Source organism: Kitasatospora sp. NPDC127121 (assembly GCF_042677305.1).
Classification (GTDB): domain Bacteria; phylum Actinomycetota; class Actinomycetes; order Streptomycetales; family Streptomycetaceae; genus Kitasatospora.
Genome location: NZ_JBHXTQ010000007.1, coordinates 1 through 57,348 on the forward strand (window position 1 = coordinate 1; position 57,348 = coordinate 57,348).

A 57,348-nucleotide genomic window follows, 5' to 3' on the forward strand; every position below is an offset into this window, starting at 1 on the left:
CTTCGGACCGCCTTCCAGCGGGCCCTCCGGGCGCTTCGTTCTTTCGTGTTTCAAGCTTATCAGATGTTTTCCGCTCCGTTTTCCGGAGTTTCATTCATCGGAATTCGCTTTCCGCTTGCCCCCGCTCTCTCGCGGCGACTCCGGAACTGTACGGGGACAGGCCCGCCACATGCAAATCGCCCCCGCCCGGGGTCCCGGGCAGGGGCGATCAGTGCGACACGGACCAGGTCAGCGGACCTCGGTGATCTCCGGACCGCGGGCGAACGGGTCGAGGGCCGCGCCGCCGAAACGGCTGTCGCCCTCGCCGGCCGCAGCCGCAGCCGCACCGCCGCCGTCGGCGACCATCTGGGCGTCCTCGGGGAGCTTCAGCACGATCGGGTCGCGGGGCGCCATCGGGCTCTCGCCCCGGACGACGACCGTCTGCTGGAAGACCTGCTCCAGGATCCCGGCCATTTCCGGCTGCACGGCGGCCTGGCCCGAGATCACACCGCGCAGGAACCAGCGCGGGCCGTCGCAACCGACGAAGCGCACCAGCTGTACGCCCTGGGTGCCGTCCGGCAGCTGCACCGGAACCTGCGCGCGGAGGTGCCAGCCGAGCGGGCCCTCCTCCTCCTCGATGAGGCCGCCCTGCGCGGTGATGCCGTTGGCGATCTCCTCGCGGACCTCCCCCCAGATGCCCTCCGACTTGGGAGCGGCGAAGGCCTGCAGCTGGATGGCGCTGTTGCCGAGGACCAGGGTCGCGGCGACGATCGCGTCACCGGCGACCTCCACCCGCAGCTCCATGCCCTCGACACCGGGGACCAGCAGACCCCCGAGGTCCACTCGCCCCTCCTCGGGGTTCTCCAGCTCGGAGTGGTCCCACGGACCGTCCGGCCGCGGGGCCGGCGGCAGGCCGACCTTGTCGGACGGGTCCAGCTCGGTCACGTTCTCGCTCTCGGCGGAACCTTCGACGTCATCGGCCGTCTCGTCGGCGCTGATGGCGTCGTCGGCGAGCTGCTCGACAGCGTCCTCGCTCTTCTGGCGACGACGGAACACGGTCACTGTCCTTCCCGGTCCAAGACCGATGCGAATACCTGCTCGGCTTCCTGCGAGGCCGCGGGAATGCTAGACCGCGGCGTGGCCGCCGGTCGACCCGAACCCGCCCTCGGCACGTGCCGACCCAGGCAGCTCGGCCACCTCGTGGAAACGGGCCTTCTCGACCTGCTGGATCACCAGCTGGGCGATCCGGTCCCCTCGGCGGAAGCTGACCCCCTCGCGCGGGTCCAGATTGACGACGATCACCTTGATCTCTCCACGGTACCCGGCATCGACCGTCCCCGGGGCGTTCACGAGGGCAACTCCGCAACGAGCTGCCAGCCCGGAGCGGGGGTGGACGAAGGCCGCGTAGCCGTCCGGGAGGGCGATCGCGATGCCGGTGGGCAGGACGGCCCGCTCACCGGGGGCCAGCTCGGCGTCCACGGCGGTGCGCAGATCGGCTCCCGCGTCGCCGGGCTGCGCGTAGGCGGGCAGCGGCAACTCGGGGTCGATGCGCCTGATCAGGACGTCCAGCGGCGGGCGGGGGGTGTTGCTCAAGGGTTCACCTCAAAGGCTCGTGCGCGCTTCATCAGATCCGGGTCGTCGAGGACCTTCTCGATGTCCTCGGGACGACCGTGCGTGGTGAAGTGTTCCAGCTTCACCTGGATGAAGAGCGCCTGCGCCCGCACCGCGACCGGTCCGTCGGGGCCGCCGATGCGTGCCTCGGCGGCGCTGTAGATCTTGCGGCCGTGGACGCCGGTGACCCAGGCGCGCAGGTGCAGCACCGAGTCGACCGGGACGGGGCAGAGGAAGTCGGTCTCCAGCCGGCCGGTGACGGCGGGGGCGTGCAGCAGCCAGTTGAGCGTGCCGAGGGTCTCGTCCATGGCGGTGGTCAGCACTCCGCCGTGGGCCAGGCCCGGGCCGCCCTGGTGGACGTCCCGGACGGCGAACTCGGCGGTGACGTCGAGTCCCTCGCCGGCGACCGCGTCGATCCGCAGCCCGCCGGGGTGTTGCGGTCCGCAGCCGAAGCAGTGCTCGTAGTGGGAGCCGAGCCGGGTGCCGGGGGCGGGCGCCTCGGGGGCGCGCGGCGGCAGTACGGCGTCCGGCGGCGGGGTGGTCGGGGACGGCGGCAGCGCGGGCGCCGGCCGGTCGGCGGGGGCGGTGGGGGTGGTCGAACCGGTCACGGGGCCCCAGCCTACCCAGGGGTAGGCGCGCGGCCGGTGGGGGTGGCGTCCCGGTGCCGGCGTCAGGGCGCCCACAATGGGGGCATGTACGACGAACGCCTCACGGTGCCGCGCTCCTGGTGGCTGCTCCCGGTCGCGACCGGGCTCACGCTCGCCCTGATCCTGCTGCGGGTCGGCGGTCTGGCCGCGCTGGTCGGGCTGGTGGTCGGCATCGCCGCCGGCGCGGTCGCGATCAGCAGCTACGGCTCGGTCCGGATCCGCGTGGTGCAGGGCTCACTGGTGGCCGGGCCGGCCCGGATCCCGGTGGACGCCCTGGGCACCGCGCACCCGCTGAGCCCCGCCGAGGCGGTGGCCTGGCGCGGGCCGAAGGCCAACCCGCGCGCCTTCATGCTGCTGCGCAGCTACGTCCCGACGGCGCTGCGGATCGAGGTGACCGACCCGTCCGACCCGACGCCCTACCTCTACCTGTCGACCCGCTCGCCGATGAAGCTGGCGGAGGCGCTGGAGGAGGCCCGTCGCGGCGCCCGCACCTAGGCACCCGCGCCCAGGGGCTCTCCGGCCGATCGTGCCGGACAGAGCACCTGGCGGAGGGACCCGCGCACGCCAGGGGGCAGCCCCGGACGCGCACAGGCCCGAAAAACGGAGAGGGACGGTTCCGCTGATGCGGGACCGTCCCTACGACTTTGTGCCGGCCGACGTGCTCATGGCCGACTCCGTCCTCCCGGTGCCGTCCGTCAGGACGACTCCCGGACCTGCCGTCCGGCCCCGCTGCCCGGGGCCGGAAGGGGCGCTGTGCCGGCCCCGCGGAAGCCGCGGGTGCCGGGCCCTGTCCGCCGCGGTGCTCAGGCGCCGCAGTCCCGGCAGATCGGGTTGCCGTTCTTCTCGCTGTACAGCTGACTGCGGTGGTGCACCAGGAAGCAGCTCATGCAGGTGAACTCGTCGGCCTGCTTCGGCAGCACCCGGACCGCGAGCTCCTCGTTCGAGAGGTCTGCGCCCGGGAGCTCCATGCCCTCGGCCGCGTCGAACTCGTCGACGTCGACAGAGCCGCCGCCCTTGTCGTTCCGCCGAGCCTTGAGTTCCTCGATGCTGTCTTCGTTGAGCTCGTCGTCGGTCTTGCGTGGGGTGTCGTAGTCCGTTGCCATTGTTCGCTCTCCCCCTCCGGGTTTGTGCGGTGTGTGCGGTATCTCCAGCGCACGTAACGCATGGGGGGTCGGTCTTGTGCCCGACCCGAGGCGGAGATTTTGCCTTACTTCAAGCCCTGTTACTCAATCGACACTCAGCCAGGGGTCCGTTGGGGTGATCCACCAGGCTGCGGGAGGCCTCACGCTGGGCCATCGCCAGCCTCCTCCAGCATCCGCTCGGCGGCCACTCACAGTGAGCACGGGCCGCGCTGATGCTCGTCCATTCCCTTGCCCACCTGGGGTGCCGACCAATCATCCGGTCGGGTACTGACCCGAAATCCGGTCACGGACTGCGATCGGCACCCCAGCTCGGACGATCACTCTCCGAGGTCGGGTGAAGTCACGGAGCGACACGATGTGAGCTTGGTCACGTTCAGAATCTTCCAGGGCAAACCACGGAAAATCCACCCACTTCGACTGCTCCGCCGAACACCCTAGTCGGCGCTCCTGCGCGCGGCCCGGCGGGCCAGGATCGCGGCCTGGCGCTCCTCGAACTTACGCGCCTGGCCGTCCAGCCCGTCCAGGAAGACGCCGAGCTCGTTCTGCGCCAACTGGCCCTCCGGGCCGAGGCCGCCGATCTCCATCACGCGCAGGTGGCGCAGCACCGGCTGCAGCACGTCGTCGTGGTGGATGCGCAGGTTGTAGACCCCGCCGAGGGCGATCTGCGCGGCGGCCCGCTCGAAGCCGGGGATGCCGTGGCCGGGCATCCGGAAGTCGGTGACCACGTCGGCCACGGCCCGCATGGCCTGGTCGGGGGCGATCTCCAGGGCGGCCTTCAGCAGGTTCCGGTAGAAGACCATGTGGAGGTTCTCGTCGTTGGCGATCTTCGCCAGCAGCTGGTCGCAGAGCGGGTCGCCGGCGTACTTGCCGGTGTTGCGGTGCGAGATGCGGGTGGCGAGCTCCTGGAAGGCCACGTACGCGACGGACTGCAGCATGCTGTGCGCGTTGTCGGACTCGAAGCCCTCGGACATGTGGCTCATCCGGGCCCGCTCCAGCTCCACCGGGTCGACGGCCCGGGTGGCGAGCAGGAAGTCGCGAATGGCTATCCCGTGCCGGCCCTCCTCGGCGGTCCAGCGGTGCACCCAGGTGCCCCAGGCGCCCTCGCGGCCGAACATGCTGGCGATCTCGTGGTGGTAGCTGGGGAGGTTGTCCTCGGTCAGCAGGTTCACCACCAGCGACACCCGGCCGAGCGGCGTCACCTGGGACTGCTCGACGGCCCAGGCCTCGCCGCCCAGCACGCCGTCGAAGTCGCGGCCCTGGCTCCACGGCACGAACTCGTGCGGCATCCACTCCTTGGCCACGGCGAGGTGGCGGTTGAGCTCCTTCTCCACGACCTCTTCGAGGGCCAGGATCAGCCGGGCGTCGGTCCAGCCGGTCGATCCGAGGGAGGCGCTGCTCTGCACAGGGGCGATGGTCACGGTCTTGCTCCTGGGGGACGGCACGCGCGGGACGGGCGCGTTGGGCGGGCACGTCTGCGGACGCACTTACGGTTCCGTAGGTTACGACACCGTAAGTTGCTCGGGCAGGAAATGACAAGCCGCCCCCGCCAGGCCTTATGTCGTCTTGACGGGCCTGACGGGGGCGGCGGTGAACGGTCGCTTACGGAGCGCGGCGGCGGGGAGGGCGCGGCGGGGCCGGGAGGGGCCCGGCGGGCGGGGTCAGGGGTTGGGGATCCGGACCCGCATGGTGAGGCCGCCACCGGCGCGCGCAGTGGCCTCGATGGTGCCACCGTGGGCGCGCACCACCGAGCGGACGATGGACAGGCCGAGCCCGACCCCCTTGTCGCTGCGGGTGCGGTCGGCGCCCTTGACCCGGCGGAACGGCTCGAAGATGTGCTCCAGCTCGTAGCCGGGCACCACCGGGCCGGTGTTGGACACCACCAGCTCGCCGCCGCCGGGCACCTCGGCGGTGGCCAGCTCGACCCAGCCGCCGGGGGTGTTGTACCGGACGGCGTTCTGCAGCAGGTTGAGCGCCAGCCGCTCCAGCAGCACGCCGTTGCCCGCGACCACGGCCGGAGCGAGCTTGGAGCGCAGCTCGACCTCGCGCCGGTCCGCCTCGGCCCTGGTCTGCTCCAGGGCGCGGGTGGCCACCTCGGAGAGCTCCACCGGGCGGCGGTCGGTCAGCTCGTTCTCGCTGCGGGCGAGCAGCAGTAGGCCCTCCACCAGCTGTTCGCTGCGCTCGTTGGTGGCCAGCAGGGTCTTGCCGAGCTGCTGGAGGTCGGGCGAGGCGGCCGGGTCGGAGAGCTGGACCTCCAGCAGGGTGCGGTTGATCGCCAGCGGGGTGCGCAGTTCGTGCGAGGCGTTGGCGACGAAGCGGCGCTGGGAGTCGAAGGACCGGTCCAGCCGGTCCAGCATGTCGTCGAAGGTGTCGGCGAGTTCCTTGAGCTCGTCGTCCGGCCCGTCCAGCTCGATCCGCCGGTGCAGGTCGGAGGAGGCGACGTCGCGGGCGGTGCGGGTGATCCGGCCGAGCGGGCGCAGCACCCGGCCGGCCAGCGCGTAGCCGGCCGCGAAGGCGATCACGGCGAGGCAGACCAGCATCGTGAGCGACTTGCGCAGCAGGGTGTTGAGCGCCGAGTTGGAGCGCAGCAGGTAGTCGCCGGCCTGCTCCTGGTTGAACTGCGCGCTGTTCATCGGGACGCCGTTGACCCGCAGGCTGCCGTCGAACTGGAACGTGCGCGGCGCCAGGTTGTTCACGGCGTCCTGGAAGAACACGTACATCAGCAGCAGCAGGACCACGCCGGCCATCAGGAACATGCCGCCGTAGAGCAGGGTGAGCCGCATCCGGATGGTCGGCCGGAAGGGCAGCCAGGCGAGCATGCCGTCGCCGGGGGTGTAGCGACCGGGCTGGGGCGCGCGCGGGGGGTGCTGGGGCTTGGGCGGTACGGCGCGCGGGCCGCCGGCGGGCGCGCCGGAGGGCCCGCCGGCCGGGGGCGGGGTGGTCATGATGGTCCTCTCGGGGCGTCCGCCGGGGCGGGCGCGGGGTGGGTGGAGTCCGGCCGGGCCCGGCGAACGGATCCGGTCCGGTCCGCTCGGATCCGGTCAGGTGGTCCGGCGGGTCCGGTCAGATCCGGTAGCCGGAGCCCGGGACGGTGACGATCACCGGCGGGTCGCCGAGCTTGCGGCGCAGCGTCATCACGGTGACGCGCACGACGTTGGTGAACGGGTCGGTGTGCTCGTCCCAGGCCTTCTCCAGCAGCTGCTCGGCGGAGACGACGGCGCCGCCGGCCCGCATCAGCACCTCCAGGACGGCGAACTCCTTGGGGGCGAGCTGGACGGTGCGGCCCTCGCGGATCACCTCGCGGCGGCCCGGGTCGAGCGAGATGCCGGCCCGCTCCAGCACCGGGGGCAGCGGGACGGTCGCGCGGCGGCCCAGCGCCCTTACCCGGGCGACGAGTTCGCTGAAGGCGAACGGCTTCGGAAGGTAGTCGTCCGCGCCGATCTCCAGGCCCTCGACCCGGTCGCTGATGTCGCCGGAGGCGGTCAGCATGATCACCCTGGTGGCCAGGCCCTGTTCGACCACCTTGCGGCAGACGTCGTCGCCGTGGACCAGCGGGAGGTCGCGGTCCAGGACCACGACGTCGTAGTCGTTGACCGCGATGCGCTGGAGCGCGGCCTCCCCGTCGTACACCACGTCGACGGCCATCGCCTCGCGGCGCAGGCCGGTGGCGACAGCCTCGGCGAGCAACTGCTCGTCCTCGACGACGAGAACCCGCACGATCGTTGTCCCTTCTCCAGGCCGGCCCCGGAAGCGGACGCGCGGCTCCGACGGTGCCTCCATCCTGCCTGGTCCGCCGGTAAAGCAGCGATAAGCTGCCGCCCAGGCACGGAGCGTTGGCAGCGGGTGATGACCGTTCGTGTCGGGACCAGTCCGGTTGGACTGTGACACAGGCAACTTTCTCGGGCCGGAAGGTTTCCCCATCCCCCCGGCGGGGAGGACAGCTTCACACCCGCGATCTGGCTGTTGGCCGATCGCACCCACCCGCCGTGCGTTCATCCGCGCCGGCCCTGGGGCTGGGACGTCACCGGGAGCGGCCGAAGGCCGTCTCCGCGCTCGACCGGAGATCCACGACCTGCCGGACGGGGCGCTGCCGCTGGCCACACCTCCTCGGGGCGGAGAACGTACGACCGTGCACGTCCGACACAGTAAGGGGGCCCGTATGGACGCCTTCAAGGCCGGAATCCTGCAGCGCATAGCCAACGCCGAGCAGGATCTGCACCGCGCGATCGAGGCCGGGGACGAGTTCCTCGCCGAGGTGGAGCAGTCCGAGCTGGACGACCTCCGCCGGCTCGCCGCCGAGCACGGCGTGGACACCGTGCTGGAGCGCCACCGCACCGCCGCCTGATCCACCCGACCTTCCGACCCGACGCCGGACCTCCGGCACCAGCGGCCCTGCGGGGGTCGTGCGAAAACCCCAGGCCCTGGCATCCCCCGTATGCCAGGGCTCTTCGCTGTCCAGGGCCGTCCAAGGGCCCAGGAAACGCCTTCAGTCCGCCCAGGCGCGCAGCGCGGCCAGCCGCTCCTGCAGTGGCTGGTACACGCCCGGGGCGGCGGCCACGGTCAGCTCGCCGTCCGGGCCGTGCCCGGGGCGGCCGCCGACCAGGGCCCCGGCCTCGGCGGCGATCAGGCAGCCGGCCGCGCGGTCCCAGGGGGCGAGGCCGCGCTCGTAGTAGCCGTCCAGCCGCCCGGCGGCGACGTCGCACAGGTCCACCGCGGCGGCCCCGCCCCGGCGGATGTCCCGCACCTCGGGCATCAGGGACAGCAGCACCTCGGCCTGGCGGGTCCGCACCGACTGGACGTAGTTGAAGCCGGTGCCGATCAGCGCCTGGCCCCACGGCGGGGCCGGGCGGGTGGAGAGCGGCCGGCCGTCGAGCCGGGCGCCGCGCCCGAGGACGGCGTGGAACAGCTCGCCGCGGGCTGGCGCGTACACCACGCCGACGACCGCCCGGCCGTCCAGCTCGGCGGCCACGCTGACCGCCCAGGAGGGCAGCCCGTACAGGTAGTTGACCGTGCCGTCGAGCGGGTCGACGACCCAGCGCACCCCGCTGGTGCCGGGCCGCTCGGCGCCCTCCTCGCCGAGGTAGCCGTCCTCGGGGCGGCGCTCGGTGATCAGTTCCAGGACGAGCTTCTCGGAGGCGAGGTCCATCTCGGTCACCACGTCGACCGGACTGCTCTTGGTGCCGGCCACACCGAGGTCGGCGGGCCGGCCGTCGCGCAGCAGGGCGCCGGCCTGCCGGGCCGCGTCCAGGGCGACCTCCAGCAGGTCGTCGAGGAGCCGGTCGTCGGGCAGGGCGGGGGTGGGCACGGGTCTCTCCTCCGGGGGGAACGGGACGGGCGGTCAGCGCTCGGCGGCGGCCGGGCGGGGGGCTCGCGGGTTGGGGCAGCAGGCCACCGCGCACACGTCGTGGCTGGGGCCGAGCGCGCCGAGGGCGCAGCGGGTCACCGGCTCGCCGCGCTCGGCGGCGGCCCGCTCCAGGACCAGTTCGCGCACCGCGGCGGTGAACCGCGGGTCGGCGCCGACGGTGGCGGCGCGGGCCACCGGCAGGCCGAGTTCGGCGGCCTTGGCGACGGCCTCGGTGTCGAGGTCGTACTTGACCTCCATGTGGTCGGAGACGAAGCCGATCGGGACCATCACCACGGCGGGCGCGCCGTCGGCGTGCTGGGCCTCCAGGTGGTCGCAGATGTCCGGTTCCAGCCACGGCGTGTGCGGGGCGCCGCTGCGGCTCTGGAACACCAGCTCCCAGGGCCGGTCCGCGACGCCGGTGCGTTCGGCGACGGCCTCGGCGATCAGCCGGGCGACGTCCAGGTGCTGGGCGACGTACGCGCCGCCGGGGCGGCCGCGGGCCGGGTCGTCCGGGGCGCCGGAGGTCTCGGCCATGGCGTCCGGGATGGAGTGGGTGGTGAACGCCAACCGGGCGCCGGCCCGGACGTCCTCGGGCAGCCGCGCCAGGGCGGCCAGGGTGGCGTCGACCATCGGCTCGACGAACCCGGGGTGGTTGTAGAAGTGCCGCAGCTTGTCGACCCGCAGCTCGGGCAGGCCCTCCGCGGCGAGGGCGGCCAGCGCGTCGGCCAGGTTCTCCCGGTACTGGCGGCAGCCCGAGAAGCCGGCGTAGGCGCTGGTGGCGAGGACGGCGACGCGGCGGTGGCCGTCGGCGGCCAGTTCGCGCAGGGTGTCCACCAGGTAGGGCGCCCAGTTCCGGTTGCCCCAGTAGACCGGCAGGTCCAGGCCGTGCTCGGCGAAGTCCTTGCGCAGCGCGGCGAGCAGTTCGCGGTTCTGCTCGTTGATCGGGCTGACCCCGCCGAACAGGAAGTAGTGCTTGCCGACCTCCTTCAGCCGCTCCTTGGGGATGCCGCGGCCCCGGGTCACGTTCTCCAGGAACGGGACGACGTCCTCGGGGGCCTCGGGCCCGCCGAAGGAGAGCAGCAGCAGGGCGTCGTACGGCTGCGGTGCTGCCGGGGCGGCGCCGGACGGTGAGGGTTTGCGCGCGTCGGACATGGCACCGATCCTGCCATTGAGGGGCCGGAGACCCCCGTCGGGGCTGCGAGGATGTCCGGAAAATACTGTTTGCCAAGGTACGTAAGCTGTGTTCGCCAGCCTCGTTCCTTACCCCCGCGGAGCTCCCGTGCTGTCCAGCTACCGCCAGATATTCGCCTCCCCCGGCAGTCTGGCCTTCTCCTCCACCGGCTTCGTCTCCCGACTGCCGATCTCCATGACCGGCATCGGCATCGTGACCATGCTCTCCCAGCTGAGAGGCTCCTACGGGGTGGCGGGCCTGGTGTCGGCGACCCTGGCGATCTCCGCCGCGCTGCTCGGCCCGCAGGTCTCCCGGCTGGTGGACCGGCACGGGCAGCGCCGAATAATCGTCCCGGCCATGGCGCTCACCATCGTCGCCGTGGTCGGCCTGCTGCTGTGCGCCCGGTTCAAGGCGCCGGACTGGACGCTCTTCGTCTTCGCGGCCGGCATGGGCGTCATGCCGAGCACCGGCGCGATGGTCCGCGCCCGCTGGGCCCACCTGTACCGCGACGACGCCCCCAAGCTGCACACCGCGTACTCCTTCGAGGCCGTCGTCGACGAGGTCTGCTTCATCGTCGGCCCGATCCTCTCCATCGGCCTGGCCACCTCCGTCTTCCCCGAGGCCGGCGTCCTGCTCGCCGGGGTCTTCCTCGCCGTCGGCGTCCTGCTGTTCGCCGGGCAGCGCGCCACCGAACCGCCGGTCCACCCGGGCGCCCGGCACGTCGGCGGCTCGGTGATCCTCAACCGCGGCCTCCAGGTGCTGATCCTCACCTTCGTCGCCACCGGCGCGATCTTCGGCTCGGTCGAGGTCGTCACCGTCGCCTACTCCGAAACCCAGGGGCACAAGTCCATCGCCAGCGTGATCCTCGCGCTGTGGGCGCTCGGCTCCTGCCTGGCCGGCGTGGTGTTCGGCACCCTCAAGCTCACCGGCTCGATGGCCGGCCGCTTCTTCGCCGGCGTCCTGTTCATGGCGCTCAGCATGGCGCCGCTGCTGCTGGTCGCCGAGTCGGTGCGCGGAGTCGGCGGGCTGATCGCGGTCGGCGGCGCGCTGCTGATCGCGGGCATCGCCATCTCCCCCACCCTGATCACCGCGATGGCCCTGGTCGAACGGCTCGTCCCGGCCGCCCAGCTGACCGAGGGCATGACCTGGACGACCACCGGGCTCGCCCTCGGCGTCGCCGTCGGCTCCTCCGCCGGCGGCTGGGTGGTGGACGCCGCCGGCTCCGCCGCGGGCTACTGGGTGCCCCTGACCGCCGGGGTCTTCGGCGTGGTCACCGCGCTCGCCGGACTGGGCCGGCTGCGCGCCGGACTCGCCGTCGACGAGCCCGCCGAAGCGGCCGAACAGACCGTAGACCTCGAACGGTGAACTGACTAATCTCTCCCTACCCGCGGGCCTACCCGCGGGTAGGGCGGCCCCCACCGCCCCGGACCGCGCCGACCCCGGTCGGCCACGGAGCAGGAGGCGGCGCCATGCCCCAGGCCAGTACCGCGACCCCCACCCGGTGGACCAACTGGGCCGGGAACCAGAGCGCCCGGCCCGCCCGGGCCGCCACCCCCGGCACCGCGGAGGAACTGGCCAAGGAGATCCTGCGCGCCGCCGAACAGGGCCGCACCGTCAAGGCCGTCGGCTCCGGCCACTCCTTCACCTCGATCGCCTCCGCCGGCGACGGCGTCCTGCTCCGCCCGCACGCGCTCACCGCCGTCCGCGAGATCGACCGCGAGGCCGGCACCATCACCGTCGAGTCCGGCCTCCCGCTCGCCCGGCTCAACCGGATCCTCGCCGCCGAGGGCCTCTCCCTCACCAACATGGGCGACATCGAGGTGCAGACCGTGGCCGGCGCCACCAGCACCGGCACCCACGGCACCGGCCGCGACTCCGGCTCGCTCGCCGCCCAGATCCGCGCCCTGGAGATCGTCCTCGCCGACGGCAGCGTCCGGCGCTGCTCCCCCACCGACCACCCCCGGCTCTTCCAGGGCGCCCGGCTCGGCCTCGGCGCCCTCGGCGTGATCACCGCCCTGACCTTCGCCGTCGAGCCGGCCTTCCTGCTCACCGCGCACGAGCAGCCGATGGCCTTCGACGAGGTGCTGGAACGGCTGGACGACCTCACCGCGGTCAACGAGCACTTCGAGTTCTACTGGTTCCCGCACACCGACCGCTGCGCCACCAAGCGCAACAACCGCAGCCAGGGCCCGGCCGCCCCGCTGCCCCGGTTCAAGGAGTGGCTGGAGGACGACTTCCTCTCCAACACCGTCTGGGAGGGCGCCTGCCGGGTCGGCCGGCGCTTCCCCGCCAGCATCCCCGCCATCGCCTCGCTGGCCAGCCGCGCCTGGTCCGACCGCAGCTACACCGACACCGCGCACCGGGTGTTCACCAGCCCGCGCAAGGTGCGCTTCGTGGAGATGGAGTACGCGGTGCCGCGCGCGGCCGTCGCCGGGGTGCTGCGCGAACTGAAGGCCCTGGTCGAGCGCTCCGACTGGAAGATCGGCTTCCCGGTGGAGGTGCGCTTCGCCCCCGCCGACGACCTCTGGCTCTCCACCGCCTCCGGGCGGGACAGCGCCTACATCGCCGTCCACCTCTACCGGGGCACCGCCGACCAGGGCTACTTCACCGGCGTCGAACAGCTGATGTGCGCCCACCAGGGCCGCCCGCACTGGGGCAAGCTGCACACCCGGGACGCCGAGTACCTGTCCGGCGCCTACCCGCACTTCGGCGACTTCACCGCCCTGCGCGACGAGGTCGACCCGCAGCGCGTGTTCGGCAACGACTACCTGCGCCGGGTCCTCGGCGCCTGATCACGGGGTGGCGCCCTGGGTCGGCGCCGCGGGCTGCGGCGGGGCCACGGAGGCGGGGGCGTTGCTCGGCACCGGCGGCTGCGGGCTCGCCCCGCCGGAGGTGCCGGAGGTCTTCCCGCCGTCCGCGGTCGGCGACGAACCGGCCGACGGCGTCGCGCTCGGGCCCGCCGAGGGCGAGGCCGTACCGCCGCCGTGCCCACCGGCCCCACCGCTCGGGCTCGTGCTCGGGCCCGTGCTCGGCTCCCGGCTCGGCCTCGTCGTCGACGGGGCCGAGGCGCCGCCGGACGGCGAGGACTCCGAGCCGTGCCCGCCGCCGGTGGGGGGCCGCTCCGCCGGCGGCGCCTCCCGCGGGGAGGGGGACTTCGGGTTCACCACGCCGCCGAAGGAGGTGCCGTTGCCCGACTCGCCCTTCACCGTCGCCGACACCGGCTGCCCGGTGGCCAGTTCGAACGCCAGGATCGGCGTCATCGCCACCACGAACACCAGCCCCGACACGGCCGCGTAGGTCTTCCAGGTCCACCGCCGACGCGCCCGGACCACCTGCGGCTCGTTCCACTCCGAGGAGATCGCCGACGGCGCCGGCTCCACCGGGCGCTCCGGCACCTGGCGCAGCCCGTTCACGGCGTGGCCGGGCCCCCGGTCCACCACCGCCTCACGCAGCTGCTCGCCGGTGCGCCGGAAGATGTGCTGGAACACCGCACCGCCGGTGGTGGCCCCGACACTGACCACCGCCGCACCCAGGATCGTTCCGTACACGCCGAGTTCGGAGGCGAACAGCGCCCCCACCACCGTGGCCAGCGCACTCGCCGCGACCTGAGCCACACTCAGATCGATCCGCTTGCGCTCCTTCTTGCCGCCCTCCTCGGCGGGGCTCCGCTCCGGCATCAACATCCCTCGGTCCGTACGACTGTTCCTCGAACAAGTCACTCCATCTTGCCCAAAGAAGGACACAAGGGACGAAAATGCGGTTCTCCGGCCCCGATATATGTGAAGATGATCACCGTTCACCCGTCGGTGGTCCGCCGTTGGGGGCATGCGCTCTTGAGATTCCCGTGAATCGCGGGAGACTTGAGCGGCGAGCCGCCCCTTCGGATGCCACGAATGGAGTACTGTTCGTAAAGCCTGAGCCTTGGGTCGACTTGTCGACTGCGCCCACACCGGCAGCTTGACGAAGAGCCACGGAACAGGCACGCACGGCGACGCCCGTCCCGGACCGTCGCGAACACTCCGCGTGCGAGGACGGCCGGGGCACCCAGGCGCGACGTCGACGGATGGCGTGGCAAAAAGGCAACCGTGCCACAGCGGCGTGACCGGGCGTATGCCCGACACGCCGGGGAACTCAGCAAGGTTGTGGCCAGTCGCGAGTGGGCAGGCCACACTCAGTACGGGAGCAGCGACGCAGGTGACGTCGGCAGGCACCACCCGGGAGGTAACCGTGCCCGAACTGCGGGTTGTGGCCGTCAGCAACGACGGCACACGGCTGGTGCTCAAGGCTGCCGACAGCACGGAGTACACCCTTCCCATCGACGAGCGGCTGCGCGCCGCCATCCGCGGGGATCGTCCGCGCCTCGGCCAGATCGAGATCGAGGTCGAGAGCCATCTGCGGCCCCGGGACATCCAGGCCCGGATACGAGCCGGTGCCTCCGCCGAGGAGGTCGCCCAGGCCGCCGGCATCTCCGTCGACCGGGTCCGCCGCTTCGAGGGTCCGGTCCTCGCCGAGCGCGCCTTCATGGCCGAACGCGCCCGCAAGACCGCCATCCGCCGCAACGGCGAATCCACCGGGCCCCAGCTCGGCGAGGCCGTCGCCGAGCGGCTCGCGCTGCGCGGCGCCGAGAAGGACACCGAACGCTGGGACTCCTGGCGGCGCGACGACGGCACCTGGGAGGTCATCCTCGCCTACCGTGCCGACGACGAGGGCCGCAGCGCCTCCTGGACGTACGACCCGCCCCGGCGCCTGGTCCAGCCCAACGACGACGAGGCCCGCGCGCTGATCGGCGAGAACGTCGAGCGCGAGGAGGAGTCGGTCTTCCCGTTCATCCCGCGGATCGCCCGGCTCCCCCAGGACCGGCCGCCCCGCCCGATGATCGACCGGCCCTCCGCCGACCGCATCATGTCCGCCCGCGAAGTCCGCGAGTCCCGCGAGGCCACCGCCGAGTCCAGGGACTCCCTGACCAGCCTGCTCGACGTGGTCCCCGCCTTCCGCGGCGACCTCGCCGTCGGCCCCGCCCCGATCGAACCGGTGCCCGCAGAGGTCGCCGAGGAGAGCGAGGAGGCGGCCGCGGCCGCCGCACCGGCGGTCGGCGCGGGCTCGGCCTACGCCGACATCCTGATGCCGCGGGCCGTCGCCCCGCACCGCGAGCGCCTGGTCGGCACCACCGACCGCCAGGCCGAGGCGGACGGCGTCCGGCCCGGCCGCCGGGCCACCGTGCCCAGCTGGGACGAGATCGTCTTCGGCAGCCGGCGCAAGAAGCAGGAGTAGCAGCCCTGACGTCAGGGGCGGGAGGCCGGGCCTCCCGCCCCTGACGCACGCCCGGACTCAGCCCGGCTGGTCGGTCACCGCCACCGGGCGGACCTCGTCGCTCGACCACTCGCTCCACGACCCCGGGTACAGCGTCGCCGGCAGGCCCGCCACCTCCAGCGCCAGGATCTGGTGCGCCGCCGTCACTCCCGAGCCGCAGTAGACCGCCGTCTCCCGCTCACCCGCGCCCAGCGCACGGAACCGCGCCGTCAGCTCCGCGGCCGACCTGAACCGCCCGTCGGCCGCCACGTTCTCGGCCGTCGGCGCCGACACCGCGCCCGGGATGTGCCCGGCGCGCGGGTCCACCGGCTCGCTCTCGCCCCGGTAGCGGTCCCCCGCCCGGGCGTCCAGCAGCAGCTCGCCGCGCGCCCAGGCCGCCGCGCCGTCCGCGTCCACCACGGGCAACTGCCCCGGGATCGGCTTGAAATCACCCTCCGCCGGCGCCGGAACCTCCGCCGTCACCGGCAGTCCGGCCGCCGACCAGGCCGCGTACCCGCCGTCCAGCACCCGGACGTCCCGGTGCCCGGCCCAGCGCAGCAGCCACCAGGCGCGGGCCGCCGCCAGCGAGGCCGCGCCGTCGTACACCACCACCGGGCGGTCGGAGTCCACTCCCAGGCGGCGCATCGCCGCGCCGAACTCCTCCGGGTCCGGCAGCGGGTGGCGGCCGCCCCGGCCGGGGGCGCCCGGCGGGGCCGCGAGGTCCCGGTCCAGATCGACGAAGCGGGCGCCGGGCAGGTGCCCGGCCCGGTACTCCTCGACGGCGGTCGGGCCGGACTGCGCGGCACCGACCAGCCGGTAGCGCACGTCCAACAGCACCGGCGGGCGCGCGGAGGCGAGCGCCTGCGCCAGCCCGGCCGCGGAGATCAGCGGGGAACCGTCGTTGTAGGTGGTCATGGCGGCCATTGTCGCGCAGCGCCGCCAACCCGCCGCTCTTTGTGCGCTCTTTGCCGGAATTTCCGCGCGGCCCGAGGGTTCGACGCGCGCCAGAGTGGAAGCATCACCCTCGCGCGCGAGGATTTCCGTGCGCCAACCACCCATTGCGCCAACCACCCATGAGGAGGCCCGCATTGCCCGCGGTGGAACTCCGACTGGCCCAGGGCACCCCCTGCTGGGTCAGCCTGCTGACCGACGACCTGGCCGGCGCCCGCGCGTTCTACGCCGACCTGCTCGGCTGGACCTACACCCCGGGCCCCGGCCAGCTCGGCGCCTACGTCCGCGCCGAACTCGACGGGGCACCGGTCGCCGGCCTCGGCGTCTCCACCGCCACCGGCTTCCCGGTGCAGTGGACCACCTACTTCGCCGTCGACGACGCCGACCACACCGCCCAACTGGTGCGCTCCTGCGGCGGAACCGTGGCCGTCGGGCCGCTCCAGGCCGAACGCGCCGGGCGGATGGCCATCGCCGCCGACGTCTCCGGCGCCGTCTTCGGCCTCTGGCAGGGCGAGGAGCACACCGGCCGGGAGGCCGGGCCCGAACCCGGCGGACCGGCCTGGACCGAACTGCTCACCCCCGACACCGACGGCGCCGTCGCCTTCTACACCGCCGTACTCGACCGCCCCGTCCGGCACGCCGACGACGAGTCCGCGCTACTCGTGCACGGGCAACCGGTCGCCGGCATCCGGCACCGCGCCGAACTGCGCGGCCATCCGCCCCGCTGGCGGGTCCACTTCGCCGTCCGCGACGCCGACGCCACCGCCCGGCACGCCGTCGGACTCGGCGGCCGCGTCCTGGTCCCACCGCACGACACCGCCCGCGGCCGCGCCGCCCGGCTGTCCGACCCGCAGGGCGGGCACTTCTCGGTGCTGGAACTCCGCTAGCGCGCCCAGGACAGGACTCAGACCTGCTGCTCGAAGGGCAGCACGTCCGGGGAGAGCACCGAGGCCCGGGCCGTCGCGGCGGTCAGCCGACGGCGGTGGTGCCGGCGGCAGAGCACCTCGTACCCGACCTCGTCCTCGTTCACCGAGATGTCGCCGACCACCACCTGGGCGCCCTCGACCACCATCACCCCGCCCACCGTCCGGGCGTTGTGCGTCGCCCGCGCACCGCACCAGCACAGCGCCTCGACCTGGAGCACCTCCACCCGGTCGGCCAGCTCGATCAGCCGCTGGGAGCCGGGGAAAAGCCGGGTGCGGAAGTCCGTGGTGATCCCGAACGTGTAGGCGTCGATGTCGAGTTCGTCCACCACCCGGGCCAACTGGTCGACCTGCTCGGCGGCGAAGAACTGCGCCTCGTCGCAGATCAGGTAGTCCACCCGGCCGCCCGCCGAGAGCCGGTGCACCACGTACGCGTGGAAGTCGAAGTCGTCCGTCACCTCGACCGCGTCCGCCCGCAGGCCCAGCCGGCTGGAGATGGTCGCCGCACCGGCCCGGTCGTGGCGGGTCAGGATGAGTCCCTGCCGGCCGCGGGCGGAGTGGTTGTGGTCCATCTGCAGCGCCAGCGTCGACTTGCCGCAGTCCATCGTGCCCGAGAAGAACACCAGTTCAGCCATGGGTGGAGCAAAGGCCTTTCACATCAGGGGAGTTCGGGCACAGAAGAGTCAAGGACCTGGCTCAGCCGCGAACTTCGAGCAGCGGCACGAACTGCTCGACCGGGGTCATCGAACCGTGCAGACCGATCATCGCGGACTCGCCCGGCTCGTTGCGGGAGGCGGTGATCGCGATGTCGTCCCGCGCCGCGGCCACCACGTCGCCGATCCGCCCGTACACCCGCTCGTCCACGACCGGACCGAACCAGCCCGCCGCGATCGCCTGGTCCCGGGTGGCCACCCACATCCGGTCGCCCAGCACCTCGCTCCAGACCGCGAACACGTCGGCCGCCGCACCGGGCACCGCGTAGACGTGCCGGGCCCGGCCCTCGCCGCCCAGCAGGGCCACGCCGGCGCCCAGCTCCCAGTCCTCGTCGAAGTCGATCCGGTCCTCCGGCGCGATGTCGATCATGCCGTGGTCGGCGGTCACGTACATCGCCGAACGCGGCGGCAGCCGCTCGGCCAGCCGGCGGGCCAGCCGGTCCACCGCGTCCAGGGTCATCCGCCACTCGTCCGAGTCCACCCCGAAGCGGTGGCCCGCACCGTCCAGCTCGCTGACGTACGTGTAGACCAGCGCCCGGTCGTGCTCGGCCAGCCAGGAGGCCGCCAGGTCCATCCGCTCCTCGCCCGTGGTCCGGCCCAGGAAGGTTCCGCCGGACAGCGCCACCCTGGTCAGCGGCGTCTGCGAGAACAGCGGGGAGGACACCTGCGCGGTCGCCACCCCGGCGGCGTCCGTCCGCTCGAAGACCGTCGGGTACGGCTGCCAGACGTGCGGGTCGGTGTGCGGCTGCCAACGCAGCTGGTTCATCAGATAACCGGCGCCCGGCACCGCGACCGTGTACCCGGCCAGACCGTGCAGCCCCGGCGGGGTGCCGGTGCCGACCGAGGCCAGCGAGGTCGCCGTGGTCGACGGGAAACCGGCGGTCAGCGGGCGGCCCGAACCACCCATCGAACTCCCGGCCAGCGAGGACAGGAACGGCGCGTACTCAGGGTGCCGCAGCAGCAGCTCCCAGCCCAGGCCGTCCACCAGGAACACCACCACCCGGTCCGCCGGGGCGATCGGCAGGGTCGCGGTGAAACCCGGAACGCCCAGGCCCGCCGCCACCGAGGGCAACAGGTCGCAGAGCGAACCGCTGCCGTACGGGGGCGCGGGAGCCGCGGCCGGGTCGAGGATCTCGAAGGCGTCGAAGCCGCCGGAAGGTGCGAAGGACATGAAACCGGATTCGTAGCAGTCGAAGGCGGCGGCGCTCAGACCCGCGGGCCGTTGCTGATCGTCGCGTCGGAGAGCGCGCGGGCGAACACCAGTGCCTGGGCCACCGTCTCCGGGCCGTCACCGGCCTCGCTCACCCGCAGTGAGAGATCGTCAGCCGTCGCCGAACCCGTGTAGCCGTGGTCAGCCTCGCAGTTCGGGTCCGAACAGCCCGCGGGCTCCAGGTCCAGCCGCTGCACCGCACCCCAGCCGATCGTCAGCACCACCTCGCGCGGCAGCGTCCCCGGCGTGTACGTCTCCGGGTTCGCGACCATCCGGCTCAGCACGACCGAACCGATCCGGTCCAGCCGGACACTCTCCGTCGACGTCGTCGCGAACGGCACCGCCGGACTGCCCGCGTCCCCCGACTGCTCGTCGGTGTGGCTCACCACGAACCGCGTCGGGGTCAGCACCAGCACCGTCACGTGCCGACGCACCTCGTTGGCGTCGAAGGTCGTCTCCTGGTGCACCAGGTAGGAGCTGATCGGCTCCGGGCCCACCGCGGCCTCGACCGCCTCGGACACCAGGGCCGGGTAGTAACCGCTGCGCTCGATCGCCGAGCGCAGGTCCTGAGTGCTGGTGGTACCGGTCTTCGCCATAACTCCATCCTGGCATGGTCCGCCGACGAAGCGGGCGGCACGGCGCCGAGCTTCGGACAACAGCGCCCACAGGCAGGCGCAACCAAGGAAGGTTACAGGCTGCTCATCGCGCGCGGGCCCAGATCGCTACGGACGGGCAGCGGCGCGATCCGCACCCGCGCCCCCAGGATCGCCAGCCCGTACGGGGCCACGACCACCGGTTCGAGATCCACCGAGGCGATCTCCGGCACGTCGTCCACCAACTGCGACACCCGCAGCAGCAACTCCTCCAACGCGCCGGTGTCCACCGCCTCCGCACCCCGCCAACCGAACAGCAGGGGCGCCGCCCGCACCTCCCGGACCAGCCCGGCCACCTCCTGGTCGGTCGCCGGGACCAAGCGGTGCGCCACGTCGCCCAGCAGCTCGGCGGGCGCCCCCGCCAGGCCGAACGACAGGATCGCGCCGACCGCCGGATCCACCGTGGCACCGATCACGGTGTCCACCCCGCGCGGCGCCAGCCGCTGCACCACCAGCTCCGCCTGCGCCGCACCGCCCAACAGCGCGTCCAGCTCGCGGTGCGCCCGGCGCAGCCCGGGCTCGCCGGTCAGGTCCAGCCGCACGCTGCCCAGGTCCGGGCGGTGGCGCAGATGCGGGGCGGTGGCCTTCAACGCCACCGGATAGCCGAGTGTCGCCGCGGCCCGCACGGCCGCCTCCTCGTCCGGCGCCGGCAGCGCCGGGAAGACGTCGATGCCGTAGCGCGCCAGCAGCTCACGGGCCCCCGCGTCCGGCAGGGTGATCCGGGCGCCGCCCGGCTGCGTCCGCGCGGCGATCGCCGTCCGGGTGCTCAACGCCGCCTCGACCAGCGCCCGGGCGCCCGGCTCGTCGATCCGGTCCAGCTCGGGCACCCGGGCCGTCTCCTCCGCCTCGGCCGTCCGGCGCCGCCACTGCGCGTAGTGCACCGCGTGCGCCAGCGCCCGCACCGCCCGCTCCGGCGCCGCGAACGCCGGCACGCCCCCTGGGCGCAGCCGGACCGGCAGATCGGTCAACGCCAGATGGGCGAGCACCAGCGGCTTGCCCAACTCCCTTGCCCTTCGGCTGGCTTCGAGCAGCGCGTCGGCGATCTCCGGATCGTCCGAACCCATCTCCGGATCGTCCGGACCGGTCAGCCGGCCGCCCATGAAGGCGTGCGCGGACGTGCCGATCGGCGGGATCGCCACCGCGATCACCGCGTCCACCGCCGGATCGGCCAGCGCCACGTCCAGCGCGATCCGGAAGTTCTCGCCCGTCGCGGCCGTGGTCAGGTCCACCGGCGTGCGCGGCCGCAGGCCCGCGCTCAGGCAGGCGTCGTAGGTCAGCAGGCCCAGCGAGTCCGAGTTGCCGACCACCGCGACCCGGTCCCCCTGCGGCAGCGGCTGCAGGGCCAGCAGCTCCCCGGTGTCGTACAGCTCGGTGATCGTCTCCACCCTGATCACGCCCGCCTGCTCGAACAGCGCGTCCACCGTCGCGTCACGCAGCCCCGTCGCGGTCGCCGGCACCGCGTGGCCCGGCGGCAGGCTGCCGGTGTGCCGGGCGCCCTTCACCACCACGACCGGCTTCACCGCGGCCAGCCGGCGCGCGATCCGGGTGAACTTGCGCGGGTTGCCGAAGGACTCCAGGTAGAGCAGCACCACCTCGGTGGCCTCGTCCTCCGCCCAGTACTGCAGGAAGTCGTTCCCGGAGACGTCCGACCGGTTGCCCACCGAGGCGAAGGAGGACACCCCCAGGCCCCGGCGGTGCGCCGACTCCAGCAGGGCCACCCCGATCGCGCCGGACTGGCAGAAGATCCCGAACCCGCCCCGGCCCGGCAGCTGCGGGGCCAGCGAGGCGTTCAACGGGCGGTCCGGATCGGTGTTGATCAGGCCGAAGGCGTTCGGGCCGATCACCCGCATCCCCGCCGCCCGCGCCTGGCGCACCAGTGCGCGCTGGCGGTCCCGGCCCTCCGGACCGGTCTCCGCGTACCCGGCGGTCACCACCACCAGGCCCTGCACCCCGTGCGCGCCGCACTCGGCGACGGCCGCCGGGACGGCCCCCTCCGGGACGGCGATCACCGCGAGATCCACCGGCCCGGGAATGTCCAGAACCGAACGGTGCACCGGGACGCCGTCCAGCCCGGTGCCCGGCGGGGCGTTGCGGTTCACCGCGTACACCGGGCGCGTGTCGTCGGCACTGCCCAGCAGGTCCCGCAGGATCGCCCGGCCCACCGTCTGCGGATTGCGCGACACCCCGATCACCGCCACCGACCGCGGGGTCAGCAGCCGCTGCACCGACTTCGCCTCCGCCCGGTGCTCGCGCGCCCGCATCACCGCCAGCGAACGGTCCGTCTGCTCAAGATCGAACTCCAGGTGCACCACACCGTCGGTGAAACTGCGGCGCTGCGTGTAGCCGGCATCGGTGAAGACCTTCACCATCTTCCGGTTCTCCGGCAGCACCTCCGCCTGGAACCGGCGGATCCCGCGCTCCTGCGCCACCGCCGCGATGTGCTCCAGCAGCGCCGAGGCCACCCCGCGGCCCTGATGGGCGTCCTGCACCAGGAACGCCACCTCGGCGTCCGTCCCGGCCTCGGACGGACGGCCCTGCGCGTCGATCCGGTCGTAGCGGACGGTCGCGATGAAACGGTCCCGGACCACCACCGCCAGCGCCACCCGGTCCACGAAGTCGTGGTGGGTGAAACGGCGGACGTCCTTCTCCGACAACCGGGGATAGGGGGCGAAGAAACGGAAGTACTTGGACTGGTCCGACACCTGTGCGTAGAACTCCACCAGACGCTCCGCGTCCTCCGGCGTGATCGGCCGGATGCGGGCCGTACCGCCGTCCCGCAGCAGGATGTCGGCCTCCCAGTGCTGGGGGTAATCCGGTCCGGATTCCCCCCGGTCACCGGGGTCCTGCTCGGGCTGCGCCACTGCGGAGTCGTCCACATTCGTCAGGTTATCCGGCAGCGAGCCGAATGGCGCCGGGCGCACACTGGCAGCAGGGTGGGCAGGGCCGCTGGCCGGGCCTTATGCCCCGAAAAGAAACAATCACAAGTCCCGAACGCGGCGGCTCGCAGGGGCCGCCTGCGTGCAACACTGGTCTAGACAACATGGCCGCTTCCCCGAGCACGGCCGTAACCAGCTTCACCGGAAAGGCACGTCTCATGGCTGAGCGCCGCGTCACCATCGGTTGGGCCGAGGGCCTGCACGCCCGTCCCGCCTCCGTCTTCGTCCGGGCCGTCACGGCAACCGGCGTGCCGATCACCATCGCCAAGCCCGGCGGCAACCCCGTCAACGCCGCTTCCATGCTCGGCCTGCTCGGCCTCGGCGCCCAGGGCGGCGACGAGGTCATCCTCGCCTCCGACGCCGACAACGCCGACGACGCCCTGGACCGCCTCGCCAAGCTCGTCCAGGAAGGCCTCGACGAGCTCCCGGCCGCGGCCTGAGCCAACTCGACCGACAGAAGCGCCCGGCAGTCCTAACACTGCCGGGCGCTTCTGTTCGCGGAATCGATCGCATCCACACCATTGAGCGAACTGGCGAGCGATCGCGCTCCTTCCGCGATCGATCGCACAGATGCTCGCCGCATGACGTTCTTCGACCTCGAACGACCCGAGCACGCCTACATGTTCGCCTTCCTCCAGGCGGACGGACACCTCACCGAGCAGTCCCGCAACCGCGGCCGGCTCTCCGTGGAACTCTCCGCGCGCGACGCGCCCATCCTGGAGGAGTTCCAGCGGCTCTGCCCGTACAACAGCAACATCCGGTACCGGACGCGCAGCACGAACTTCAAAGCGGAGCACACCTCGGCGATGTGGACCGTCTGCGCCCGCGAGTTCCGCGAGGAACTGCGGGACCTCGGCCTGCCGGTGGGACGGAAATCCGAGCTCATCGCACCGCCGACGGTGCCGTTCTCCGAGCGCGACTACCTGCGCGGCCTCATCGACGCCGACGGCTCGGTGGGCCTCACGTCCAAGGAACTGCCCTTCGTCGGCCTGGCCACCAAGAGCGACGCGACGGCCGCCTTCACTGCCCTCTATGCAGAACGCCTCTGCGGGGCCCGGCGCAAGCTCAACCGCAACAAACGCGACAACATCTACAACATCCTCTTCCTCAACGAGGCCGCCGTGGCCCTGGCCACCGACCTCTACTACCCGGGCTGCCTGGCGCTGCTCCGCAAGCAGGCCGGTGCCGATCGAGTCAGCGGGTGGGTTCGTCCATCGACCATGGGATTCGCACCCCCTCGGCGCAGCTGGACCCCGGAGGAGGACGAGGTGATCCTCACCGCACCAAGCATGGAGACGGCCTCCGCGCACTTGGGGCGAACGCTCAAGAGCTGCAAGGTCCGTCACTGGCGACTTGTCGGCCCCAAACGTCCGAGAGTCTTTCCGCAGCGGTGAAGGCGGCCCCCGGCTTCGTCGGAGGCCGCCTCATTCGATCACCCCTTGACGCAGACGACCTGCATGAGGTGGGCGATCGGCTCGACGAGATCGGTCTGCTGTGCCATGACCTTCTCGATCGACTTGTACGCGCCCGGGATCTCGTCCACGACGCCGCTGTCCTTGCGGCACTCCACACCCTTGGTCTGCTCGACCAGGTCCTCCGTGGAGAACCGCTTCTTCGCCGCGCTGCGGCTCATCTTGCGGCCGGCACCGTGCGAGGCCGAGTTGAACGACGCCTCGTTGCCCAGCCCGCGCACGATGTACGAACCGGTGGCCATGGAGCCCGGGATGATGCCGTAGTCGCCGGTCCGGGCGCGAATCGCGCCCTTGCGGGTCACCAGCAGGTCCTGGCCGTCGTACCGCTCCTCCGCCACGTAGTTGTGGTGGCAGCTGATCTCGTCCTCGAAGGTCACCTTCGCCTTCGGGAGCTCGCGGCGTACGACGTCCTTGAAGAGAGCCATCATGATCGAGCGGTTGTGCAGCGCGTATTCCTGCGCCCAGAACAGGTCCTGCCGGTAGGCCGCCATCTGCGGGGTCTCCGAGATGAACACCGCGAGGTCACGGTCGATCAGCCCCTGGTTGTGCGGCAGCGACCGGGCCACACCCATGTGGTACTCGGCCAGTTCCTTGCCGATTCCACGAGAACCGGAATGCAGCGTCAGCCAAACACTTTTCTTATCATCGACACATAGTTCAATGTGGTGATTCCCTCCCCCGAGCGTCCCCATCTGCTGCATCGCCCGCTCGCGGCGCCACTTGACCTCCCCGGCCACGCCGTCGAAGCGGTGCCAGAAGTCGTCCCAGCCCGCCGTCCGGAGGCCGTGCAGCTTGGTGGGGTCGACGGGGTCGGTGTGGAGGCCGCGGCCGACCGGGATGGCCTGCTCGATCTTGGAGCGGAGGCGGGACAGGTCGTCGGGGAGGTCCTCGGCGGTGAGGGAGGTCTTCACCGCGCTCATGCCGCAGCCGATGTCGACGCCGACCGCCGCCGGGCAGACGGCGCCCTTCATGGCGATGACGGAGCCGACGGTCGCGCCCTTGCCCAGGTGGACGTCGGGCATCACGGCGAGGCCGTGCAGCCAGGGCAGGGAGCTGATGTTGCGCAGCTGCTGCAGGGCCTGGCCCTCGACGGTGGCCGGGTCGGTCCACATCCGGATCGGGACCCGGATTCCGGGCACCTCGGTGTACGTCATGGTTGAACGACCTCCAGCGGTCGGGTGGTTCGGGGAAGGGGGTGCCGCGCGAAGAATCCCGGTGCGGCTCGGGGAAGTTCGGGGGTGGGGCTCAGGCGCCCTGGGCACAGGGGGAGGACGGCCTTGGGGAGCGTCGGCGTATGGCTCGCTCGACCCGCATGGTGACCGCCTCCCTTCGTTCGTCGTCGTTCGTCGTCGTTCGTCCGTCTGTGCCGGGGATATCTATCCACGGAACGCCGCTGGCCCGCAACGGATTTAACAACGCGACGGCCCGGCGGAGCGGGTGCTCCACCGGGCCGCACGGGAACCGCGGGGTCAGCTGACGACAGTGACCTCGCCGATGCCGAGGGCCCGCACGTCGTCGGCGATGACGGAGGCGTCGCCGACCAGCACGGTGACCAGGCGGTCCGGCGGGAAGGCGGCGACGACGGCCTCGGTGGCGGCGGCGGTGGGCAGTTCGGCGAGCTGCCGGTAGACCTCGGCCTGGTAGTCGTCCGCGAGGTACTGCTCGACCTGGTCGGCCAGGGTGCCGGCGACCGAGCCCGCGGTCTCGTACTTCAGCGGGGCGACGCCGACCAGGAACTGCACGGCCTCGTCGCGCTCGGCGTCGGTGAGGCCCTCGGCGGCGAGGGTGCGCAGGATGGTCCAGGTGTCGGCGAGCGCCGGGGCGGTGGAGGCGGTGTCCACCGAGCCGCTGATGGCGAGCAGCGAGCGGCCGCTGCCGTCGGCGGCGGAGCGCAGCGGCTGGGCGAAGGAGCGGACGCCGTAGGTGTAGCCCTTCTCCTCCCGCAGGACGCGGTCGAGGCGGGAGGTGAGGGTGCCGCCGAGGCAGTAGGTGCCGAGGATCTGGGCGGCCCAGAGGGGGTCGTGGCGGTCGGGGCCGATGCGGCCGATGAGGAGTTGGGTCTGGACGGAGCCGGGGCGGTCGACGATGACGACGCGGCCGCGGTCGTCGGCGGTGACGGGGGCGTGGGCGGAGGGTTCGGCGGTGTTGCCGGTCCAGGTGCCGAGGGTGCTCTCCAGGAGGGCGGGCAGGTCGGTGCCGGTGAGGTCGCCGACCACGACGACGGTGGCGGTGGCGGGGCGCACGTGGGCGTCGTAGAAGGCCTTGACGGCGGCCCGGTCGATGGCCTTGACCGTGTCGGCGGTGCCGCTGCGGGGCCGGGAGAGGCGGTCGGCGCCGTCGAAGAGCTCGGCGTAGAGGGCCTTGGCGGCGCGCCGCGCGGGGTTGGCCTGCTCGTGGACGATCTCGTCGAGGCGGTTGGCGACAAGGCGCTCGATCTCGTCCTCGGGGAGGGCGGGGGCGCGCAGGGCGTCGGCGAGCAGCGAGAGGCCGCGCTGCAGGCGGGAGGCGGGGACCTCCAGGGAGACGCGGATGCAGGGGTGGTCGGCGTGGGCGTCGAGGGTGGCGCCGGCGCGTTCGAGTTCGGCGGCGTACTCCTCGGCGGTGAGGGTGTCGGTGCCCTCGCTGAGGGCGCGGGCGAGGATGGCGGCGATGCCGTCGAGGCCGTCGGGTTCGGCGGCGAGCGGGGCGTCGAGGAGGACCTCGACGGCGACGAGCTGCTGGCCGGGCCGGTGGCAGTGCAGGACGGTGATGCCGTTGCCGAGGGCGGCGCGCTCGGGGGCGGGGAAGGCCCAGGGGCCGGGGGTGCCGGGCTCGGGCTGGGGGTGGAACGTCATGGCGGGGACGTAGTCGGTGCTCATGCGGCGGCACCCTCCTCATCGGTGGCGGCGGGGGCGTCGGTGTCGTCGGCCGTGGTGGGCTCGTAGACGAGGACGGCCCGGTTGTCGGGGTGGAGCCGGGCCTTGGCGACGGCCTGGACCTCCTCGGCGGTGATGTCGAGGACCTTGGGGAGGGCGTCGTTCAGGAGCTTGGGGTCACCGAACAGGACGGCGTAGCGGCAGAGTTCGTCGGCGCGGCCGGCGACGGTGGTGAGCCGGTCGAGCCATTCGCGCTCGATCTGGGCCTGGGCCCGTTCGAGTTCCTCGGGGGTGGGGCCTTCGGCGGCGAAGCGGGCGAGTTCCTCGTCGACGGCGGCGTCGATCTGCTCGATGGTGGCGTCGCCGGAGGTCTTGACGTCGAGCCAGCCGAGGCTGGGGGCGCCGGCGAGGCGGAGCAGGCCGAAGCCGGCGGCGACGGCGGTGCGGTCGCGGCGGACGAGCCGGTTGTAGAGGCGGCTGGACTCGCCGCTGCCGAGGATGGTGAGGGCGAGGTCGGCGGCGTCGGCGTCGCGGGTGCCGTCGTGCGGGAGGCGGTAGGCGGCCATCAGGGCGCGGGAGGGGACGTCCTCGTGGACGTGCTCGCGCAGTTCGCTGCCGATGGTGTCGGGGAGTTCGCCGGAGCGCGGCGGCTGCTTGCCGTCGTGGGAGGGGATGCTGCCGAAGTACTTCTCGACCCAGGCGATGGTCTGCTCGGGGTCGATGTCGCCGACGACGGTGAGGACGGCGTTGTTGGGCGCGTAGTAGGTGCGGAAGAACGCGCGGGCGTCGTCGAGGGTGGCGGCGTCGAGGTCGGCCATGGAGCCGATCGGGGTGTGGTGGTACGGGTGGCCGTCGGGGAACGAGAGCGCGGTGAGCTTCTCGAAGGCGGTGCCGTAGGGGACGTTGTCGTAGCGCTGACGGCGCTCGTTCTTGACGACGTCGCGCTGGTTCTCCATGGACGTCTCGTCGAGGGCGGCGAGCAGCGAGCCCATGCGGTCGGCCTCCAGCCAGAGGGCGAGCTCCAGCTGGTGGGCGGGCATGGTCTCGAAGTAGTTGGTGCGCTCGAAGCTGGTGGTGCCGTTGAGCGAGCCGCCGGCGCCCTGGACGAGCTCGAAGTGCCCGTTGTTGGAGACGTTGGCGGAGCCCTGGAACATGAGGTGCTCGAAGAGGTGGGCGAGGCCGGTGCGGCCCTTGACCTCGTGCCGGGAGCCCACGTCGTACCAGAGGCAGACCGCGGCGACCGGGGTGAGGTGGTCCTCGGAGAGGACGACGCGCAGGCCGTTGGCCAGGCGGTGCTCGGTGATGGCGATGGCAGCGCCATGTCCTCCGGTGGAGGCGGATGCGGGGGCCGGGTTGGCCATGCGCTCGGGTCCTTCCCGTCGTCGATGTCGGGGTTCGTGTGGCGTCCCCCATTGTGGTGCAACGCGCGGGGGGCGTGTTCGTGTCCCGCGCAGACGGGGCGTTCGCCAGGGGCGGAAGAGGGGCGCTGGCCGGGAGTGTCGGCACGAGGGTCCACAATGGGGGCGCCGAGCCCTGTTGACGGGGGTCGGTGGATGGACGTCAGAGACTGACCGAGACACAGCAAGCGAGACGTAAGGGAGCCCCGCCGCGATGGCCCGCCGCAGTTCGCAGACCCCGCCGCCCGGAGACTTCGAGGAGCGGATCCTCGATGTCGACGTCGTGGACGAGATGCAGGGCTCCTTCCTGGAGTACGCCTACTCGGTGATCTACTCGCGTGCGCTTCCGGACGCGCGGGACGGTCTGAAGCCGGTGCACCGCCGGATCCTGTACCAGGCCAACGAGATGGGCCTGCGGCCGGACCGCGCGCACGTGAAGTGCGCCCGTGTGGTGGGCGAGGTGATGGGCCGGCTGCACCCGCACGGCGACGCGTCGATCTACGACTCGGTCGTCCGGATGGCGCAGCCGTTCTCGATGCGGCTGCCGCTGATCGACGGGCACGGGAACTTCGGTTCGCTGGGCAACGACGACCCGCCGGCGGCGATGCGCTACACGGAGTCGCGGCTGACGGCGGCGTCGATGGCGATGGTGGAGTCGATCCACGAGGACACCGTCGACTTCGGTCCGAACTACGACGGCAGCGAGCAGGAGCCGTTGGCGCTGCCGGCGGCGTTCCCGAACCTGCTGGTGAACGGCGCGACGGGCATCGCGGTCGGCATGGCGACGAACATGCCGCCGCACAACCTGTCCGAGGTGGTGGCGGCGGCCCGGCACCTGATCAAGCACCCGACCGCGGACCTGGACACGCTGATGCGGTTCGTGCCCGGTCCGGACCTGCCGACGGGCGGGCGGATCGTGGGCCTGTCGGGGATCCGGGACGCGTACGAGTCGGGCCGCGGCACGTTCAAGATCCGGGCGACCACGACGGTGGAGGCGGTGACGGCGCGCCGCAAGGGCATCGTGGTGACCGAGCTGCCGTACAACGTCGGCCCGGAGAAGGTCATTTCGAAGATCAAGGACCTGGTCAACGCGAAGAAGCTGCAGGGCATCGCGGACGTCAAGGACCTGACCGACCGCGAGCACGGGCTGCGGCTGGTGATCGAGGTGAAGAACGGCTTCGTGCCGGAGGCGCTGCTGGAGCAGCTGTACAAGCTGACGCCGATGGAGGAGACCTTCGGCATCAACAACGTGGCGCTGGTGGACGGCCAGCCGCTGACGCTGGGGCTGAAGGAGCTGCTGGAGGTCTACGTCGACCACCGGTTCACCGTGGTGCGGCGGCGCAGCGACTTCCGCCGGCGCAAGCGGGAGGAGCGGCTGCACCTGGTCGACGGTCTGCTGGTCGCGCTGCTCGACATCGACGAGGTCATCGCGATCATCCGGTCGAGTGACAACGCGGGGCAGGCGAAGGAGCGCCTGATGGAGCGCTTCTCGCTGTCGGACACGCAGACGGCGTACATCCTGGACACTCCGCTGCGGCGGCTGACCCGGTTCGACCGGGTGGAGCTGGAGCAGGAGAAGGCGAAGCTGAACGCGGAGATCGCGGAGCTGACCGAGATCCTGGACTCCGACTCCCGGCTGCGCAGCGTGGTGTCGTCCGAACTCGGCGCGGTGGCGAAGCAGTTCGGGACGGAGCGGCGGACGGTGCTGCTGGAGGCGGGGGCGGCGCCGTCGGCGGCGCTGTCGGTGCCGCTGGAGGTGGCGGACGACCCGTGCCGGGTGCTGCTGTCGTCGACGGGCCTGCTGGCGCGGACGGCGGACGGGGAGCCGTTCGAGCTGTCGGAGAAGCGCTCGAAGCACGACGTGATCGTGTCGGCGGTGCCGGCGACGGCGCGGGCGGACGTGGGTGTGGTGACGTCGGCGGGCCGGGTGCTGCGGCTGCCGGTGATCGATCTGCCGGCACTGCCGCCGACGCCGTCGCCGACGCTGGCCGGCGGGGCCGCGGTGGGCGAGTTCCTGCGGCTGGAGGCCGGGGAGCGGGCGCTGGCGCTGACCACGTTGGACGAGTCCTCGCCGGGGCTGGCGCTGGGCACGGTGCAGGGCGTGGTGAAGCGGGTGGTGCCGGAGTGGCCGGCGAACAAGGACGAGTTCGAGGTGATCGCCCTCAAGGAGGGTGACGAGCTGGTGGGCGCGGTCGAACTGCGCACCGGCGAGGAGGACTTGGTCTTCATCGCTTCGGACGCGCAGCTGCTGCGCTATCCGGCGGGGCAGGTGCGCCCGCAGGGCCGTCCGGCGGGCGGCATGGCGGGGATCAAGCTGTCCGACGGGGCGCGGGTGCTGTCGTTCACGGCGGTGGATCCGGCGTCGGACGCGGTGGTGGTCTCGGTGGCGGGGGCGTCGGGGACGCTGGCCGGCGAGGAGCAGACGTCGTGGAAGGTGACGCCGTTCGAGCAGTACCCGCGCAAGGGCCGGGCGACGGGCGGCGTGCGCTGCCAGCGGTTCCTGCGCGGCGAGGACGGTCTGACGTTCGCCTGGGCGGGCGTGGCCCCGGCCCGGGCGGCGTCCGACAAGGGCGCGCCGGTGGACCTGCCGGAGCGCGACCCGCGCCGTGACGGTTCGGGCACGCCGGTGACGGCGCCGATCGCGGTGGTGGCCGGGCCGGCGTAGGGCGCAGGCGTGGTGGAGGAGGGGTGCCGGAGTCGTCCGGCACCCCTCCTCCGTCGTTCGGGGGCACGGCGGGTGCCGAGGGTAGCCTTGCCCGGGTGAGCACCTGTGCGACGTTGTCGCGTGAACTGTCGGAGCCGCTGACCGCCACCGCCGCGGTGGCGACCACCTGGCTGCTGGTGGAGCAGAACGGGCCGTGGGGCGCGAAGGCACTCGGGGAGAGCCATCTGGACCCGGCGACAGGGCGGGCGCTGGACGCGGCCGCGGCGGGCACCGGGGTGCGGGTGGCGCTGATCCGGCGGCCGGGGCGGCACGCGGACTGCCTGCCGACGGCGCGGCACGAGGTGGTCGTAGCGCACACGGTGCCGGGTCGCGGCTGGGTGCGCCGGGCGGAGGTGGCCGATCCGGCGGAGCTGCTGGAGCTGGACTTCGCGGCGCTGGGCGTCGGCGACCACGGCGGTTTCGGGGTGGAGCACGTCGGCGGCCCGTTGGCGCTGGTGTGCACCAACGGGCGGCGGGACCGCTGTTGCGCGCTGCTGGGCCGCCCGTTGGCGGCGGAGCTGGCGGCGGCCGGGCACAGCGAGGTGTGGGAGGTGACGCACCTGGGCGGGCACCGCTTCTCCCCCACGATGCTGGTGCTGCCGTACGGCTACGCGTACGGGCGGCTGACGGCGGAGGCGGCCAAGGAGGTGCTGGCGGCGACGGCGGCCGGGCACATGGTGCCGGCCTGGTCGCGGGGCTGTTCGGGCTGGGAGCGTCCGGGTCAGGCGGCCGAGCACGCGGTGCGGCTGGCGACCGGGGAGACCGGGGTGGACGCGCTGACGCTGTCCCAGCGGCCGGACGGCGCGGGCCGTTGGCTGGTCTCGGTGCTGCACCAGGACGGCCGGGCCTGGGAGGTGGACGTGATCGAGGCGGTGAGCGAGCCGGCGCGTCCGGAGAGCTGCGGCAAGGCGGCGGGGACACCGTCGCGGATGGACGTGCTCTCGGTGCGGGGCCGGTAGCGGGACGGCGGCGGGACGGCAGAGTCTTCAGCAGGTCGGGAGCGCGGGCGGCCCCGCGCCCGTGGGGGTGAGCGCGGGACCGGAGCGCGCGGGCGGCCCCGCGCCTGCTGTCCAGGGAGGTGCGCGGGGCCGTCACGTCGGGTGTCGGCTCAGCCGGTGACGGCCTTGCCGACGAACTCGGTGGTGTAGGTGCGGGAGAGGTCGATGGTGCCCTCCTTGCCCTTGACGTCCGGGTGGAAGGCGGCGAGGACGGCGAGGACGGTCTTGGGGCCGTCGGCCGGCATCACCCCGTCGGTGGTGAACATCGGCAGGGTCGCCTTGATCGCGGCCGCGTACTGCTCGGCGCCGCCCTGCGCGTAGTCGGCGGGCATCTTCGCGGCGATCTCCTCGGGGCTGTGTGTGGACATCCACTTGAGGGTCTTGACGAAGGCGTTGGCGAGCTTCTGGGTGGTGTCCTTGTTCTTCTCCACCCAGTCGGTGTTCATGTAGAGCGAGGACGACGGGTAGAGGCCGCCGAGGGCGTCGCGGGAGCCCTCGGGGGTACGCATGTCGTAGAGGATCTTGCCGAGGCCCTTGTCGAGGACGTTGGCGACGGTCGGGTCGGTGGTCATCCCGCCGTCGATGCTGCCCTGTTGGAGCGCGGCGATGAAGGTCTGGCCCGCGCCGACCGCGATCGGGCTGAACTCGCTGACGGCGGTGCCGTTCTTGACGGCGAGGTACTTGGTGAGGAAGTCGGTGGAGGAACCGATGCTGGTGACGCCGAGCTTCTTGCCCTTGAAGTCGGCGCCGGACTTGATGGCGTCGGCCTGCTTGGTGGAGACGAGTTCGACCTCGCCGGGGGCCTGGGAGAACTGCACCACGGACTCGACGATCTTGCCCTTGGCCTGGAGGTCGATGGTGTGGTCGTAGAAGCCGACGGCGCCCTGGACGTCGCCGGCGAGCAGCGCGGTGGTGGCGTTGACGCCGGCGGGCTCGCTCATCAGCTCGACGTTGACGCCGGCGTCGGCGAAGAAGCCGAGCCGCTGGGTGAGCATCGCGGGCAGGTAGATGACCTTGTCCAGGCCACCGACCATGATCTTGACCTTGGGCCCGTCGACCTGCCGGCCGGCCGGGGCGGCGGCGCCGTGGGTGGTCGTGGCGGCGTCGTTGGCGCAGGCGGAGAGCGGGAGGAGCAGGACGGCGGCGAGGGCGGCCGCGGCGGATCTGCCGATCGGGTTCGGGCGCATGGGTGGGGGGTGCCTCTCTCTGCGAGGGGGGATCAGCGGCACAAGGGGGTTCAGCGGCGCGGGGGGTTCGCGACGCCGGAGCGTGGGGGTTCAGCGACGCAGGACGGTTCAGCGACGCAGAGGATTCAGCGACGCAGGACGGTTCAGCGACGCAGAGGGTTCAGCGACGCAGGGGATTCAGCGGCGCAGGGGGTTCAGCGGCCGTCGCCCGCGTCGGCGGGCTTCCAGCGGAACAGCTTCTTCTCGGCGAAGGTCAGCAGCCCCTCGGTGAGCAGCGCCACGACGGCGAGGATGGTCATGGCGGCGTACACGCCGGCCGCGTTGAAGGTGCCCTGGGCGGCGGCGACGAGCAGCCCGAGGCCCTTGGTGGCGCCGATGTACTCGCCGACGATGGCCCCGATCAGGGCGAAGCCGAAGCTGACGTGCAGGCTGGTGAAGATCCAGGTGGTGGCGGCGGGGATGACCACCTGGAGGGTGACCTTGCGGCCGTCGGCGCCGAGGATGCGGGCGTTGGAGACGAGGTTGCGGTCCACCTCGCGGGCGCCCTGGAAGGCGTTGAAGAACACCGGGAAGAACACCAGGACGACGGCGGAGGCGACCTTGGAGGCCGGGCCGAGGCCGAACCAGATCAGGAAGATCGGGGCGAGCACGATCCGCGGGATCGCGTTGAGCACCTTGATGTAGGGCCCGAACACGTCGGCCAGGAAGCGGACCCGGCCGAGCGCGATGCCGAGCAGCACACCGCAGATGACGCCGATCACCCAGCCGGTGAGGGCCTCGTAGAGGGTGTAGCCGATCTGTTCGCCGAGCGAGCCCTGCGCGGTGCCGTGGGTGATCCACTGCCAGATCTGGTCCCAGATCTTCGACGGCTGCGAGAAGTTGAACGGGTCGATGACGTCGGTGCGGGCGCAGACCTCCCACAGTCCGAGGAAGGCGACCAGGACCGCGACCCGGGCCCCGTAGACGGTCAGCCTCCGATTGCGGGCGGCCCGTTCGCGGGCCTCGGTACGGCTGGCGGGGGCGGCCGCCGGGGGCTTGTCGGCGACGGCCGACGCGGTCTCAAGCGGCACGACCCGCTCCTCTCTCCCGGGTGATGCGCACCTCTTCGCCGAGCGAGGCCCAGATCTCGCGGTACAGCTCGACGAACCTCGGTTCCAGCCGGACGGCCTCCACGGTGCGCGGTCGTGGCAGGTCGACGGTGAAGATCTCCTTGACGGTGGCCGGTCCGGCCGTCATGACGACGACCCGGTCGGCGAGCGCGATGGCCTCGTCGAGGTCGTGGGTGACGAAGACGACCGACGCGGCGTTCCCGGAGGACCTGGTCCCGGCCCACAGCTCCAGCAGCTGGTCGGACATCAGGGCGCGGGTCTGCACGTCCAGCGCCGAGAACGGCTCGTCCATCAGCAGGATGTCCGGGTCGTTGACGAAGGTCTGGGCGAGCGCGACGCGCTTGCGCATGCCGCCGGACAGCTGGTGCGGGTAGCGGTCCTCGAAGGCGGCGAGGCCGACGCGGCCCAGCCAGTCCCGGGCCCGTTCCCTGGCCTCGGCGGTGGGCACGCCGCGGAAACGCGGCCCGGCCATCACGTTGGACAGGACGGTGCGCCAGGGGAAGACGGCGTCCTGCTGGAAGACGAAACCGACCTTGGGGTGGATCCCGCGGACCGGCTCGCCGTCCACCCGGACCTCGCCCTCGGTGGGCTCCTCCAGGCCGCTGACCAGGGTCAGCGTGGTGGACTTGCCGCAGCCGGTGGGCCCGACGACGGCGACGAACTCGCCTTGGGCGACGGTCAGATCGAGATCACGGACGGCGGTGTGCAGGGCCCCGGACGGGGTGCGGAACCGTTTCGTCGCGCCAGTCAGCTCGATCGCCGGGGTTGTGCTCATTCAATCCTCCCGGGTCTGTGCTTGCCCCGGAAAGGTAGGAGCGGGCGGGGCCCGGGCGGGAGCCTTCTCGGCGTACTGCGGTTTCTCCGCATTGAGGGGTGTTCTGCTCCTTTTGCTTCCGCTACAACTGCGGGGACGCGGCTGACAGAAACACGCCGGAAACGTAGGGTGTCCCGACCCTGACGTACCCGCCCCCCACAGCCGCCGAGAGGAGGCCCGGATGAAGCTGCCCCGCTGGCCCCGCCGGGTCTTCGCGCAACTGCTGCTGAGCCAGACCGTCGTCACCGTCGGTGTCACCACCGTGACCGCCGGACTGTTCCTGGCCCCGGTCAGCAGCGAGCTGGACCACGACGCGATGCAGCGGGCGCTGTCGATCGCCCAGGCCACCGCCACCGACGAGGCGATCGCCCGAGCGGCCGACGCCCGGGACTCGGCGACCGCGCAGCGCAACGCCGAGCAGATCCGGCTGGCCACCGGCGCGAGCTTCGTGGTGGTCACCGACCTGGACGGGATCCGGCTCTCGCACACCGACCCGGAGCGGATCGGCCACCGGGTCAGCACCGACCCGGAGCCGGCGCTCAGCGGGCTCAGCGTCACCGCGATGCAGCAGGGCACGCTGGGCCGCACCGCGCGCGGCAAGGTGCCGCTGCGGGTCGCGGACGGCCGGATCGTCGGCGAGGTGTCGGTCGGCATCAGCGACGACTCGATCCGCCGCCGGCTGCTGAAGATGCTCACCGGGATCCTGCTGTGCGCGGGCGCGGGCCTGGCCGCGGGGACGGTCGCCACGCTGGCGCTGGCCCGGCGGCTGAAGCGCCGCACCCACAACATCGCGCTGGCCGACATCTCGGCGCTGCTGGTGGAGCGGGAGGCGATGCTGCACGGCATCCGCGAGGGCATGGTGGCGCTGGACGAGCGCGGCCGGATCCGGCTGGCCAACGACGAGGCGGTGCGGCTGCTCGGCCTGCCGGAGGACTGCACCGGGCGGCCGATCGACGCGGTGCTGCCGCCGGGCCGGCTGTCGGACGTGCTGACCGGGCGGATCACCGGCGCCGACCTGCCGGCGGTCCGGGACGACCGGGTGCTGGTGGTCAACCGGATGAGCACGGCCGAGGGCGGCGCGGTCGTGACACTCCGCGACCGGACCGAACTGGAGTCGCTGGTCCGTGAGTTGGACACCACCCGCAGCCTGACCGAGGCGCTGCGCGCCCAGGACCACGAGCACGCCAACCGGATGCACACCCTGCTGGGCCTGCTGGAGCTGGGCCGCCACGAGCAGGCGGTGGCGTTCATCTCGGAGCAGTCCGGTTCGCACGCGGTGGTCGCGGCGCGGATCGCCGAGCAGGTGCAGGATCCGCACGTCGCGGCGCTGCTGGCGGGCAAGACGGCGGTGGCGGGCGAGCGCGGGGTGCGGCTGCTGCTGGCCCCGGCGGCGCACCTGCCGGACGCGGTGGTGGACGCGCGGGCGCTGGTGACGGTGCTCGGCAATCTGATCGACAACGCGGTGGACGCGCTCGCGGCGGGTGGGGGCGGCCGGCTGGAGGTGACGCTGGCGGCGGCCGGCTCCACGCTGCTGCTGCAGGTCGCGGACAGCGGCCCGGGCGTGCCGGAGGAACTGCGCGAGCAGGTCTTCGAGGAGGGGTGGACCAGCAAGGACGCGCCCGCGCACCGTCCGCGCGGGCTGGGGCTGGCGATGGTGCGGCGGCTGGTCGAACGGACCGGCGGCCGGATCGTGCTCGATGCGGGACCGCTCGGCGGCGCCCGGTTCACGGTCGAGCTGCCCGAGGCCCTGCTCACCCCTCAGCTCGTGGAGGCCTGATGATCGACGTACTCGTGGTGGACGACGACTTCCGGGTCGCGGACGTGCACGCCGCGTACGTGGCCAAGGTGCCGGGCTTCCGGGTGACCGGCACCGCGCACTCGGCCGGGGAGGCGCTGGCCGCGCTGGAGCGCCGCCCGGTGGACCTGCTGCTGCTCGACCACCACCTGCCGGACGAGACCGGCCTGGCGCTGGTGCGCCGGCTGCGGGAGCGGCAGGTGGCCTGCGACGTGATGATGGTGACGGCCGCCCGGGACGTGTCGACGGTGCACGCCGCGATGCAGCACGGCGCGCTGCAGTACCTGGTCAAGCCGTTCACCTTCGCCGGCCTGCGGGACAAGCTGGTCGCGTACGCGCAGCTGCGGCACGCGCTGGCCGGCCCGGCGGCCCGGGAGGCCGGCCAGGACGAGGTGGACCGGCTGTTCGCCACCCTGCGCAGCGCCGCCGCCCCGGCCGGCCCGCTGCCGAAGGGGCACTCGGCGCCCACCACCGACCTGGTGCTGGGGGTGCTGCGCCAGGCGGGCCGCCCGCTGTCCGCGCAGGAGGTCGCGGACGCCACCGGGCTGAGCCGCTCGACGGCGCAGCGCTACCTCAAGCAGTTGGAACGGGACAGCCGGCTGCGGCTGACCCTGCGCTACGGCGACACCGGCCGCCCCGAGCACCGCTACGGCCTGGCGGTCCGGGCCTGACACCACGCCCGGACGTGGGGGAACCCCGGCGGCCCCAGGCCCGCCGGGGTTCCCCGGGGCGCGGCGCTCAGGCCGCACCCGCACCGGTGAGGGCGCGCACCTCCAGCTCGGCGAAGCGGTCCGCGTCGGCCGGCTCGGGCGAGGTGATCGTCCCGATCCAGCCGGCCAGGAAGCCGAGCGGGATGGAGATGATGCCGGGGTTCTCCAGCGGGAACCAGTGGAAGTCGACGCCGGGGAAGAGCGCCACCTTGGTGCCGGAGACCACCGGGGAGAAGACGACCAGCACGATCGCCGGGACCAGCCCGCCGTACACCGACCAGACCGCGCCTCGGGCGGTGAACCGCGACCAGAACAGGCTGTACAGCAGGACGGGCAGGTTGCTGGAGGCGGCCACCGCGAAGGCCAGGCCGACCAGGAAGGCGACGTTCAGCTGCTGGGCGTAGAGGCTGATCGCGATCGCGGCCGCGCCGATCCCGACGGCCGCGAACCGCGCCACCCAGACCTCCTGGCGCTCGCTGGCCTCGCCCGTCGGCTCGGCCTCCGCCGGGTCCCCCGCCTCCCCCGGCCGGGAGGCCGGGACGGCGGCGCGCCGCCGGAAGGGGCGCCGGCGCGGCCGGCCGCGCCAGGCGCCGGCCCAGATGTCGTGGGCGAAGGCCGCCGAGGAGGCCAGGGTGAGCCCGGCGACCACGGCGAGGATGGTGGCGAAGGCGATCGCCGAGATCAGCGCGAACAGCACCACCCCGCCGGTGCTGCCGTTGCCGCCGCCGAGCACCAGGGCGAGCAGCGGGACGGCGGTGTTCCCGGCCGAGTTGGCGTGCCGCACCTCCGCCGAGCCGACCAGCGCGGTCGCGCCCAGGCCGAGCGCGATGGCCATCAGGTAGAAGCCGCCGACCAGGCCGATCGCCCACATCGTGGAGCGGCGGGCGGCCCTCGCGGTGGGCACGGTGTAGAAGCGGGACAGGATGTGCGGCAGTCCGGCGGTGCCGAGCACCAGGGCGAGGCCCAGGCTGAAGAAGTCGAGCCGGCTGGTGAAGGTGGCGCCGTACTTGAGGCCGGGTTCGAGGTAGCGCCGCCCGGCGCCGCTGTGCTGGGCGGCCTGGCGCATCAGCTCGCCGACGTCGCCGTGGAAGCGGACCATCAGCAGCACGGTGAGCAGCACCGAGCCGGCGATCAGCAGGAAGGCCTTGACGATCTGGATCCAGGTGGTGGCCCGCATCCCGCCGATCGTGACGTAGACGATCATCAGTCCGCCGACGGCGACGATGGTCCAGGTCCGGGCCTGGGCGCTGTTGGTGCCGAGCAGCAGGGCGACCAGCGAGCCCGCGCCGACCATCTGGGCGACCAGGTAGAGCAGGGTGACGACGACGCTGGCGCCCCCGGCCGCGGCCCGGACCTTGCGGCGGCGCAGCCGCAGGGCGAGCACGTCGGCGAGGGTGTACCGGCCGGCGTTGCGGACCAGTTCGGCGACCAGCATCAGCACCACCAGCCAGGCGACCAGGAAGCCGATGCTGTAGAGCACGCCGTCGTAGCCGTACAGCGCGATCAGTCCGGCGACGCCGAGGAAGGAGGCGGCGGAGAGGTAGTCACCGGAGAGCGCGAAGCCGTTCTGGAGCGGGGTGAAGTCCCGGCCGCCGGCGTAGAAGTCCTCGGTGGCGCTGCCCCGGCGGCCGACCCAGAGGGTGATCGCCAGGGTGACCAGGACGACGACGGCGAACAGCGCGATCGCGAGGTCGTGGTGGTCGCCGGTGGGGGCGACGGGGGGCGGGGTGGCGGTCGTCATCGCGGTCGTCACCGCGGTCGTGATCGTGGTCGTCATCGCAGCTGGTCCTGGGTGTCCCAGCGCAGGCCCAGGGCGGCGCGGTCGCGCTTGGTCCGGGCGTTGCGGGCGTAGAGCCAGGTGAGCAGGAAGGTGGAGGCGAACTGCAGCAGGCCGAGCAGCCAGGCCACGTTGAGCGGGCCGGCCACCTGGCTGCGCATCAGGCCCGGGGCGGCGGCCTGCGCGGCGACGTACATCAGGAACCAGCCGAGGAAGGCGCCGCTGACCGGGAAGACGAACGACCGGTAGCTGCGGCGGATGTCCTGGAAGGCGTCGCTGCGCTGGACGGCCCGGTACACCTCGGTGCTGTCGGTGGCGGGCGCCAGGGCCCGGGGGGCGGCCGCCGGTTCGGCGGCGGGTCGGGCGGCGGGGGCGGCGACCGGGGCGGGCGCCCGCTCGGCCGGTACCGGCTGGACCGCGCGGGTGGGGGCCGACTGGGCCGGCACCGCCGGTTGGCCGGGCACGGCCGACCGGTCGGAGGCGGTGGCGGCGGCCGGAGCGGCCCACCAGTCAAATCGCTGCCCCTGTCCGGGACTGCTCGTCTGCTGCTGTGGCACAACTGCTCCTGGACCGGCGGGCACTCTGACCCCAACCATGATGGCGGCCGCCGGACAGCCCCTCTGACCATTGCCGATACCTTCACTCGATGAGGTGATCGATCATCCGACAGACACTCATCCGACTACTGCTGCGTACCGGTGATCCCGTGTCGAAAGGCGTACGAGACCGCCTGCGCCCGGTCCCTTACCGCGGTCTTGGCGAACAGGTTGTTGATGTGCGTCTTCACGGTGGCCTGGCTGACGAACAGCCGCTGGGCGATCTCGGCGTTGGAGAGCCCCTCGGCGATCAGCGCCAGCACCTCCGCCTCCCGGGCGGTCAGCCCGTCCGGGAGCTCCCCCGGCCGCCCGACCGGCTTCCCGGCCCCCGGCACGGATCCGGCCGGAGGCCCTGAAAGCCTTTCCAGCAAACGGAGTTGGATCTGCGGCGAGAGCCCGGCCGCCCCCGCGCGGACGTCCGCGATCGCCCGGGCGATCTCCTCACCGCCGGCGTCCTTGGTGAGGTATCCGCGCGCCCCGGCCTGCAGAGCGGGGAACAGCGAGTCGTCGTCGGCGTAGGTGGTGAGCACCACGACCTCGGTCTGCGGGTGCGCGGCCCGGATCCGCCGGGTCGCCTCGACGCCGTCGACGCGCGGCATCCGCAGATCCATCAGCACCACGTCCGGGTGACACCGCTCCACCAGGGCGACGGCCTCCTCCCCGTCCGCCGCCGCGCCGACCACCTCGATGCCGGGCAGCAGCCCCAGCAGCATCACGATGCCCTCGCGCACCACCGTCTGGTCGTCCACCACCAGCACCCTGGTGACCTCTGCCTCGCTCATGCGCCCGCCCCGCTTCGCTCGGCAGTCGCTTCGCGAAATCCGCACCTGCTGATGATGAGCTCGCCGCGCTCGCTCATGCCGGCACCTGCAGCAGCACGCGCCACCCTCCGTCCTCGGGGCCCGCCAGCAGGGTGCCGCCGAGCAGTTCCGCGCGTTCGCGCATCCCCAGCAGACCGTACCCGCTGCCGCTGGCCGACAGCTCTCCGGACGGTTCGCCGCGCGGAGGGCGGGAGTTGCGCACCTCCAGCTCCACCGCCTCCGCCAGGTAGCGCAGTTCGACGGTGCACCGGGCGCCGGGCGCGTGCTTGCGGACGTTGGTCACCGCCTCCTGCGCGGTGCGCCGCACCGCGAGGGCGGCCTCGGCGGCGAGCGGCCGGGGCGTGCCGGTGACGGTGAGCGTGGCCCGCTCCCGCCCGGTCAGCTCCACCAGGAACTCGCCGACCGGGGTGAGTTCGCCGCGCAGCGCGGACAGCGCCTGCCGGGTCTCGACCAGCCCGTCCTGAGCCATCCGCCGGGCCGCGACGACCCGTTCGCGGATCTGCTCGCGGTCGGTGCCGGCGTCCAGCATCAACCGGGCCGCCTCCAGGTGGACGAGCTGCGCGGAAAGGCTGTGCGCGAGCACGTCGTGGATCTCCCGGGCGATCCTGGCCCGTTCGGCGAGCGCCGCGCTCTCCGCCTCGGCGGCCCGGGCGGCGCGCTCCTGGGTGAGCAGTTGGCGGGCGGTGCCACGGGCCTCGACGTCCAGCCGCAGCAGGTAGCCGAGCAGGCCGAGCCCGCCGATGGTGGCGAAGATGCTCACCCAACTCGCCCAGCTGGCGGCGGTGTACGAGCCCAGCGCGGCCGCCGCGGTGAGCAGGCCGGGCGCGGCCGGCAGCCGGACCACCCCGATCACGGCCAGCCCGCACCAGACGAAGTCGGCCAGCAGGTAGGCCTGCCCCCAGTTGGCCAGCCAGGCGCTGCCGAGCAGGGCGGCGGCCAGGCCGAGCGAGAGCGCCAGGCGCTGCTCCCGGGTGGCGTAGAGGTAGCCGGCGGCCAGGGCGGCGACCCCGAACAGTCCGGCCGCCGCGACGGCCACCGCCCAGCCCGTGTACTTGCCGCCGGAGAACGTCCCCCAGCAGACGACGACCAGCAGGACGGTGCGGCCGAGCAGGGCGAGGACCCGCCGCGGCCATCTCCCGGCCTCGCGCTCCAGCCCCTCGCGGGACGGCCAGCGGGTCCAGTACCACTCGGCCACGGGTGCCTCCTCGACGTTCTCGGACAGCGGGCCCGGCAGGCCCCGGGCAAGGCGGTCAGCGCGGTCAGCGCGGTACGGCGGCCTGTTGCGGCAGGTCCAGGGCCCGTGCCCGCCAGTTCACCACGAACGAGCGGGTCAGCAGCAGGACCGCCAGTCCCAGCAGCAGCGCGCTGCCCGCCTGGTGGACGTGCAGTGCCGCGCCGACGCCGTACAGGGCGAGCCGGATGGCGAGCATGCCGACCCAGGCGGCCACCGTGGCCTTGGTGCCCTTGGCCCAGACCGAACCGTCCCCGGCCCGCCACAGCCGCACGGTCCAGCCCCAGACGGAGCCCATCGCGACCACCGCCGCCAGGCCGCACCCGACCAGGGTGGCGGACAGCGCGGTGTGCTGGTGGTCGATGAGCTGCGGGTCGCGCAGCGCGAGCGCCCCGAGGATCAGCGGCAGCAGCCAGAAGCGGCGCTCGGTGTCCAGGCGCTGGGCGCGCATCTGGCGCTGGACCACGAGGACCATCACCGCGATGATCACGACGATGTTGACGAGGGCGGTCATCGGACTTCTCCGTCCCGACAGGAGGCTTGTACTGACCTCTCCGACGTTACGGATCCGGCGCCCCCGGTTGATCGGCGCCGGGGTGGACCACAGGTGGAACCCGCAGCACGAGGGCCCTCCACCCACGGGTGGAGGGCCCTCGTGCCGGAGGGATCCGAAGGCCTCAGGCGTCGATGCGGGAGCGGTCCAGGGTGGCCGCCGAGTCCACGATGAACTCCTTGCGCGGGGCGACGTCGTTGCCCATCAGCAGGTCGAAGATCCGCTCGGCCTGCTCCAGGTCGCCCAGGTTGATCCGGCGCAGCGTGCGGTGGCGCGGGTCCATGGTGGTCTCGGCCAGCTGGTCGGCGTCCATCTCGCCCAGGCCCTTGTACCGCTGCACCGGCTCCTTCCAGCGCTGCCCCTTGCGCTGGAACTCCAGCAGGGTGGAGCGCAGTTCGGCGTCGGAGTAGGTGTAGTGGTACTTCTCCTGGCCGCGCTTGGGGCTGGTGAGCTCGATCCGGTGCAACGGCGGCACGGCGGCGAAGACCCGGCCCTGCTCGACCATCGGCCGCATGTAGCGGTGGAACAGCGTCAGCAGCAGGGTGCGGATGTGCGAGCCGTCGACGTCGGCGTCGGCCATGAAGATGACCCGGCCGTAGCGGGCCTGGTCGATGTCGAAGGTGCGGCCCGAACCGGCCCCTATCACCTGGATGATCGCGGCGCACTCGGTGTTCTTGAGCATGTCGCTCACCGAGGCCTTCTGCACGTTGAGGATCTTGCCGCGGATCGGTAGCAGCGCCTGGAACTCGGAGTTGCGGGCGAGCTTGGCGGTGCCGAGCGCGGAGTCGCCCTCGACGATGAACAGTTCGCTGCGGTCGACGTCGTCGCTGCGGCAGTCGGCCAGCTTGGCCGGCAGCGAACTGGTCTCCAGCGCGGTCTTGCGGCGCTGGGCCTCCTTATGCTGGCGGGCCGCGACCCGGGTGCGGGCGGCCGCGACGACCTTGTCCAGCACGGCCCGGGCCTGGAGCTTCTGGTCCTTCTTGGCCGAGGTGAGGAAGGCCTTGAGCTCCTTGGCGACGACGGCGGCGACGATCCGGTTGGCCGCCGAGGTGCCGAGCACCTCCTTGGTCTGGCCCTCGAACTGCGGCTCGGCGAGCCGGACGGTGACCACCGCGGTGAGGCCCTCGGTGGCGTCGTCCTTGGTGATGTCGTCCTCGGCGACGCGCAGCAGCTTGGCCGCGCGCAGCGCCTCGTTGACGGTCTTGGCCAGCGAGCGCTCGAAGCCGGTCATGTGGGTGCCGCCCTTGGGGGTGGCGATGATGTTGACGAAGGAGCGCAGGGTGGTGTCGTAACCGGCGCCCCAGCGCAGCGCGATGTCCACGCCGAGTTGCCGGGTGACCTCGGTGGGGGTCATGTGGCCGAGCTCGTCCAGGACGGGCACCGTCTCCTTGAAGGTGCCCTCGCCGTGCAGCCGCAGCACGTCGCAGACCGGCTTGTCGGGCGCCAGGAACTCGCAGAACTCGGCGATGCCGCCGTCGAAGCGGAAGACCGACTCCTCGACCTGCTCGCTCTCGGTGAGCCGCTCGTCACGCACGACGATGGTCAGGCCGGGGACGAGGAACGCGGTCTGCCGGGCGCGGCTGTACAGGTGCTCCAGGGAGAGCCGGGCGTCCTTGAGGAAGATCTGCCGGTCGGCCCAGTAGCGGATCCTGGTGCCGGTGCGGGCCTTGGGCACCTTGCGGGCCCTGGTCAGGCCGTTGGCGGGCTCGAAGGGCGCGTCCGGGCTGGCCTCGGTGAAGATGCCGGGGGTTCCGCGGCGGAAGCTGATCGCGTGGGTGTGTCCGCTGCGGTCGACCTCGACGTCCAACCGGGCGGAGAGCGCGTTGACCACCGAGGCGCCGACGCCGTGCAGGCCGCCGGAGGCCGCGTAGGAGCCGCCGCCGAACTTGCCGCCGGCGTGCAGCTTGGTCATCACGACCTCGACGCCGGACAGCCCGGTCTTGGGCTCGACGTCGACCGGGATGCCGCGCCCGTTGTCGCGGACCTCGACCGAGGAGTCCGGGTGCAGCAGGACCTCGATGCGGTCGCAGTGACCGCCCAGCGCCTCGTCGACGGAGTTGTCGATGATCTCCCAGAGGCAGTGCATCAGGCCGCGGCTGTCCGTCGAGCCGATGTACATGCCGGGGCGCTTGCGGACCGCCTCCAGGCCCTCCAGGACGAGCAGGTGCCGAGCGGTGTAGTTGGAACCGTCGTCGCCGGCCAGCAGTGCGGACGGCACGGTCGTTTCGGCACTCACGCGGCACTCTCCTCGGTGAAGTTCTGTCTTATCGGTCACATCCGGACGCATCCGGACCATCCGCCAGTGCAGCACGCCGCACCGACAGTCGTCGCCCGGTGTGCTCGCACCCCTCCGCTGGGTGCACAGCACGGCGGGCCGCTCCCGCGCAGCTTGTACGCGCTGCGCGAACAAGGACCGCTCCGGTATCCGGACCCCGGGGCGCCATCTCCTCCCGGTACCACCGGTCCTGGCGGATCGTGGGGCCTGGCACAGGCTCCGGAACTGCCGTTATGCAGGCTACCGGGGCCCGGGGCGGGGCTTATGCTCCAACCCGGCAGAGGATTATGCTACGCGGACCTCGCACCCGGTCCCGATCGGGCGTTCGAGGGACGGGCGGATCCTGGGATTCGGTACGCATGAACCACCGGCCCCCGGGGCACGTCCTCATCAACACAGCAGAATCCTCAGAGAAGAAAAGCCACGAGCGGGAACGTTTTCGGCCTGGTTGGATGTTGACCCTGGTACGACAGCTCGTCGAGCTAGAGAAGAGGCGACGTGACTACTGTTCTGACACCTGCGAGCCCGCTCACCGCGGCTGACCGCTGCGACCGCTGCGGCGCCCAGGCCTACCTGCGCGTCGTACTCGCCAGCGGCGGAGAGCTGCTCTTCTGCGCCCACCACGGCCGGAAGTTCGAGCCCGAGCTCAAGAAGATCGCCGTGGAGATACAGGACGAGAGCGGCCGTCTCAGCGGCACCACCAACGCCACGGCCGCCGAAGAAGAGCGCTGATCCAAGGCGCCACACCAGCAGTCGGCGTCGAGCTGTGTGTCCGGTCGCGCACCACGCGCGACCGGTGAGCCGGGCGACAGGTCCCCTCGGGGCCGGTCGCCCGGCTCTGCTGTTCCCAGAGAGCCGCACGCTCCGCAGCGATGTGGCTTCAGAACGTGACCAGTTGGCCATCGGCAACGGCCCGGGCGGCCCTCACAGCACCGAGCGCACCGCGTCCGCGACGGACGCCACCCTGGTGTAGACGCCCGGGTGGGCCGCCTCGGCGCAACCCGTCCCCCAGGAGACCAGGCCGACCAGTCGGCCGCCGACGACCAGCGGGCCGCCGCTGTCGCCCTGGCAGGCGTCCTTGCCGCCCTTCTCCTCGCCCGCGCACACCATGCCCCGGGCGTCGAACTTGCCGTCCTGCCCGCCCGGGTAGGCCTGCGCACAGGTCTGGTCCGCGATGACCGGCACCTCCACCCCGCGCAGCGTGGGCGAGTAGTCGCCGTGCCCGGTGGTGTCGCCCCAGCCGAAGACCCGCGCGGCGGTCCCGGCCGCGTACGGCTCGGTCTCGCCCTGGCCGACCAGGTCGATCACCGGCCGGGAGTCCTGGGGGTCGGCGAGGGTGAGCACGGCGACGTCGTTCAGGTTCGCGGTGAAGGAGTAGTCGGGGTGGATCCAGACCGACCGCACGGGCACCTCGCGGCCGGCCGAGCTGCGCATGTCGTCCCGGCCGATGACGGCCTTGAGCCCCGGCCGGTCCACCTTGGCGCCCCGGGACTCGTCGTAGAAGCAGTGCGCGGCCGTCACCACCTTGGTCGGCGTGACCAGCGCTCCCCCGCAGAACTGGCCGGAGCGGCCGCTGCCGAACTGCTGGCGGCTGGACAGCGCCACCACCCACGGGTGGTCGGCGGTGGTCTCGGCGGTGCCGCCGACCACCCGGCGCTGCGCCCCGGCCGGACCGGCCGCACCGAGCGCGACCAGCGGGACGGGGACGGCGGCCAGCAGCGCCAGCACGGCGGCCCGTCGGCGGCGGCCCGCACGGGCGGCCGCCGGGCTCGCCGGGGGCGGGGCGGGGGTCGGCAGGGCAGCGCGGTCCGGGTTGGGCAGCACCGTGACTCCAGTCGGCTCGGCAGCAGGCAACCGCCACAGCGTAGGTGATCGACTACGCGGTGCGACCGCTTCCCGCCGCACCGCCACCCGGACGAGGGACAACGGCCACCCGGACGCTGACCCGCCCGGGCCCGGACAGCGGCGAAGGCCCGGAGCCGTGGGGCTCCGGGCCTTCGTCACACGCTTGCGACCGTACCGGCCGGATCAGTCCAGGTAGTCGCGCAGCACCTGGGAACGCGACGGGTGGCGCAGCTTCGACATGGTCTTCGACTCGATCTGGCGGATGCGCTCACGGGTGACCCCGTACACCTTGCCGATCTCGTCGAGCGTCTTCGGCTGACCGTCCGTCAGGCCGAAGCGCATCGAGACCACGCCGGCCTCGCGCTCGGAGAGGGTGTCCAGCACCGAGTGCAGCTGCTCCTGGAGCAGGGTGAAGGAGACCGCGTCGGCCGGGACGACCGCCTCGGAGTCCTCGATCAGGTCACCGAACTCGCTGTCGCCGTCCTCGCCGAGCGGGGTGTGCAGCGAGATCGGCTCACGGCCGTACTTCTGGACCTCGATGACCTTCTCGGGGGTCATGTCGAGTTCCTTGGCCAGCTCCTCCGGGGTGGGCTCGCGGCCCAGGTCCTGGAGCATCTGGCGCTGGACGCGGGCCAGCTTGTTGATGACCTCGACCATGTGCACCGGGATGCGGATGGTGCGGGCCTGGTCGGCCATGGCGCGGGTGATCGCCTGGCGGATCCACCAGGTGGCGTAGGTGGAGAACTTGTAGCCCTTGGTGTAGTCGAACTTCTCGACCGCACGGATCAGACCGAGGTTGCCCTCCTGGATCAGATCCAGGAAGAGCATGCCGCGGCCGGTGTAGCGCTTGGCCAGCGAGACCACCAGGCGGAGGTTGGCCTCCAGCAGGTGGTTCTTGGCGCGGCGGCCGTCCTCGGCGATGATCTCCAGCTCGCGCTTGAGCTTGGGGGCGAGCTTGTCGGCGGCCGAGAGCTTGTCCTCGGCGAACAGACCGGCCTCGATGCGCTTGGCGAGCTCGACCTCCTGCTCGGCGTTGAGCAGCGGGACCTTGCCGATCTGCTTCAGGTAGTCCTTGACCGGGTCGGCGGTGGCACCGGCGACGGCGACCTGCTGGGCCGGCGCGTCGTCCTCGTCGTCGTCGGAGAGCACGAAGCCCTGCGACTCCTCCTCGGGCTCCGCCTCCTCGCCGGCCTTGTCGCCGGGCAGCGCGACGTCCTCGAGCAGCTCCTCCTCGCCACCGAGCTCCTCGTCGCCCTTGCCCGCCTTGGCGGCGGTCTTCTTGGCGGCGGTCTTCTTGGCCGGCGCGGCGGCCTTCTTGGCGGCGGCCTTCTTGGCCGGGGCCGCCTTCTTCGCCGCGACCGTCTTCAGCTCGGAGGCGACACCGGTCGTCTCCGAGGTGATCCCGGCGGACACCGTGGGGGCGGACGCCGTGGCGGCCGCCACGGCCGGGGCCGCGACGGGCGCACCGGGCGCGATCCGTACGGGCGGCTTGGTCGGGGCCGTGGAGGCGGACGGGCTCCGGGTGGTGACAGCCTTGGTGGCGGTGCGCTTGGTGGGGCTCTTGGCAGCAACGCTCTTGCGCTTGGCGCCGGCCGGTTCGGCCGCGCTGACCATGAGATCCACCCCCTCCTCAATCAGCACCTGGTTGAGGCTGCGCATGACGTTCTTCCACTTGGTGACCGGGATCTGGTCCGCCTCGAACGCCTGGCGCACGTCGTCACCGGCGATCTGCCCCTGGGCCTTGCCCCGCTCGATGAGCGCCAGCAGAGCTGCGGACTCGGCGATCTCGGGGGGAAGTGAACGGGATGTGCTGGCCGACACGAACAACCTCTCGGACGATGAGTGGACTCGAACCCGTACCGGCCGCCCGAGCGGGCGGGGAAGGAAATCGCGCGTCGGACGCGCGGTGTCGATTCCGACCGACTCGGGCTTGAGGACTGGGTTTGCAGGACGGCAGCAGCGCCGCGGACCAACACAGCATTGTGACATGTTGAAGTATTCCGGAGCTGCCCCCGCTCAGGAGACATCGCTGCTACTCGTCAAGTGTTACGCATGGCCTTCGTGTCGCGGGTCACACCACTCGGCACCCACGGCCACGGGGCCGGAATCCATCATCGCTCACCCGCGCCGAAACCTATTGTCATGGACGGGGCATCACGCGTCCGGGTAGGACCGCCGACGTGCAGAAGCCCTCCGGCTGCGCCGCGCGGGTGCGGCCGGAGGGCCCTGGAGGAACGGAGGACGGACGGGGCGCCCGCTCACCGGAACAGCCCGCTCAGTGCTCCCGAGGGGCGGGGACGGACGGCTCGATCTCGGGGTGGACGGTGAGCAGCGCCCGCATCGCGGCCTCCCCCGCGGTGCCGTCGCCGGTGCCCAGCGCGTCCACCAGCCGGGCGTGCAGGCTGACCGAGGACTCGGAGGCGCGCTCGCAGGAGATCGCCGGGCCGCCCGACACCTGCAGCGCGCCGGCGACGATCCCGGACAGGTGCTCCAGCATCCGGTTGCCGGCCATCTGGAGGATCAGGCCGTGCAGCTCGGCGTCGGCCCGGGCGTAGGTGGAGAGGTCGGCCTGGGCGGCGGCGTGGCCCATGATCTCGACCAGCTCGACCAGTCGCTGCTGGACGTCCTCCCGGCCGTGGCCGGCGGCGAGCCGGGCGGCCAGCGGCTCGATCGCCCAGCGGAGCTCGAACAGTTCCCGGCGCTGCTCGTCCCGCTGCGGGCCGAAGGCGCGCCACTCGATGATGTCCGGGTCCAGCAGGTTCCAGTCGGCGACCGGGCGGACCCGGGTGCCGACGTTCGGCCGGGCACTGACCAGGCCCTTGGCCTCCAGGACGCGCAGCGACTCGCGGACGACCGTGCGGGACACCTCGAACCGCTGGCCGATCTCCTCGGGCACGAGCGGACGGTCGGCACCGAGGTCGCCGGAGACGATCATCTGGCCGAGCTGCTGGACCAGCTGGCCGTGCAGACCGCGACCGCGGCTGCTGGTGGTCTTGCGGCCGACCCGGGCGAGATCGGACTCGGCGCCCTCCCAGCGGGGCGCCGGCGGAGTCGGCCGGTCGGCGTACGAGAAGCGGTCCAGATCGCCGGGGCCGTGGATGGGTCCGTCGGCGGAACGGGCGGGGGTCATGGTGGGGTGCGCAAGGGTACTCACAGCTCCTTTGTCGGCGATCGGCAGGCGCAGCTTGAGAATTCTCGTGAAAAGCACACGAAAGGGTGATCGACCGCGACTGGATAATTGACTTCTTATCAGGAAGAACCGCGCATTACGGTCACTGCTGGTCGATCTTGATTCTTCGGCGCGACCACCCCCTCGACGCCCGGCGTCAGAGCGCGCGCCGCCGGACCTGCACCAGGAGCGCCGCGAGCAGCAGGACGGCCGCGGGCGCCGCCACCGCCACGAGCAGGGCCGGATCCGTCAGCGCCGCACTCCCGGCCGCCGCCTCGTGCCCCCCGCGGTAAACCCAGCCGTAGGCCCATTCGACGCCGGACTGGAACGGCAGCAGTTCGGCCGCACGGGTCGGCCACGGCCTGCCGGTCTCCCGCAGCAGCAGCGCCACACCGGACTCCAGCAGCGGCGGCAGCGCGCACAACAGCAGCACCCCGACCGAGGCACTGCGGGTCAGCGACGCCGTCAGCACCCCGGTCCAGCCCGCCACGACGGTCAGCAGGACGAAGGCCAGCAGAGCCGCCGGCACCCCGTGGCCGACCGCCAGCCCCACCGGAGCGAACACGCCCGGCAGGTCGGCCAGGCCCGGCAGGTCGGCCAGGCCGGACAGCCCGGTGGCGGCCAGCGCCTGCGACACCTGGTCCGACAAGGCCGAGGGCTCCGCCCAGGCGGCCACCGTCACCCCGCCCGGCAGCGCCAGCTGCACCGCCACGGCGTCGAGCAGCAGGGTCGCCAGCGCCAACAGCCCCGCGACGGGACCGACCACCAGCAGCTTGGCCAGCAGCAGCTGCACCCGCCGCGGGTACGACACCCGGGAGGCCGGCAGCCCCGGGTGTCGCACCTCGTGCCCGTACGAGAGCGCGCCCAGCACGCCGGCCCCGAACGCGGCGAACGGCAGCGGGATCAGCGGCACGGCGGCGGTCAGCAGCCGCACCCCGGCCGGGGCGGCCAGCGGGCCGGCCGGGGCCTGGCTCGCCAGGACGGCGGCCGTGACGGCGTCGCACAGCAGCACGGCGGTGAGCAACAGCCAGGTGGAACGCAGGCCGCGCAGGCGGCGCAGCTCGTAGGCCAGGACACGCACGGTTCACTCGCTCCGGTGGTCGTCGGGGGTGGCGGGGCTGACGGGACCGCCGGGGACCGGGGGCGCGGCCTGGGCCTGGGCCGGGCGGCCGAGCCGGACGGTGTCGTCGGTCAGCAGGTCGGCGGCGCTCTCGCGGCGGCCCCTGGCCGGGTCGGGCCCGGGCTCCCCGGCGCCGGCGGCGGGGACGGGGACGGGGGTCGGGGCGAGGGCCGACGCGGATCTGGCCAGGGCGCCGGGGCCGCCACGGAACAGCCGCTCCACGGCGACGGTCGGAGTGGGCTCGGCGGGCTCGGCCTGGTGGGGGGTGGTACCGAGGGTGGAGAGGGCGGTCGCGGCCGAGGCGGCCGGCAGGGCGCGGGTGGGCAGCGCCGCCTCGTCCCGGTGGTGGGCGGCCGCCGGCCGGGCCTCCAGGCGACGGGCGCCCCGGTGGCGCGGGACGGTGACGGCCGGGGCATCGGAGGCCGGTTCCTGAGCGGGCTCGGGTCCGGACTCGGGGCCCGGCTCGGCAGCGGTGGGGCCGGACTGGACACGGAGGTGGCCGGAGCGGCCCGACGCGACCGGCAGGGCGGCCCGGGGCGCCGGCTGCTCGACCACCCGGTCGGCCAGCTCGTGCAGCAGGATGCCGTGGCGATAGGCGAGTTCACCGATCTCGGTACGGTCGATGCCCGCCACCGCGAGGCCCGCGCCGCCGTCCCGCCGCACCTCGGCGCCCTGACTGACCAGCAGGTCGGCCAGCCGCGCCATCTGCGGCCCGCGGACGGCCACTTCGGGGCTGAGCCTGGTCCGGCGGAACTCCGCCACCGGCTGGTCTGCCACCAGCCGACCGCGGTCCAGCGTGATGACCCGGTCGGCGAGCTGCGCGGCCTCCTGCGGGGTGCGGGTGGTCACCAGGACCGTCCCGCCGGCGACGCCGAACGAGCGCAGGAAGGAGTGGAACCACTCGACGTTGCGCGGGGACAGGCCCTCGGTCGGCGCGTCCAGCAGCAGCGTGCCGGGGTCGCCGAGCAAGGCCGCGGCCAGGGCCAGCCGGCGGTGCATGCCGGGCGAGAAGCTGCGCAGCCGCTGCCCGGCGACGGCGGCCAGCCGGGTCTGCTCCAGCAGTTCGTCGGCCCGCCGCGCAGGGGCGCCGACCGCCGCCGCCAGCATCCGCAGGTGGCCGTGCGCCTTGCGGCCCGGGTGGCCCGCCACGGCGGCCGCGCCCGGCCCGGGGCCGGGCAGCAGCACGCCGACCTCCCGCTCGGGGCGGCGCAGCCGACGGTAGGTGCGGCCGTCGAAGAGCGTGACGCCCTGGCCGCGTTCGAGTTCGAGCATCAGCCGCAGCGCGGTGGACTTGCCCGCGCCCTCGGCGCCGAGCAGCACGGTCACCATGCCGGGCCGGGCGTCGAAGGTCAGATCGAGCACCGCGGGCGGCGCGCCCTTGCGGTAGACCTTGGTCAGTCCGGTGATCTGGATCATCGCTGCCTGCTCCCATGCCCTCGGCCGACCTGCCCGACGCGGGGCGCCCCCTGGTGTGTTGGCGCGTGCCGGCACGGCCCCGCGCCAGCACATTAGGGGCCGGTGGCGGAGATTCCGGGCATTACGGGAGCGGCGCGGGCCCGTCGGCCACCCACCTCACCCGATCAGGGGACAATCCGATCCTGCGATTCCCGGGCCAGGGGGAGTCGGCGGCGGGCCGGGGGCGGCGGGCCGGGGCCGGTCAGGACTCCGGGCGCAGCATGGGCGGGTTGAGGACGGTCGCGCCGCCCGCGGTGAACAGCTGGGCAGGACGGCCACCCTGACGGGTCGTCGTGCCGCCGGAGGGCAGCAGGAAGCCGGGGGTGCCGGTGACCTTGCGGTGGAAGTTCCGCGGGTCCAGGACCACGCCCCAGACCGCCTCGTAGACCCGGCGCAGCTCGCCGACGGTGAACTCGGTGGGGCAGAAGGCGGTGGCGAGGGAGGAGTACTCGATCTTGGAGCGGGCGCGTTCCACGCCGTCGGCGAGGATCAGCCCGTGATCGAAGGCGAGCGGGACTCCGTCGACCGGGCTCTGGCCGAGCAGTTCGCCGACCGGGGCCCAACGGGCGCTGCTGGCGTCGCCGCCGGCCCGGGGGGTCGGCAGGTCGGGGGCGAGGACCAGGTAGGCGACGCTGACCACCCGCATCCGGGGATCGCGCTGCGGGTGGCCGTAGGTGGCGAGCTGCTCCAGGTGGGCACCGGCCGCGCCGGAGCCGACCGCCTCGTGGCCGGGGGCTGAGTGCGCGCGCAGGCCGGTCTCCTCGGCCAGCTCCCGAGAGGCGGCCTCGGCCAGGCCCTCGTCCGGGCGGACGAAGCCGCCGGGCAGTGCCCAGTACCCCTGGAACGGCGGCTCGCCGCGTCTGACCAGCAGGGCGCAGAGCGCGTGGTCGCGCACCGTCAGCACCACCAGGTCAACCGTGACAGCGAACGGGGGGAAGGCCGACGGATCGTAGCGCGACATGGCGACGATCATAGTCGTCTCTCTGACGATAAGCACAGGCCCGTACACGGACCGCGCCCGGCCCGCCTGAGGTGTCGCCGGAGCCGGGCGGGCCCGGGCAGGGGTGTCAGCGGGCGACCAGTTGCAGCTCCGCGGAGGCCTCCTCGACCATCGCCACGCCGATCCGGCTCACCCGGACCGAGAAGGGCTCGCCGGCGACCCGCAGGCCGGTCAGCTCCAGCTCGCCGAGCGGAGCGGTGCTGGCCGGGCGGACCAGCACCCGGCCGCCCGGCACGTCGGGGCGGACCCCGGCGAGCGCGAACACCGCGTGCGCGGCGCCGGCCGCCGAGACCGCCGCCGGGCGGCAGGCGGCCGGGTGCGGCACCGGCGGGCAGCCGGGGATGCGCTGCTCCCCCGCGTACATCTCGGGCAGCCGCCCCTCGTAGTGGGCGGCCGCGGCGAGCAGGCCCTCCAGCAGGGCGCCGGCCTCGTTCTCGTGGCCGGCTTCGGCCAGCCCGGCGATCGCCAACGCGGTCTCGTGGACCCGCACCGCGCCGCCGCGGTGGCCCAGCGGGTTGAAGCGGGGGGACTTGGCGCTGAGCGTGCGCAGGCCCCAGCCGCTGTCCAGCTCCGGCGCGGCCAGGCGCTGGGCCAGCAGCCGGGTCTGTTCCCGGTCCAGCAGGCTCTCGTGCCGGCCGCCGTCGGCGGCGAGCCCGGTGTCCAGCAGGTGCACCAGGCAGGAGGCAACGGCCGGCAGTGGCTGGCCGCCCGGCGCCAGCGCGGCGGCGGGGCGGCCGCCGGAGAGGTCGTCGATCCAGAACCGCTCGCGAAAGCGCCCGCGCAGTTCGGCGGCCCAGCCGCGCCACTCCTCGGCGCCGGGGCGGCCGAAGGCCTCCAGCAGTTCGGCGCCGTGCAGGGCGGCGCGGTGGGCCTGCGCCTGGACCTCGGCCCGGGCGGCCACCGGGTGGGCGGTGCGGTCCTCTGCCGGACGGCTGAGGTCGGTGACGAAGCCGTCGACCAGGCCCTCGCGAAGGGCGGCCAGGGCCCGCTCGGCGGCCGGGAGCAGGTCGGCGGTCTCCGCGCGGGGCAGGCCCCAGCGCCAGGCCTCGGCCAGCACGGTGACGAACAGCAGGGTGGCCTCGGTGGCGGTGCAGGTGGGCGGCAGCTCGGGGCCGCCGTGCCGGAGGGCGCCGGGCAGCAGGCCTTCGGTGCGGCCCGGGGCGGCGGCGGGCTGCTGACGGCGGGCCAGCGCCCGGAGGGTGCCGGCGGCGAGCCGGGTGCCGAGCGGCAGGGTGAGCCGGGCGGCCCAGAGCGCGTCGGCCGGGGCGAGGCCGAAGCGCCAGGGCGCTCCGGAGGCCGGGTAGAGGTCGGTCGGGCGGTCCGGGTCGGCGAACAGCAGCCCGCCGAGGGCGTCCAGGGAACGGGTGACCAGCAGGGCGGCCCGGGCGTCGTCGCTGCGGACCTCCGGTTCGGCCCAGGGCAGCGGCACGCCCGTGCCCCGCCCGCCGGGCGGCCGCGGGCCGGGGGCGGTGCTCTCCAGTTCGGCCCGCAGCTCGACCGACCAGCGGGCGCCGGGTTGCACCTCCAAGTCCCACCGGAGCACCCCGGCCCCGGCCAGCACCGCGTGCGGGGAGGGCTTGGCGCTGACCACCGCGCTGTGCGCCGGGCCGGCCCAGCGCAACCCGGCGGACTGCACCTGGCCCGGCAGGTCGGCCGGGCGGTGCCCCGCGGCGATCTCGGCGACCGGGCCGAGGTCGGTGCCGAGGGCGATCTCCATCGGCAGCCGGGCGGGCCGGCCACCGGTGTTGCGCACGATGACGGTCTCCACTCCGTCCGCGTGACGCAGCCGCTCGACGGTGAGCGCCGGGTCCGGGTCGAGGTCGCCGGGGAGCCGGACGGCGCCGAGGAAGCGGGCCTGCGCGGTGCTGGTCAGGGCGCCCTGGAGCGGCAGCGGCTCCATGCCGCCCAGACGCAGTTCCATCCGGGCGAGCACCCGGACGCCGTTGCGGTAGAAGCCGTGCAGGCCGTGGCCGCGCAGCTGACCGTCCGGTCCGGAGGCGGCCATCGCGGGGGCGTTGACGCAGAGCACCGCGTGGTGGACGGCGGGAGGCTGCGGCCTTGGCGGGGCCGCGAGCCGACTCGGGCCGACGGACGCCCCCGCCGGTCCGGCCGTCTGGACCTGCTGGACCTGGTCGGGGCGGCCGACCGGTCTCGGCGCGCCGACCACGCTCTCGGCCGGCATGGCCTGTGGTGGCCTCATGGCGGTCACCGGACTCTCCTCCCCTCGGCGGTCCGGTGGCCTGGTCAGGCCGGTGGGCCGCGAGCACGCTCGATCGCGTGCTGATGGTGCCGGGCCGGCGGGGTGCCCCGTCGGCGGGTGTGCCGTGTCTGGCCGTACCCGGTGCCGGGCCGTGCCATGCGGTGCGCGGTACCAGGCCGGTACCGGCGCGCCGCGCCTTCGCGTCGGGCCCGACGCGGCGCCCGGCGCGTCGTCAGGTCCGGTGGCCCGGCCTGCCGGTGGCGCCCGGCCCGTGGGCCGCAGCAACGGCCGGGCCAGGTGACCCGAGCGGGCCCCGCACGCTCCGGTGCCCCGGCGCCGTGGCCACCCCGCTCGGCGGGCGGTCCGCCCGGAACCTGCCGCCGGACGAGCGTCGGCCGGTCGCCGGCCCCCCGGGGTGAACGCCGCGCACCGCCTCCAGGTCACGCCCGGCGACGGGTGCGGCCCGTCGAGCCCGGCCCGCCAGGCGGTCGTGCCGCAGCCGTCGAGCCGTCACGGTCGGGCCGTCACTGGGCTGCCACCAGGGCGGCGCGGTCTCGCCGCCGGGTGGCGGCGGCTGCGTCCCGGCCCGCGGCCTGCCGTGCAACCCGCCCCGGCCCGGCATCGTATGCCTGGCCGAGTGGGCGGTGGCCGTCGAACCGGTGCCCGACCGCGGTCAGGATACGGTGCGGGGGTCGCGGCGCCCGCACCCGGTGACCCCGTGAGCCGCGACCTGACCGCTGTGACCAGCAGAGACCTAGGAGTTGCATGTCCACCGTCAGCCGGCTGCCCGGGATTGTTACGACCGACCACATCTTCCAGGCCCCCCTCGACCACGCCGACCCGCAGGGCGAGCAGATCGAGGTGTACGCCCGCGAGGTGGTGGCCACCGGCCGCGAGCAGGCCGACCTGCCCTGGCTGGTCTTCCTCCAGGGCGGCCCCGGCGGCAAGGCCGCCCGCCCGCTCGGCCGCGACGCCTGGCTGGAACGCGCCCTCGACGACTACCGGGTGCTCCTGCTCGACCAGCGCGGCACCGGTCGCTCCACGCCCGCGACCCGGCAGACCCTCGCCCGGCGCGGCGGCGCCCAGGAGCAGGCGGACTACCTGGCGCACTTCCGCGCGGACTCGATCGTGCGGGACGCCGAACTGATCCGCCACCAGCTGCTCGGCGCGGACCGGCGCTGGAGCGTGCTCGGCCAGAGCTTCGGCGGCTTCTGCACCCTCACCTACCTCTCCTTCGCCCCCGAGGGCCTGGCCGAGGCCTTCATCACCGGCGGCCTGTCCGGCCTCGGCAGTTCGGCGGACGACGTCTACCGCGCCGCCTACCCGCGGGTGGTCCACAAGAACGAGGACCACTACGCCAGGTTCCCGCAGGACGTCGAGGCGGTACGGCGGATCGCCGCGCACCTCGCCGCCGCCCCCGCGACGCTGCCCGACGGCGGACTGCTCACCGTCGAGGCGTTCCAGGCCCTCGGTCTGATGCTCGGCGGCGGCAGCGGCTCCGGCACCCTGCACTACCTGCTGGAGGAGGCCTGGGTGGACGGCGCGGCTGGCCCCGAGCTGTCCGACACCTTCCTGGCCGGTGCCCAGGCCAAGCTCTCCTTCGCGGAGGGCCCGCTGTACGCCGTGCTGCACGAGTCGATCTACGGCCAGCGCTCGGTGGACCAGGGCGGCACCGCCTGGTCGGCCGAGCGGGTCCGCA

48 protein-coding genes (1 of these 48 only partly in view) are annotated in these 57,348 nt (G+C 73.2%); 14 read left to right on the forward strand and 34 right to left on the reverse strand.

Annotated elements, in window-relative coordinates; genetic code table 11:
• Window positions 1-228: 228 nt before the first annotated feature.
• From ACFVHI_RS06380 to ACFVHI_RS06390, 3 genes are all read right to left on the reverse strand, one after another.
• Window positions 229-1,035: a DUF3710 domain-containing protein gene (locus ACFVHI_RS06380; protein ID WP_063351416.1), complete on the reverse strand. Its 807-nt coding sequence runs from the start codon at window positions 1,033-1,035 to the stop codon at window positions 229-231.
• A 69-nt stretch (window positions 1,036-1,104) separates the two neighbouring features.
• Window positions 1,105-1,572: a dUTP diphosphatase gene (gene dut / locus ACFVHI_RS06385; RefSeq protein ID WP_063349388.1), complete on the reverse strand. Its 468-nt coding sequence runs from the start codon at window positions 1,570-1,572 to the stop codon at window positions 1,105-1,107.
• Window positions 1,569-2,147: a PaaI family thioesterase gene (locus ACFVHI_RS06390; protein WP_063351415.1), complete on the reverse strand. Its 579-nt coding sequence runs from the start codon at window positions 2,145-2,147 to the stop codon at window positions 1,569-1,571. Before ACFVHI_RS06390 ends, dut begins: the two co-directional genes overlap by 4 nt.
• Before the next feature lie 135 nt (window positions 2,148-2,282).
• Between ACFVHI_RS06390 and ACFVHI_RS06395 the strand changes: the two genes are divergently transcribed.
• Complete coding sequence (locus ACFVHI_RS06395) at window positions 2,283-2,732, forward strand: DUF3093 domain-containing protein (protein ID WP_063349387.1); 450 nt, start codon at window positions 2,283-2,285, stop codon at window positions 2,730-2,732.
• A gap of 308 nt (window positions 2,733-3,040) precedes the next feature.
• On the opposite strand, the gene ACFVHI_RS06400 is transcribed toward ACFVHI_RS06395, so the two are convergent.
• The 4 genes from ACFVHI_RS06400 to ACFVHI_RS06415 form a co-directional block, all read right to left on the reverse strand.
• Entirely contained in the window at window positions 3,041-3,340 is a 300-nt protein-coding gene (locus ACFVHI_RS06400; RefSeq protein ID WP_030057692.1) for a DUF4193 domain-containing protein, read from the reverse strand.
• 473 nt (window positions 3,341-3,813) lie between these two features.
• Window positions 3,814-4,797: an acyl-ACP desaturase gene (locus ACFVHI_RS06405; protein ID WP_380336316.1), complete on the reverse strand. Its 984-nt coding sequence runs from the start codon at window positions 4,795-4,797 to the stop codon at window positions 3,814-3,816.
• 240 nt (window positions 4,798-5,037) lie between these two features.
• Window positions 5,038-6,321 (reverse strand): cell wall metabolism sensor histidine kinase WalK, encoded by a 1,284-nt coding sequence (locus ACFVHI_RS06410; RefSeq protein WP_063349385.1) that lies wholly within the window; start codon window positions 6,319-6,321, stop codon window positions 5,038-5,040.
• Between the two features lie 118 nt (window positions 6,322-6,439).
• The gene (locus ACFVHI_RS06415; protein WP_063349384.1) at window positions 6,440-7,093 is read right to left on the reverse strand and encodes a response regulator transcription factor; all 654 of its coding nucleotides are present in this window, start codon (window positions 7,091-7,093) and stop codon (window positions 6,440-6,442) included.
• A 442-nt stretch (window positions 7,094-7,535) separates the two neighbouring features.
• Here ACFVHI_RS06415 and ACFVHI_RS06420 point away from each other — a divergent pair, with 442 nt between their 5' ends.
• Entirely contained in the window at window positions 7,536-7,721 is a 186-nt protein-coding gene (locus tag ACFVHI_RS06420) for a hypothetical protein (protein WP_030057688.1), read from the forward strand.
• A gap of 141 nt (window positions 7,722-7,862) precedes the next feature.
• Here the strand turns inward: ACFVHI_RS06420 and ACFVHI_RS06425 are convergent, their stop codons facing one another.
• Window positions 7,863-8,681: an inositol monophosphatase family protein gene (locus ACFVHI_RS06425; protein ID WP_063349383.1), complete on the reverse strand. Its 819-nt coding sequence runs from the start codon at window positions 8,679-8,681 to the stop codon at window positions 7,863-7,865.
• 33 nt (window positions 8,682-8,714) lie between these two features.
• Entirely contained in the window at window positions 8,715-9,872 is a 1,158-nt protein-coding gene (locus ACFVHI_RS06430; RefSeq protein WP_063349382.1) for a ferrochelatase, read from the reverse strand.
• Between the two features lie 127 nt (window positions 9,873-9,999).
• On the opposite strand from ACFVHI_RS06430, the gene ACFVHI_RS06435 reads away from it, so the two are divergent.
• Together ACFVHI_RS06435 and ACFVHI_RS06440 are read left to right on the forward strand one after the other, a co-directional pair.
• On the forward strand, window positions 10,000-11,256 hold the full coding sequence (locus tag ACFVHI_RS06435; protein WP_380336321.1) for an MFS transporter: 1,257 nt from the start codon (window positions 10,000-10,002) through the stop codon (window positions 11,254-11,256).
• A 104-nt stretch (window positions 11,257-11,360) separates the two neighbouring features.
• Complete coding sequence (locus ACFVHI_RS06440; RefSeq protein ID WP_380336324.1) at window positions 11,361-12,683, forward strand: D-arabinono-1,4-lactone oxidase; 1,323 nt, start codon at window positions 11,361-11,363, stop codon at window positions 12,681-12,683.
• Here the strand turns inward: ACFVHI_RS06440 and ACFVHI_RS06445 are convergent, their stop codons facing one another.
• The gene (locus ACFVHI_RS06445) at window positions 12,684-13,568 is read right to left on the reverse strand and encodes a hypothetical protein (RefSeq protein ID WP_380336327.1); all 885 of its coding nucleotides are present in this window, start codon (window positions 13,566-13,568) and stop codon (window positions 12,684-12,686) included. It lies immediately after the preceding gene.
• A 517-nt stretch (window positions 13,569-14,085) separates the two neighbouring features.
• Here ACFVHI_RS06445 and sepH point away from each other — a divergent pair.
• Complete coding sequence (gene sepH / locus ACFVHI_RS06450) at window positions 14,086-15,162, forward strand: septation protein SepH (RefSeq protein ID WP_079135886.1); 1,077 nt, start codon at window positions 14,086-14,088, stop codon at window positions 15,160-15,162.
• 57 nt (window positions 15,163-15,219) lie between these two features.
• On the opposite strand, the gene ACFVHI_RS06455 is transcribed toward sepH, so the two are convergent.
• On the reverse strand, window positions 15,220-16,095 hold the full coding sequence (locus ACFVHI_RS06455; protein ID WP_380336330.1) for a sulfurtransferase: 876 nt from the start codon (window positions 16,093-16,095) through the stop codon (window positions 15,220-15,222).
• Window positions 16,096-16,277: 182 nt separating this feature from the next.
• On the opposite strand from ACFVHI_RS06455, the gene ACFVHI_RS06460 reads away from it, so the two are divergent.
• Entirely contained in the window at window positions 16,278-17,018 is a 741-nt protein-coding gene (locus ACFVHI_RS06460) for a VOC family protein (protein WP_347878564.1), read from the forward strand.
• A 17-nt stretch (window positions 17,019-17,035) separates the two neighbouring features.
• On the opposite strand, the gene ACFVHI_RS06465 is transcribed toward ACFVHI_RS06460, so the two are convergent.
• From ACFVHI_RS06465 to ACFVHI_RS06480, 4 genes are all read right to left on the reverse strand, one after another.
• The gene (locus ACFVHI_RS06465; RefSeq protein ID WP_063349376.1) at window positions 17,036-17,689 is read right to left on the reverse strand and encodes a thymidine kinase; all 654 of its coding nucleotides are present in this window, start codon (window positions 17,687-17,689) and stop codon (window positions 17,036-17,038) included.
• Window positions 17,690-17,750: 61 nt separating this feature from the next.
• Entirely contained in the window at window positions 17,751-18,938 is a 1,188-nt protein-coding gene (locus ACFVHI_RS06470) for an alkaline phosphatase family protein (protein ID WP_063349375.1), read from the reverse strand.
• 35 nt (window positions 18,939-18,973) lie between these two features.
• Window positions 18,974-19,573, reverse strand: a complete 600-nt coding sequence (locus ACFVHI_RS06475) for a DUF5998 family protein (protein ID WP_063349374.1) — start codon at window positions 19,571-19,573, stop codon at window positions 18,974-18,976.
• Window positions 19,574-19,665: 92 nt separating this feature from the next.
• Window positions 19,666-22,491, reverse strand: a complete 2,826-nt coding sequence (locus ACFVHI_RS06480; RefSeq protein ID WP_380336472.1) for a GNAT family N-acetyltransferase — start codon at window positions 22,489-22,491, stop codon at window positions 19,666-19,668.
• A 233-nt stretch (window positions 22,492-22,724) separates the two neighbouring features.
• Here ACFVHI_RS06480 and ACFVHI_RS06485 point away from each other — a divergent pair, with 233 nt between their 5' ends.
• Both ACFVHI_RS06485 and ACFVHI_RS06490 read left to right on the forward strand, forming a co-directional pair.
• A complete protein-coding gene (locus ACFVHI_RS06485; RefSeq protein WP_063349373.1) occupies window positions 22,725-23,006 on the forward strand; it encodes an HPr family phosphocarrier protein in 282 nt (93 codons plus the stop codon).
• A gap of 141 nt (window positions 23,007-23,147) precedes the next feature.
• The gene (locus ACFVHI_RS06490) at window positions 23,148-23,960 is read left to right on the forward strand and encodes an LAGLIDADG family homing endonuclease (RefSeq protein WP_380336335.1); all 813 of its coding nucleotides are present in this window, start codon (window positions 23,148-23,150) and stop codon (window positions 23,958-23,960) included.
• Window positions 23,961-23,998: 38 nt separating this feature from the next.
• Here ACFVHI_RS06490 and ACFVHI_RS06495 read toward each other — a convergent pair whose 3' ends face one another.
• The 3 genes from ACFVHI_RS06495 to ACFVHI_RS06505 all read right to left on the reverse strand — a co-directional run bounded on the left by ACFVHI_RS06495 (window position 23,999) and on the right by ACFVHI_RS06505 (window position 28,254).
• On the reverse strand, window positions 23,999-25,192 hold the full coding sequence (locus tag ACFVHI_RS06495; protein WP_380336338.1) for an RtcB family protein: 1,194 nt from the start codon (window positions 25,190-25,192) through the stop codon (window positions 23,999-24,001).
• A gap of 315 nt (window positions 25,193-25,507) precedes the next feature.
• Window positions 25,508-26,872, reverse strand: a complete 1,365-nt coding sequence (locus ACFVHI_RS06500; RefSeq protein WP_063351412.1) for a pitrilysin family protein — start codon at window positions 26,870-26,872, stop codon at window positions 25,508-25,510.
• Between the two features lie 20 nt (window positions 26,873-26,892).
• Window positions 26,893-28,254, reverse strand: coding sequence for a pitrilysin family protein (locus ACFVHI_RS06505; RefSeq protein WP_063349371.1), 1,362 nt, complete (start codon window positions 28,252-28,254; stop codon window positions 26,893-26,895).
• A gap of 250 nt (window positions 28,255-28,504) precedes the next feature.
• Here ACFVHI_RS06505 and ACFVHI_RS06510 point away from each other — a divergent pair, with 250 nt between their 5' ends.
• Both ACFVHI_RS06510 and ACFVHI_RS06515 read left to right on the forward strand, forming a co-directional pair.
• On the forward strand, window positions 28,505-30,955 hold the full coding sequence (locus ACFVHI_RS06510) for a DNA topoisomerase (ATP-hydrolyzing) subunit A (protein ID WP_380336341.1): 2,451 nt from the start codon (window positions 28,505-28,507) through the stop codon (window positions 30,953-30,955).
• 95 nt (window positions 30,956-31,050) lie between these two features.
• Complete coding sequence (locus tag ACFVHI_RS06515) at window positions 31,051-31,953, forward strand: sucrase ferredoxin (protein ID WP_363374274.1); 903 nt, start codon at window positions 31,051-31,053, stop codon at window positions 31,951-31,953.
• 149 nt (window positions 31,954-32,102) lie between these two features.
• Here ACFVHI_RS06515 and ACFVHI_RS06520 read toward each other — a convergent pair whose 3' ends face one another.
• The 3 genes from ACFVHI_RS06520 to ACFVHI_RS06530 all read right to left on the reverse strand — a co-directional run bounded on the left by ACFVHI_RS06520 (window position 32,103) and on the right by ACFVHI_RS06530 (window position 35,063).
• Window positions 32,103-33,179, reverse strand: a complete 1,077-nt coding sequence (locus ACFVHI_RS06520; RefSeq protein ID WP_063349368.1) for an ABC transporter substrate-binding protein — start codon at window positions 33,177-33,179, stop codon at window positions 32,103-32,105.
• 194 nt (window positions 33,180-33,373) lie between these two features.
• Window positions 33,374-34,249 (reverse strand): ABC transporter permease, encoded by an 876-nt coding sequence (locus tag ACFVHI_RS06525; RefSeq protein WP_063349367.1) that lies wholly within the window; start codon window positions 34,247-34,249, stop codon window positions 33,374-33,376.
• Window positions 34,239-35,063: an ABC transporter ATP-binding protein gene (locus tag ACFVHI_RS06530; RefSeq protein WP_063349366.1), complete on the reverse strand. Its 825-nt coding sequence runs from the start codon at window positions 35,061-35,063 to the stop codon at window positions 34,239-34,241. The genes ACFVHI_RS06525 and ACFVHI_RS06530 overlap by 11 nt, the downstream gene beginning before the upstream one ends.
• A 220-nt stretch (window positions 35,064-35,283) precedes the next feature.
• Between ACFVHI_RS06530 and ACFVHI_RS06535 the strand changes: the two genes are divergently transcribed.
• Complete coding sequence (locus ACFVHI_RS06535; protein ID WP_380336346.1) at window positions 35,284-36,879, forward strand: ATP-binding protein; 1,596 nt, start codon at window positions 35,284-35,286, stop codon at window positions 36,877-36,879.
• Window positions 36,879-37,568, forward strand: coding sequence for a response regulator (locus tag ACFVHI_RS06540; RefSeq protein WP_063349364.1), 690 nt, complete (start codon window positions 36,879-36,881; stop codon window positions 37,566-37,568). Before ACFVHI_RS06535 ends, ACFVHI_RS06540 begins: the two co-directional genes overlap by 1 nt.
• 67 nt (window positions 37,569-37,635) lie before the next feature.
• Here the strand turns inward: ACFVHI_RS06540 and ACFVHI_RS06545 are convergent, their stop codons facing one another.
• The 6 genes from ACFVHI_RS06545 to ACFVHI_RS06570 form a co-directional block, all read right to left on the reverse strand.
• Window positions 37,636-39,348 carry a cation acetate symporter gene (locus tag ACFVHI_RS06545; RefSeq protein ID WP_063351411.1) on the reverse strand — a complete coding sequence of 571 codons (1,713 nt, stop codon included), beginning with the start codon at window positions 39,346-39,348 and terminating at the stop codon, window positions 37,636-37,638.
• Window positions 39,349-39,380: 32 nt separating this feature from the next.
• Window positions 39,381-39,941 (reverse strand): DUF485 domain-containing protein, encoded by a 561-nt coding sequence (locus tag ACFVHI_RS06550; RefSeq protein WP_244293460.1) that lies wholly within the window; start codon window positions 39,939-39,941, stop codon window positions 39,381-39,383.
• Between the two features lie 125 nt (window positions 39,942-40,066).
• Window positions 40,067-40,762: a response regulator transcription factor gene (locus ACFVHI_RS06555; RefSeq protein ID WP_063349363.1), complete on the reverse strand. Its 696-nt coding sequence runs from the start codon at window positions 40,760-40,762 to the stop codon at window positions 40,067-40,069.
• 73 nt (window positions 40,763-40,835) lie between these two features.
• Window positions 40,836-41,996, reverse strand: coding sequence for a sensor histidine kinase (locus ACFVHI_RS06560; protein WP_063349362.1), 1,161 nt, complete (start codon window positions 41,994-41,996; stop codon window positions 40,836-40,838).
• A gap of 64 nt (window positions 41,997-42,060) precedes the next feature.
• Window positions 42,061-42,546, reverse strand: coding sequence for a CcdC protein domain-containing protein (locus ACFVHI_RS06565; protein WP_063349361.1), 486 nt, complete (start codon window positions 42,544-42,546; stop codon window positions 42,061-42,063).
• A gap of 163 nt (window positions 42,547-42,709) precedes the next feature.
• Window positions 42,710-44,821: a type IIA DNA topoisomerase subunit B gene (locus ACFVHI_RS06570; RefSeq protein ID WP_063349360.1), complete on the reverse strand. Its 2,112-nt coding sequence runs from the start codon at window positions 44,819-44,821 to the stop codon at window positions 42,710-42,712.
• A 537-nt stretch (window positions 44,822-45,358) separates the two neighbouring features.
• Here ACFVHI_RS06570 and ACFVHI_RS06575 point away from each other — a divergent pair.
• Window positions 45,359-45,592, forward strand: coding sequence for a hypothetical protein (locus ACFVHI_RS06575; protein WP_063349359.1), 234 nt, complete (start codon window positions 45,359-45,361; stop codon window positions 45,590-45,592).
• A gap of 192 nt (window positions 45,593-45,784) precedes the next feature.
• Here the strand turns inward: ACFVHI_RS06575 and ACFVHI_RS06580 are convergent, their stop codons facing one another.
• The 7 genes from ACFVHI_RS06580 to ACFVHI_RS06610 all read right to left on the reverse strand — a co-directional run bounded on the left by ACFVHI_RS06580 (window position 45,785) and on the right by ACFVHI_RS06610 (window position 55,649).
• Entirely contained in the window at window positions 45,785-46,588 is an 804-nt protein-coding gene (locus ACFVHI_RS06580) for a serine protease (protein WP_063351409.1), read from the reverse strand.
• A 300-nt stretch (window positions 46,589-46,888) separates the two neighbouring features.
• Window positions 46,889-48,526 carry an RNA polymerase sigma factor gene (locus tag ACFVHI_RS06585; protein ID WP_063349358.1) on the reverse strand — a complete coding sequence of 546 codons (1,638 nt, stop codon included), beginning with the start codon at window positions 48,524-48,526 and terminating at the stop codon, window positions 46,889-46,891.
• Between the two features lie 454 nt (window positions 48,527-48,980).
• On the reverse strand, window positions 48,981-49,913 hold the full coding sequence (locus ACFVHI_RS06590; RefSeq protein ID WP_063349357.1) for a FadR/GntR family transcriptional regulator: 933 nt from the start codon (window positions 49,911-49,913) through the stop codon (window positions 48,981-48,983).
• Window positions 49,914-50,031: 118 nt separating this feature from the next.
• The gene (locus tag ACFVHI_RS06595; RefSeq protein ID WP_380336354.1) at window positions 50,032-50,955 is read right to left on the reverse strand and encodes a hypothetical protein; all 924 of its coding nucleotides are present in this window, start codon (window positions 50,953-50,955) and stop codon (window positions 50,032-50,034) included.
• 3 nt (window positions 50,956-50,958) lie between these two features.
• Window positions 50,959-52,410: an ATP-binding cassette domain-containing protein gene (locus ACFVHI_RS06600; protein WP_380336357.1), complete on the reverse strand. Its 1,452-nt coding sequence runs from the start codon at window positions 52,408-52,410 to the stop codon at window positions 50,959-50,961.
• A gap of 241 nt (window positions 52,411-52,651) precedes the next feature.
• On the reverse strand, window positions 52,652-53,410 hold the full coding sequence (locus ACFVHI_RS06605; protein ID WP_380336359.1) for an NUDIX domain-containing protein: 759 nt from the start codon (window positions 53,408-53,410) through the stop codon (window positions 52,652-52,654).
• A 106-nt stretch (window positions 53,411-53,516) separates the two neighbouring features.
• Window positions 53,517-55,649 (reverse strand): glycogen debranching N-terminal domain-containing protein, encoded by a 2,133-nt coding sequence (locus ACFVHI_RS06610; RefSeq protein ID WP_380336477.1) that lies wholly within the window; start codon window positions 55,647-55,649, stop codon window positions 53,517-53,519.
• Between the two features lie 765 nt (window positions 55,650-56,414).
• On the opposite strand from ACFVHI_RS06610, the gene ACFVHI_RS06615 reads away from it, so the two are divergent.
• On the forward strand, window positions 56,415-57,348 hold the 5' portion of the coding sequence (locus ACFVHI_RS06615) for an alpha/beta fold hydrolase (RefSeq protein ID WP_380336362.1). Its footprint extends 380 nt past the window's final position; only the first 934 of its 1,314 coding nucleotides appear in the window; the start codon lies at window positions 56,415-56,417; the stop codon falls past the right edge of the window.

Coding starts and splice junctions, on each gene's coding strand:
- ACFVHI_RS06395 (WP_063349387.1), top strand. CDS start 2,283: ATGTACGACGAACGCCTCACGGTGCCGCGCTCCTGGTGGCTGCTCCCG.
- ACFVHI_RS06400 (WP_030057692.1), bottom strand. CDS start 3,340: ATGGCAACGGACTACGACACCCCACGCAAGACCGACGACGAGCTCAAC.
- ACFVHI_RS06410 (WP_063349385.1), bottom strand. CDS start 6,321: ATGACCACCCCGCCCCCGGCCGGCGGGCCCTCCGGCGCGCCCGCCGGC.
- ACFVHI_RS06420 (WP_030057688.1), top strand. CDS start 7,536: ATGGACGCCTTCAAGGCCGGAATCCTGCAGCGCATAGCCAACGCCGAG.
- ACFVHI_RS06430 (WP_063349382.1), bottom strand. CDS start 9,872: ATGTCCGACGCGCGCAAACCCTCACCGTCCGGCGCCGCCCCGGCAGCA.
- ACFVHI_RS06440 (WP_380336324.1), top strand. CDS start 11,361: ATGCCCCAGGCCAGTACCGCGACCCCCACCCGGTGGACCAACTGGGCC.
- ACFVHI_RS06445 (WP_380336327.1), bottom strand. CDS start 13,568: ATGCCGGAGCGGAGCCCCGCCGAGGAGGGCGGCAAGAAGGAGCGCAAG.
- ACFVHI_RS06455 (WP_380336330.1), bottom strand. CDS start 16,095: ATGACCACCTACAACGACGGTTCCCCGCTGATCTCCGCGGCCGGGCTG.
- ACFVHI_RS06465 (WP_063349376.1), bottom strand. CDS start 17,689: ATGGCTGAACTGGTGTTCTTCTCGGGCACGATGGACTGCGGCAAGTCG.
- ACFVHI_RS06470 (WP_063349375.1), bottom strand. CDS start 18,938: ATGTCCTTCGCACCTTCCGGCGGCTTCGACGCCTTCGAGATCCTCGAC.
- ACFVHI_RS06475 (WP_063349374.1), bottom strand. CDS start 19,573: ATGGCGAAGACCGGTACCACCAGCACTCAGGACCTGCGCTCGGCGATC.
- ACFVHI_RS06485 (WP_063349373.1), top strand. CDS start 22,725: ATGGCTGAGCGCCGCGTCACCATCGGTTGGGCCGAGGGCCTGCACGCC.
- ACFVHI_RS06490 (WP_380336335.1), top strand. CDS start 23,148: ATGACGTTCTTCGACCTCGAACGACCCGAGCACGCCTACATGTTCGCC.
- ACFVHI_RS06495 (WP_380336338.1), bottom strand. CDS start 25,192: ATGACGTACACCGAGGTGCCCGGAATCCGGGTCCCGATCCGGATGTGG.
- ACFVHI_RS06500 (WP_063351412.1), bottom strand. CDS start 26,872: ATGACGTTCCACCCCCAGCCCGAGCCCGGCACCCCCGGCCCCTGGGCC.
- ACFVHI_RS06505 (WP_063349371.1), bottom strand. CDS start 28,254: ATGGCCAACCCGGCCCCCGCATCCGCCTCCACCGGAGGACATGGCGCT.
- ACFVHI_RS06510 (WP_380336341.1), top strand. CDS start 28,505: ATGGCCCGCCGCAGTTCGCAGACCCCGCCGCCCGGAGACTTCGAGGAG.
- ACFVHI_RS06520 (WP_063349368.1), bottom strand. CDS start 33,179: ATGCGCCCGAACCCGATCGGCAGATCCGCCGCGGCCGCCCTCGCCGCC.
- ACFVHI_RS06530 (WP_063349366.1), bottom strand. CDS start 35,063: ATGAGCACAACCCCGGCGATCGAGCTGACTGGCGCGACGAAACGGTTC.
- ACFVHI_RS06535 (WP_380336346.1), top strand. CDS start 35,284: ATGAAGCTGCCCCGCTGGCCCCGCCGGGTCTTCGCGCAACTGCTGCTG.
- ACFVHI_RS06540 (WP_063349364.1), top strand. CDS start 36,879: ATGATCGACGTACTCGTGGTGGACGACGACTTCCGGGTCGCGGACGTG.
- ACFVHI_RS06545 (WP_063351411.1), bottom strand. CDS start 39,348: ATGACGACCGCCACCCCGCCCCCCGTCGCCCCCACCGGCGACCACCAC.
- ACFVHI_RS06555 (WP_063349363.1), bottom strand. CDS start 40,762: ATGAGCGAGGCAGAGGTCACCAGGGTGCTGGTGGTGGACGACCAGACG.
- ACFVHI_RS06565 (WP_063349361.1), bottom strand. CDS start 42,546: ATGACCGCCCTCGTCAACATCGTCGTGATCATCGCGGTGATGGTCCTC.
- ACFVHI_RS06600 (WP_380336357.1), bottom strand. CDS start 52,410: ATGATCCAGATCACCGGACTGACCAAGGTCTACCGCAAGGGCGCGCCG.
- ACFVHI_RS06605 (WP_380336359.1), bottom strand. CDS start 53,410: ATGTCGCGCTACGATCCGTCGGCCTTCCCCCCGTTCGCTGTCACGGTT.
- ACFVHI_RS06610 (WP_380336477.1), bottom strand. CDS start 55,649: ATGAGGCCACCACAGGCCATGCCGGCCGAGAGCGTGGTCGGCGCGCCG.